This window comes from Streptomyces sp. NPDC054794 (genome assembly GCF_053611585.1).
The window spans coordinates 1-56,046 of the sequence record NZ_JBSHAQ010000034.1 but is presented as its reverse complement, the minus strand read 5'-3'; the positions used below and the strand labels follow the sequence as shown (position 1 = coordinate 56,046).

The following is a 56,046-nucleotide window of genomic DNA, read 5'->3' as shown; positions in this document are numbered from 1 at the left end:
TTGGTGCGAGAGCTGACTTCGCAGCTGATGGTCAGTCACTACTGGTCCTCGTGCGCCCTGTTGTGGTCATACGATGGTTCCGGCGGCTGGTACGACCATGTGAAGCCGCCGTCCGGCCGGGGGCTGCGCGTGCCCGCAGTGCTGGTCAGTCCGTACGCGCCACAAGGCGCCGTGCAGCACGGGCAGTTCGAGGCGGCCAGTGCGCTGCGATTCGTGGTCGAGAACTGGGGGCTGCGGCCGCTCGGCGGGCGTACGACCGGGGCACACAGTCTTGCCGACGCCTTCGACTTCGGGGCGCCCCCACGACAGGCGGAACTCATTCCCGCCGATGCCCGAGCGGCGGCCCTTCCTGTGGCGCGGCGCCCATCGCCCGCGCCTGTGTACACGGTGTACGGCGTGGCGTCGGCGGTGGTGGCCGGGTTGCTGTGGGGGGCGGTGAGGCCGAAATGGCGTACATCCTGAGGCTGTTGGTGTTCTCCGGGGTCGTCATGGCTGGCCTGGCTCCGACGCGGGCCGCCGCGGTGATGCCCGTCACCGTCACCGTGCGGACGACACCCCAACTCGCCGGTGTCCGCTTCGTGTTCGACGGACAGACGGCGACGACCGGCGCGGACGGCACGGCGCAGTTCACCGGCGCGCACGATTTCGCCGGACACACCCTGTCCGTCGACGACGCCGGACTGACCTCACCACAGAGGCAGTTCACCTTTGCACGGTGGACCGGGCAGCGCGATCCCGACCAGGCGTTCAGGCGTACGGTCGAGGGGCTGCCGCTCCGGGCGGACTACACGGTGACGGCGGCTTTCACCGCGCGGTACCGGGTGACCGTGCGCTGTGTGGACCAGGAAGGCAGGGCGGTACCCCGGGACCGGGTGCCGTATCTGAGCGTGCGCAGCGATACCGGGGACACCCAGCGGCTGCCCGTGGGCCGACCGGTGTGGCTGGACGGGCTGTTGCCCGTGTACCGCAAGAGCGTGCTGACCTCGCGGACGGTCGGCTATGCCCTTCAGTCGGCGGACGCCTACGGGGCGAACACGGTGGACGCGGGGCGCCAGCGTTTTCGGCCTGCATTGGATCGTGAGGTCGCCTTTGTCACGCCGTTCCACGATCTGACGGTCTCGGCGCGCGATGCGGTGTTCGGATCGGCGGCGGGGCGGACCGCACGGATCAGGCTGCCGGACGGGTCGGTACGCGAGGTGCCGTTCGGCGCGGACCGGTCGGCGACACTGCGGGATCTGCCCCACGGACAGTATGAGGTCGAAGTGACGGGCAGTCAGGGACTGCGCGCGACCCGGCAGATCCGGCTGTCGCAGACACAGAGTGTGCAGGTACGGGTCGTCAGCCGCGCCGATCTCGCCGTGGTCGTGGGTGTGTTGGCCCTGTTGACCGCCGGACTGCTGGTGATCGGGCGGAGACTGCGCAGACGGTTGGGTGGTGAGGGGTGAGGAGAGCCGGACTGCTGGCCGTGTTGGCGCTGGTGCTGGCCGGGTTGTTCCCGGCCTCCGCCACCTCGATGGAGGGGCGGCGAGTGCCGCTGCTCGCGTACTACTACCAATGGTTCGAGGAGTCCTCGTGGCAGCGGGCGAAGACCGACTACCCGCGCCTGGGCCGCTATTCGAGCGACGACGCCTCCGTGATCCGTACGCACATCGACTGGGCACGGTCCGCGGGGATCGATGGCTTCGTGGTGAGCTGGAAGTCCGGTGCCGCCAACAACCGCCGTCTGCAGCTGCTGTTGGACGTGGCACAGGAACGGAACTTCAAGGTGGCGGTCATCTATCAGGGACTCGACTTCCACCGGCGACCGTTGGAGACCGCCCGGGTCGCGGCCGACTTCCGTCTCCTGCACGACCGTTACGCCTACCACCCGGCGTTCTTCCGGCTCGGCGGCAAACCGCTCACCGTGTTCAGCGGCACCTGGGAGTATTCGACCGCGGACGTCGCGCGGATCACCGGACCTGTGCGCAAGCAGATGCTGGTGCTCGACACGGAGAAAAACCCGACGGGGATCCGCAGGCTGGACCAAGTCACCGACGGGGACGCCTACTACTGGTCGTCGGTGAATCCGGACACCAACGACCGTCATGAGACCAAGCTGCGAGACATGGCCGACACTGTGCACCGGGCGAAGGGTTACTGGATGGCACCGTTCGCGCCGGGCTTCGACGCCCGGCTGGTGGGCGGCACGAAGGCCGTCCCCCGCGACGGTGGCCGGACACTCCGCACCGAGTACGCGGCCGCCATGGCCTCGCGCCCGGATGTGCTCGGACTGATCAGCTGGAACGAGTTCAGCGAGAACTCACATGTGGAACCGTCGGTGGAGCACGGCACACAGGCACTCGACGCCCTGCGCCGGCTGCGGAACGTCCCCGCCTCGGCCGCCCCCTCGGTACATCCCTCGCGAGCCGCCCGCCATGACCCCCTCGGCTACTGGCCGGGCCTGCTACGCCTCGCCGGCAGCGCGCTGCTGCTGGTGGGCGCGGTCACCGGCCTGACCCGGTTGAGGGGGATCAGAAGGAGAAGGGAAGGAAGAACATGACCAGAAGAGGCACCTCCAAGAAGCTCAAGAACCTACGCAACGCCGTATCGGCCCTCGCCCTTGGGGCAGGTACGGCGCTGTCGTTCGCGCCCGCTGCCCACGCCGATCTCCCGGGCGTGGACGCTCAGTTGACGCGTGCGCCGTATCTCTCGGACGCCACGACGACATCGGTCCAGGTGAGCTGGGCGACCACCACACAGAGCCGCGGGTCGGTGCGCTACGGTCCGATCGGCAACTGCGCCGCCACTGCAGCGACTTCGGCGCCCCTGGGCAGCCCCATCACCGTCGGCACCACCCGCGAGTACGCCAACTCGGTGGCGCTGACGGGCCTGAGCGCGAATACCGGCTACTGCTACCGCGTGTACACCGCCTCCGGCACCGACCTGCTCGCCACCCTGGCGACACCGAGCTTCACCACCCCCGACTCGGCGACCTCCACCGCCCCCTTCACCTTCGACGTGCTCGGCGACACCGGCGAGACCACGAACGCCGGGGTCGACGACGGTTCCCTGAACGTGAACCAAGCGAACGTGATGAGCCAGATCGCGTCCAGCGGGGCTCGCTTCGTCGTCCAGACCGGCGACAACACCCACCCGGGCACCTCGCAGACGCAGTACGGTGACCTCAACCAGACGGGCGCGCAGGTGAGTTCGTGGTTCGGGCCGTCGTACTGGACGCAGCCCGGCATGCGCATCCCGCTCATCGGCACGGTCGGCAACCACAGCATGACGGCCACCTATCTGTCGGTGTGGAAGCAGTCGGCGCTGGCGGCCGCGTCCGGCGGGGTGTGGGGCATGGTCGACTACCCGTCGTATCTGAACTCGAGCGCGACCAGCTATCCGACGTCGTACTACGCCTTCACCACGGGCGGCGCTCGCTTCTACATGTTGGACGCGGCCTGGGGGAACTCCAACACCGGTGACGCGACGGGCGGTTCGTGCGGGTCGCACTGTGCGATCTACGAGCAGGACGCGCACGCCCACTGGCAGGACGGGGAGGCCGAGTATGAGTGGCTGAAGGCCGATCTGGCCGCCCATCCGAGCGGGCCGAAGTTCGCGTTCTTCCACTTCCCGCTGCGCTCCGACAGCGCGAGCGAGCCCAGCGACGCCTTCCTCTCGAATGTCGAGCAGACCCTGCTCGGCGGCGGTGTGGACCTCGTCTTCAACGGCCACTCGCACCTCTACCAGCGCAACAGCGCCGGCCCCGGCCGGATCGTCTCGTATGTCACCGGGGGCGGCGGCGCCGATGTGCACTCCGTGGGTGAGAAAGGCTGCTCGGCCACCGACGCCTATGGAATCGGCTGGTCGTACAGCCGCAATCGTGGCTCGGCCTGCGGGGCCGGCACGGTGCCGACCGACGACGCGCAGGTCTACCACTTCCTGAAAGTGACCGTGCGGGGGACCTCGGTGACGGTCGCGCCGACCGACTCGCTGGGGCATACCTTCGACGTGCAGACCTACACGGTCACTCCGTGAGCACCAGCGCCTGCAGGGCCCGTACGAGTGATGCAGCCGTGCTGTTGATTTCGCGGTCCTCGTTTCGACCCCAACGTTCATATGGCGCAGGAAGTAATTGTGGTTGTCCCCGTACCTCCGGCCCTGGTTCTTGTTGTCGCTCCCCTGTTGGCCGGTGCGCTTGCAGGGCGGTACTGCCATCGCCTCCGTCCCGGTGCTCGACCGAGGGCATGACCTCGCGGTGGGCAGCGCCGTAGGAGCGGAGCTTGTCGGTGACGATCACCCGGGGCACGGAGCGAGTCTTCTTCATGAGTTTTCGGAAGAAGCGCCTGGCCGCAGGCTCGTCGCGGCGCTTCTGCAGCAGGACGCCGAGCACATTGCCTCCCACGTCACCTCGATGCCGCGCTCGAGCATCAGCTCCTCGACATCGCGCAGCTCAGGCTGAACCGGTGGTACAGCCATACGCAGCGGGAGATGATCTCCGGCGGGAAGCGGAAGCTCCGGTACGACGGCGTGTCCACGAGCAGCCCTCCAGCGATCCGAACAGACGGATGACCACGCCACCGGAGAGGGCTCCCACTCAACCTGACAATGCTCATCGCGGAGTTCGTCGCGGCTCATCGGTCCGGCCAGCACGGTACCGTCCTGCAGCGCGGCGGTCAGTGCGGGACTGCGGCGCAGTGGCCGAGGAAGTCCGCTGTCGCATCTCAGCCCCTGCGGCCTCACCGCGGGACCGGCTCGATCCGTCTCATACGCTGAGCGCCGCCCGTACCGTCTGCTCTGCCCTCGTTCCCCCCTCGCCGGAGGAGGTCACCCGGCCCGCCTCCAGGACGTAGTAGTGCTGGGCGGCGCGCATGGCGAAGCCGACGTGCTGTTCGACGAGGAGGACGGACAGTCCGCCGCGCCGGGCGAGGGCCAGGATCGTCTCCTCGATCTCCGCGACGACGGACGGCTGGATGCCCTCGGTCGGTTCGTCGAGCAGCAGCAGCCGTGGCCGGGTGACCAGGGCGCGGGCGATGGCGAGTTGCTGGCGTTGGCCGCCGGAGAGCAGTCCGGCGCGGCGACCGGACAACTCCCGTAGGACCGGGAAGATGTCCAGCGCCTCGGCGATGGCCTCCTTGCCGTGGCGGCGTCCGTCGGCGACGAGTTGGAGGTTCTCGGCGGTGGTGAGGTGCGAGAAGGACTGCTGGCCCTGCGGCACGTACGCCATGCCGCGGGCTACCCGCTGGTGCGGGGTGAGGCGGGTGATGTCCTCGCCGTCGAGCCGAATGGTCCCGACGGTCGGCTTGAGCAGTCCCATGGCCGCGCGCAGGAGGGTGCTCTTGCCTGCGCCGTTGTGGCCGAGAACAGCCGCGACGCCGTCCTTCGGGACCGTGACGGTCACTCCGTGCAGCACTGTGGTGCGGTCGTAGCCCGCCCGGACGGTGTTGATCTGCAGCATCGGTGTCACGCCTCCTCGGCGACGGGTACGGCATCGGGCTCGGGTTCGGAGGCGCGTCCGAGGTAGACCTCCTGGACCTTGCTGTCGGCCTGGACCTCGGCGACCGAGCCCTCGCTGAGGACCTTGCCGGCGTGCAGGACGCTGACACTGCGGGCGAAGGAGCGCATGAAGTCCATGTCGTGCTCGATGACGACGACCGTGCGGTCCGCGCTGACGCGTTGCAGCAGTTCTCCGGTGGCCTCGCGTTCGTCGTGGCTCATGCCGGCGACCGGCTCGTCGAGCAGCAGCAGCTTCACGTCCTGGACGAGCAGCATGGCGATCTCCAGCCACTGTTTCTGGCCGTGGGCCAGCACACCCGCCGGGCGGTCGTACAGGTCGGTCAGGCCGGTGGTCTCGAGCGCCTTCCTCACCGGCTCGGGTATGCCCTTGCGGCGGCGGAACAGGGTGAGCGGGCCTCGTTGCGCGCCCGCCGCGATGTCGAGGTTCTGCAGGACGGTCAATTCCTCGAAAACGGTTGCGGTCTGGAACGTGCGGCCGATACCCATGCGGGCGATGCGGTGCACGGGCTTGCCGAGGAGTTCCTCCCCTCCGAAGCGGACCAATCCAGTGGCCTTCACCAGGCCGGTGACCGCGTCGACCAGGGTGGTCTTGCCTGCGCCGTTCGGGCCGATCAGGAATCGCAGGTCGCCTGGACCGATATCCAGGTCCACGCCGTCGACGGCAGTGAAGCCGTCGAAGGTCACGCGCAGGTCGCGGACGGTCAGTCCCTCGCCGCTCATACTGTCTCTCCAGTCGTACGGTTACGGATGCGGCGCCTGCGCACGACGCCCAGGGACGCGAGGCCGCCGGGCAGGAAGCCGACCGCCACGACGAAGAGCAGGCCCTGGAGATACGTCCATGCGGAGGGGAAGGCGTCCGACAGCGTGCTCTGCGCCCAGGCCACAGCGATCGCGCCGAGCACCGCGCCCACCAGTGAGGCCCGGCCGCCGACCGCCGCGCCGATGACGAAGCCGATGGACGGCACGATCCCGATCAGCGCAGGCGAGATGATCCCGACCGCCGGGACGAAGAGGGCGCCGGCCAGACCCGCCATTCCCGCCGCGATCACGTACGCCACGAGCTTGACGTTGGCCGGGTTGTAGCCGAGGAAGCGCACACGTTCCTCGGAGTCACGTACGGCGATGAGGAGTTCGCCGTAGCGGCTGACGAACAGTTGGCGTGCACCGGCCATCAGCAGGAGCAGCACGGCGGCGATGATGAAGTACACCATCCGCTGGTTGACCGGGTCGTCCAGCGAGTATCCGAAGAAGCCCTGGATGTCGGTGAGGCCGTTCGTGCCGCCGGTGGTGGCCTGCTGGCCGATCAGCCAGATCGACAGGGCGGCGGCCAGGGCCTGGCTCAGGATCGCGAAGTAGGCGCCCTTCACCCGGCGTTGGAACACGAAGAAGCCGAGCAGCGCGGCGACCGCCATGGGCAGCAGTACTGTCATGGCGAGCGCGAAGGCCGGGTTGGCGAAGGGCTTCCACCACCAGGGCAGCGTGTCGCCGGTGCCGTACAGTTGCATGAAGTCGGGCAACGTCTCGCCGGTCGCGGCGGCGTCGGTGAGCTTGAGGTGCATGGCCATGGCGTAGCCGCCGAGGCCGAAGAAGACGCCCTGGCCAAGCACCATGAGCCCGCCCCGGCCCCAGGCGAGGCTGACGCCGACGGCCACGATCGCGTAGCACAGGTACTTCGCGAGGAGCGAGAGGCGGAAGTCGGAGAGGGCGAGCGGGGCGACGCCGAGGAGGAGGACGGCGCCGAGGGCGAAGCCGGCAGGCACACGGAAGCGTTCCAACAGCGGTGCGGACGCCGGGGTCACATGGGTGGGGGTAGTTGTCGTCATGCCAGGCTCCGGGTGCGCAGCGTGTACAGGCCCTGGGGTCGCCACTGGAGGAAAGCGACGATCGCCACGAGCACGATGACCTTCGCGACGCTGACGGTCGTGGAGTACTCGAGGACGGACTGGAGCACCCCGAGCGCGAACGCGGTGATCACGCTGCCCTTGAGCTGGCCGATGCCGCCCACGACGACGACCAAGAAGGCGTCGACGACGTAGTTGATGCCCATCGTCGGGCCGATCGGGCCGACGAGGGTGAGCGCGACGCCGGCCACACCCGCGAGGCCCGAGCCGATGAAGAAGGTAATGCGGTCGACCCGGCCGGTGGCAATGCCTGACACCTCGGCGAGGTCGCGGTTCTGCACGACGGCCCGGATGCGTCGGCCGAGCGGGGTGAGCCGCAGGATCAGTGTGAGGGCGAGGACGCAGAGCAGGGCCAGGCCGAGGATGAACAAGCGGCTGTTGGCGAAGGTGATGCCGCCGCCCAGGGAGATGTTGCCGGTGAGCAGGTCCGGGGCATGGGTCTGCACGTTGGGGGCGCCGAAGATGTCACGGGCCAGTTGCTGGAGCATCAGGGAGACGCCCCAGGTGACCAGCAGGGTGTCGAGCGGCCGCGGGTAAAGGCGCCGGATGAGCAGCCATTCCAGAAGCGCCCCCATGGCACCGGCGACGAGGAAGGCCACGGGCAGGGCGACGAGCAGCGAGACTCCGGCGCTGCTGATGGACTTCTGCAGGACATACGTCGTGTAGGCCCCGGCCATGATGAACTCGCCGTGCGCCATGTTGATCACGCCCATCTGCCCGAAGGTCAGGGTCAGACCGAGCGCGATGAGCAGGAGCACGGCACCGATGCTGATGCCGGTGAAGGACTGGTTGAGGATGACCGTCATGAAGGGGCTCCGGGTCGGGGACGGAGGTGCGGGCGCGGGGCGGACCCGGCCTGTGAAGAGGCCGGGTCACACCACGAGGGGGCTGGGGATCAGGACAGGCCGGAGGCCCAGTCGTAGCCCTTCAGGTACGGGTCAGGCTTGATCGGGCCGCCCGAGTTCCACACTTCGGTGATCAGCCCGTCCGCACCGACCTTGCCGATCCGGGCCGTCTTGTAGACGTGCTGGGTGGCGCCGTCAACGGTTACCTTGCCCTCGGGGGCCTCGAACGTGATGCCGTCGGAGGCCGCCTTGACCTTTGCGACGTCGAAGGAACCCGCCTTCTCGACCATGGCCTTCCACAGGTAGACGGAGATGTAGGCGGCCTCCATCGGGTCGCTGGTCGGCTTGCCCTTGCCGTACTCGGCCTGGTACGCCGCCACGAACTTGGTATTGGCCGCGCCGGGCGTGGTCTCGTAGTAGTTCCACGCGGTCAGCTGACCCGCGAGGTACTGGGTACCGATGCTCTTCACCTCCTCCTCGGCGATGGAGACGGACAGCACCGGCATGCTCTTCGCGGTCAGTCCGGAGGACTTGTACTCCTTGAAGAAGGCAACGTTGCTGTCGCCGTTGAGGGTGTTGAACACGGCATCCGCGCCGGAGTCCTTGACCTTGTTGACGATGGTGCCGAACTCCGTGGAGCCGAGCGGCGCGTAGTCCTCGCCGACCACCGTCATGCCCTTGGCCTTCGCGTACGCCTTGATGATCTTGTTGGCGGTGCGCGGGAAGACGTAGTCGCTGCCGACCAGGTAGAGCTTGGTCAGGCCCTGCTTCTTGAGGTAGTCAAGGGCGGGGACGATCTGCTGGTTGGTGGTGGCGCCGACGTAGAAGATGTACGGGGACTGCTCCAGGCCCTCGTACTGCACCGGGTAGAAGAGCGGCGACCTGTACCGCTCGAAGACGGGCTTGACGGCCTTGCGGCTGGCCGAGGTCCAGCAGCCGAAGGTAGCCGCGACCTTGTCGTCCTTGATCAGGGTCTCGGCCTTCTCCGCGAAGGTCGGCCAGTCGGAGGCGCCGTCTTGACTCACGGGCTTGAGCTTCTTGCCCAGTACACCCCCGGCGGCGTTGATCTCCTTGATGGCGAGCAGCAGCGCGTTGTGAACCGTGACCTCGCTGATGGCCATCGTGCCCGACAGCGAGTTGAGCAGACCGACCTTGACGGTGCCGCCGGAGGTGTCGGCCTTGGCTGCGGAGTCCGATGACGTGTCACTGCCCGTCTTGGCGCCGCAGGCGCTGAGGGCCGCGGACGCGCCGGCCGCCGAAATGCCGGCCAACAAGCCACGTCTGCTGATGCTGAGCCCGGACATACAAAACCTCCATGCCCCGAAGGGCGGTGCGAAGAGAGCGGAACGACTCTGGGGAGGGAATGGACGGAGCGCGCTTCAGAGGCGGCGGCGTTTGTCGCACGGATCGCCAGCCGAATCGGGGTGCCGTCCGGGCTGGTCGCTGAAGTGCGTCCACAGCCTGCGAGCAAACTGTTTCCGGCGCGTTGCGGCGTAGTTGAAGAACAGTTTCTGATGGAAGTAAAGAATGACCGGCCACATGACAAATGCGCTGGGGAGATGGACAGTTGGCTGGTATCTCGACCGCGGCAATTAATGCTTCCTGCGGAAAGGATCTATTTTCCCGGTTCCTCTTGTCAGGGGTGCGGCGGTCGACGGTAGGCTCAACAGGCAACCTGACATGGAGAACTACGGCTTCGAGCGGAGGAGCGCGATGGCGAGGCGGCCCCAGGAACTGCTCCATCTGCTGACGCGAGCCGAGCGCCTCTCCGTACGCCGAGTACAGTCAGTACTGGACGAGTTCGCCGTTTCGATAGAGGCGTGGCGGGTCCTCGACCTGCTCTCGGACGGGCAGGGGCACAACATGACGGCCCTCGCCGACCACGCCTTCCTGCCCGCACCGAGCCTCACCAAGCTGATCGACCAACTCGTGGACCAGAATCTGGTCTACCGCCGTATCGACCCCGCCGACCGCCGCCGCGTCCTTGCCCACCTCACGCCACGGGGCATGGAGAGATGGCAGCAGTTGGTACGCGAAGTGCGGTCCGACTGGGCACATCTGGAACATCTCCTCGCCGACGAGGACGGGGAGCAACTGCACGTCCTGCTGAACCGGCTGGCCGATGCGCTGGAAGGCACTCCGGCAAGCCGGGTCACAACAGGTCGTGCGGGGCGGGCAGTTGGGCGAGGACGTTGAAGTCGAGCCCGTCCGCCTCCGCCAGGTAGATACGCTGACGCACATGCCGGTCATGGAGACGGAGCAGCCCGCGCGGTCCTTCGTACGAGACCGCCTCGGCAGCGGCTCCGATCGCGCAGACGTCGAGTGTGCGGGCCTGTTCGATGAGCGCGGCCAGCAGTAGCACGCCTTCGTAGCAGGACTCACCCAGGCTGCCCGGGGCGGGCGCCTCGATCCCGAACCGGGCGGCGTACTGGCCATGGAAGTCCAGGGTGTCCTGGTTGGCCAGTGACGCGAAGAACCCGGCCGTACTGAACAGGTCGCCAGTCGTCGCGGGGCCGCTGGCCATCAGCATGTTCTCGTCCATCAGCGTGCTCAGCCGCAGGCACCGCTGGTCGAGCCCCGAGGCGGCGAAGGCCCGGTTGAAACGGACCGCGTCGCTGCCGACCAGCAGCATCAGCACACCGTCCGCGTCCGCATGCTCGATCCGCCGCAGCACGGCCCGGAAGTCGTCGGTGCCCAGCGGGAGGTACCCTTCGCCGCAGACCCTGCCCCAGCTGGCGCGCGCGTAGCGGCGGGCGGCGCGGGCCGTGTGCCGGGGCCAGACGTAGTTGTTGCCGACGACGAACCAGCGGCGCACGCCTCGCGTCTCGGCGAGCAGCCGCATGGCCGGCAGCAGCTGCCAGTCGGGGGTCTCGCTGGTCATGAAGACGCCCTCGGTGCGCTCGCCGCCCTCGTACAGGGCTGTGTAGACGTACGGCACCCGGTGGGCGATGCGCGGCGCCACCGCCTCACGAACGGACGAGATGTGCCATCCGGTCACGCCGTGCACGGATCCGGTCGCGACCAGCGCCTCCACGTCCCGCGCCACCGCCTGCGGGTCCCGGCCGCCGTCCACCTCGAGAAGCCGCAGCTCCTTGCCGAGGACGCCACCCGCCTTGTTGACCTCCTCGGCGGCCAGCCGTGCGCACGCCTCACAGGTGGGACCGAAGATACCGGCAGGCCCCTGCATCGGGTACACGAGCGCGACGTTCAGAACCGAATCGTCGGCCGTGACCCACTCGGGGGCGTGGAGGCGGAGCGGCCGGTGCATGGCCCCATGATTCCCGCACCGTCCTCCGGACCCAAGCGACGGCCTGGATCGAAACCGATTCGTAGAAAAAGGGCGAGGTGGTGACTCGCGGCGACCGCTGATCGCTTCGAAAGCGGAAGGACTCCCGCAAGTCACGTCCTCGCGGGCACCCTTCGAGGTGCTGCCTACCCGGCGAAAGCAGAGAAGATGATCACGAGTAGGTCATCTCGTTCGCCGTCACGGCGCAAGCAGCAGGTGTCGCCGCGTTCCTTGGCGGCGGCGTACCGCTTGGCCACGTCCTGTCAGTTGACCCTTCCACATGGCCTCGACGAAGTCGACCTTCTGGTTCTTGTACTGCAGGTAGAAGGGGTGCTCCCAGGCGTCGAAGACCAGGATCAGGGTCGACCAGCCAGGAACGGCCATCAGGGGCGTCTTCGGCCTAGCCGACGTTGCCCTGGTGGTCGTAGACCTGCTCGACGATCAGCCAGCCGCTGAGCGGCGGTCGGCGAGCCGGCGGACGTGGACGCGGAGTGGCCCCAATTCCTTGTTACCGGTGATTGGTTGAATCCGGCGGGGGTGTGGGTTGGCGGCAGGTCGGGTTGGTCGTAGGCCGGTGGTAGGAGTCAACTGCCTTGCCGAGGGCTGAGGATGACCGCTCGCCGTCCGTGTCCGCCTGCGCCGGGTCCGTTGGAGGAGTACGCGGCCCGGTTCGACGACCTCTTGGAAGCAGGCGGCATCCACAGCGGACTTCTGGCAGACCCCGCACCGCAGCCCGGGCACGAACTCGGCCTTCGAGGTGCTCCCCTACACGGACATCAATCCCTTCACCGCCATCAGCCAGACGGTCTTCGCCGCCACGCACACCCGTCAGACGGACCAGCCGCGCTTCGGCAGTGAGATCAGCTACACCTCCATGGACCACTTCCGCCGCGGCTTCGGTGAGGTGGAGAACGTCCCGCACAACCAGGTCCACGGTGGTGTCGGTGGCTGGATGGGGTCCGTGGCGGGCGCCGCCCGTGATCCGATCTTCTGGCTGCACCACAGCAACATCGACCGGCTCTGGTCCAGTTGGCTGAGCAAGGACAACCTCAACCCGGACCACACGTCCTGGCTGGACCAGACGTTCATCTTCTTCGACGAGAACGGGCAGATCCAGAAGCCCAGGGAGTTCCTCGGCATCGATCCGCGCGACTACGGATACGGGTCGCTGACTGACGGGACGGGGACGCGGCCGGTGGTCGTGCCGCCTGCCCAGATTCCCAGAGCGGGCGAACGGGTTCTGGCTACCGTCGTCGGCAACCCCGGCAGCTCCTCAGCCTCCACGAGCCGACCGAGGTGTCCCTGGAACCGGCCGGCAACGTCAGCCGGGCCATGCGGTCCATGACCGCCCGCAGCGCGCCCCAGACACTGATCCTCACCGTGCACAATGTGCGCACCGACGTCCCGCCCGGAACACCGTCCCACGTCTTCCTCAACGGACCCGGCGGCGAACTCGACCCGGCAGGCCCCTACTTCGTCGGCTGGATCTCCTTCTTCGGCGCGGCCGACGTCGACGGTGCGCTTCATGACCACGGCGGCCACGACGTGAGCTTCGATATCACCGAGCAGGTCCTCCGCCTGCAGGAGCAGGGTCTGCTGCCGGAAGGGCCGGCCACCATCTCCATCGTGCCGTCCGTCCCCCAGCCGGTGGCGGGTGCCGCCGAGGCGGCCGCACCGCAGCCCAGCTTCGGAAGCGTCAGCCTCACCACCGTGTAGCCATCCAGCTGCCCCGGCACACCCACCGGTCGGCGGTGCCTGCTGCCCGGACGGTCTCGGTCGACCGGGCTGGTTCGGCTTTGGGGCCCCTGGGCCACCCTGACATGGGAAGTGCCGATCACCGGTGGTCAGGCCTGCGGCGCGGTCGGCCAAGGCCAGTGTGGATGCCGATCAGCAGTTCTCGCTGAATTACGCTTCGTCGCGGAATCGAGCATCGACACCCCCGAGTTGCGGCGCGGCGAGGTCGACCTGGAGGCGAACGCCAACCGCCCGAGCGCACCGGACATCCGAGCCGAGAACGTGGGCGAGACCCGCCTCGTCATCGTCGTCAGGCAGGGACACCCCCTCACCCGCGTCAGAACCGTCACCGCACAGCGGTACGCCTCCGCCGAGCACGTCACCGTCTCGCGACGCGGAAACCTCAGCAACGCCCTCGACGACGCCCTCGCACAGCTCGGCCTCACCCGCCGCGTGGTGGCGACCGCGCCCACCGAAGCAGCCGCGCTGGAGTTCGCCCGCCGCTCCGACCTCCTGATCAGCGTCCCCGAAACCACCACGCGGTCAGCGGCCGCCGACCTCGGCCTGGCCGTACTCCCCCTCCCACTCGAACTGCCCCCGGCACCCATATACCTGTCCTGGCATCAGCGCTACGACACCGACCACGCCCACGCCCGGCTGCGCGATCTGGCGCGAACCGCCCTCGCCACAGGCGGAGCGCCGTCGTAGCCGGCGCCATCCGGCCACTTCGCCCATACATTCACGCGACCACCCCGATGCCCCACCACCGGCCGCCGTGCCGACCCGCATTGACCCGCAACAGATCACCAGCCCCCGGCGGCAGGCCGAGCTGGGTTCCCCCTGCTCCGCCACCGCATCCTCCTCCAGTGGTCACCACACAGCGCTACCACCGATTACGGGACAGAGCCGAAGACCGTACGGGTGTGTCAATTTGATTGGACACTCCCGACCGTACAGACCCGTCCGCGATAATTAGCCCTATACACGTGCTATGTGCGGCTGCTCTCCGGTCTTGCCGACCGCAAGGGAGTACCTCCGGTCACCGGTTACCAGGGGATGAGTAGCAGCTTCCCGGTGGTCTTGCGTGACTCGATGTCGGCGTGGGCCTTGGCCGCCTCGGCCAGCGGGTAGCGGCCGGTGACCCGGACGACCAGATCACCCTTCTCGACGAGCGCGAACAGTTCGGCCGAGCGCGCCTTGAATGCCTCAGGTGTGCGGATGTAGTCCTCGGTCACGCCGTAGGTGATGCGGGTGCTGCGGGGAATGTCGTTCATCGCGATGGTCGGCACGTCCCCGATCAGCGGCCCGTAGAACACCAGCGTGCCGTGTGTGCGCAGTACCTGCAGTGATGCTGCGAACGTCGTCGCACCCGCGCCGTCGAACACCGCGTGCACACCCTCGCCGCCGGTGAGCTCGCGCACCCGCTCGACGAACGCGTCCCCGCTGGAGACCAGAACGTGGTCAGCGCCAGCGCTGGCGGCGAGCTCGACCTTGTCAGGCCGCGACACCAGGCCGATCACGGTGCCGCCGCGGGACTTGATGACCTGCGTGAGCAGCATCCCAACACCGCCGGCGGCCGCGTGAACAAGCGCGATCTCCCCCGTTTGCACCGGGTGGGACACGGTGGCAAAGTGCAGCGCGGTCAGGCCCTGCAGGAGCACGGCCGCAGCCGTCTCGTCGTCGATGGCGTCAGGCACCGCGACGACACCGCTGGTCGGGAGCACGATCTGCTCGGCATAGCTGTTGAAGGTGGTGATGGTCAGCCAAGCGACACGATCGCCCAGGGCGAACTCGTGCACGCCCTCGCCCACCTCTACCACCACGCCTGAGCCTTCCGCGCCCGGCACTTCGGTCAAGGCCTGCCTGCGGATGGCGGTGTCGAAGAAGTTCACACCTGCCGCGCGGACGTCGACCAAGACTTCCCCAGGGCCCGGACGAAGTGCCGGCCGCTCACGCGACTCCAGCACCTCCGGCCCCCCTGCTTCGCTGATAACAATCGCCTTCATAGAAGTGCCTACCACGGCACTTCGCCGGACTCGTCCTGGAAGGTTCCTGTCGGGCCGTCAGCGTCGAGAGTTGCCCAACGAACGACGACCTTGGCACTCTCCTCCGGCGCCCGTCCGACGCCGAATACCGCGGTGAGGTCGGTCGCGGTGGTGCCGGGCTCGACCGCGTTGAACTTGATGCCCAGATGGGCCTTGGCGTACTGGACCGTCAGCATGGTGACAGCTGCCTTAGACGCGGAGTAAAAGGCCAACGGCAGGCCGAACTCCGGCCGGTCCGGATTGGTCACTGCCCAGAAAGACCCGGCACTGCTCGAAACGTTGACCACGGTGGGGTTCGAGGACTTGCGCAGCGAGGGAAGCGCCGCCTCGGTCACACGGACCACGCTCACCGCATTGGTGTCGAAGGCATGAAGAGCCGTGGGGCCGTCGGTGGCTCCGTGTCCCAGAACTCCCGCGTTGTTCACCAGGATGTCGAGTCGGCCCTCGGACGAGTCGATCGTCCCAAGCGCACTGCTCACCGACGCGTCGTCGGTCACGTCGAGCTGCACAAATCGTGCGCCAAGCGCTGCTGCGGCCTTCTCGCCTCGGTCTACATCACGAGCACCGATATATACAACGTGACCCAACTCGAGAAGCTGCTTTGCGGTCTCGAAACCGATTCCCTTGTTGGCACCTGTGATGAGTGCGACGGCCATATTTCCTCCTCCTGAAACATGCGGTACGAGCGGACCGGTAGGAACGCTAAGCGATATTTGGCGCAAGTTTTCCTGTGCAACACGCTATGTGTTACATGGCTTGGCTTGTGACGCCATTAACCACGTTATGCACGGCCTCCCTTCCGGACCAGAGTCCTCTCCAGCCTGGGGAGTCGCAGGACCCCCTTTTGGGCAGTGCCATCCCACCTGCCGAGTCCTATGCTGGCTTCATGAGCGAGACGTCTAATGCCCTTGGTACCTAGCTGCGCGCCCGGCATTGGCCTGGACCAGGGTCTCGTTCTTGCGCAGGTGCACTAGGACGAGGGGCTGCCGGAAGCAGCTTGCGCCAGCGGGAGCTCAGCTCACACCTTCGGGCGTAGATGAGCCGGAAGGCGTGCTCTGTGTCGAGGCGTTGGCGAGTGAGATCACCAGCCGCAACGACCACGAGCCCTGCCGTGCTACGGATCCCGAAAGCCAGCCGTCACTACTCTCGAAGCACAGAATGAGAAGCCTTCGCTGAGCGCTACATCAGAGAAACGGCCAGTTCGAACGTATACCCGCTTGATTCAACGACCATCGAACTCGACCGAGTTTATCGTGCACGATGGAACCCAGATTCCTGCGGGGATCGGAATAGCAGGCAGAAGGGCAAGGTCATTGCATTGGCGATCACGGCAAAGCCGTGAAGGGTAGGCCTATCATCAACCATGCGATTGCGAGTGGCCCCACCCCGGGGCTGCCACACAGAAAGGGTAATCCAATGACTGAAGAAGAAATGCGCGCTTTCTACCTGCGCTACATCGATGACCTCAACGCCCACAAGTTCGATGGCATGGACCAGTTCATCAACGATGAGACCACACTGAACGGTGTACCGGCCACCCGGGACGATCTCCTTGCAGTTCAGAAGCACGACGTGGACGCGGTTCCGGACCTTCACTGGGATCTGAAGGAACTGCTCTTCGACGGTGACCGCATTGCGGCACGTCTGATCAATACAGGAACTCCGGCGAAGGAGTGGCTGGGGGTCCCTGCTACGGGCGCCTCGTTCGAGATCGTCGAGTTCGCGATCTATCAGGTGCGCGACGGGCGGTTCGTACATATGACGGCGCTGCATGACTCTGCCGAAATGCGCGAACAGCTGACGGGCAGCTGACCCGCGAGATCAGCCTCAACGGGAACAGTCCCGGGCACCGCGCCGAGTCGGGGCGCTGGGTAAAAAGGTGCGCTCGGCTTTCCGAGAATTTCGCTTACTCGGGAGCCGAGCGCCTTGCGGCGGCACGAGAACTGGGCGTGTCTGAACGCGCGCTCATCGAAGCGGAGAGGACCACACACGCCGTCACTCTGCTGTGCCGACTGCTAAAGCATGGGCCAGTCCTCACTCTACGCGTGACTGGCCGATGAGAGGGCGCGCTCGGAGAGGAAGGCCCCTGACGACGCCCTGGCCCACGAGATCACCGTGCTGCATCTCGGCTCTCGCGGCGCCTACGGGGTGCCGCGCATCCACGGTGAGCTGCGTCGGCTTGGGCACCCGATCGACCACGAGCGCATCGAGCATGTCATGCGCGAGCGCGGCATCACCGACATGGCTCGCCGCAGGCGCCCGTCGCTGGCCTGCCCGGCCCGGAGGGCCGAGCCGGCGCCCGACCTCCTCGGGCGGGAATTCATTGCCCCGGCACCCGGGGTGTAACTCGTCGGCGGCATCACCTTCACGGCCGTCGACGAGGACTGGCTATACCTGGCGACCTGGCTCGATCTGGCGACCCGCGAGGTCGTCGGCGACTCCATAGCCGACCACCACCGAGCACCCTTGGTCGTCGACGCGCTGGGCATGTCTGCCACACGTGGCCGGCTGCATCGTGCATTCGGACCACGGCGGTGAATACACCTCCGACGAACTCCGTCGGGAGGCAAACAGGTTGGGGCTGCGGTAGAGCATGGGACGCACGGGGCCTTGCTTCGACAACGCCGCCGCCGAGATGTTTGTCGCGCTGCTGAAGGAACAGATCGGCACCCGCTCCTGGTTGTCGGCGTCGGCTGAACTCAGCCGAGGCCGACAACCTCTCGAGCTGCCTCATCCGAAGCCCGGTGAACGTCTCCACCCATAACGGCTCAGCCCTCAACACCTCACCTATAGAGGTGAAATGCCCGCCATAGATCCTTGTGCAACACGCTTTAGTTGCGCGTGCCTACCGGGCAAGCTCCCCTGCTTCATCCTGAAGAGTTCCCGTCGGCCCGGACGAGTCGAGCGCCGCGTACAGAGCAAGCGGCATCGCAGATTCAGGCCGCTCGGGATTGGTCACGGCCCAGAACGACCCCATGCTGCTCGAGATCGTGACGACGTTGGGATTGGATTACTTGCGAAGCAGTGGCAGTGCCGCCTCCGTGACACGCACGAACCCCACCGCGTTCGTGTCGAACGACCTCAGGGCCGCGGGGCCATTCAGCCCTGTCTCGAGGATGCCCGCATTGTGCACCAAGACGTCGAGCCGGCCTTCGGCGGCGACGATCGTTGCCAGCGCACTGATCACCGACGCCTCGTCAGTCACGTCGAGCTGGACGAATCGTGCTCCGAGCTCAGCTGCGGCCTTCTCGCCCCGCTCTAATTTGCGACACGAAGGTGCCCATTACGGGTTAGCGGCGACCCCGGCGCGACGGGTGGACTGCGTGACTCAAGTTGGTGACCAACTGCTCCCGGGTCTGACCATCCACGATGTGGCGCCACATGGGCGTCCCGGGAGCGCTGCGCCATGACTTGCTCAGAGGACTGTGATCCACAGCGTCGTACCCGAACTCGTCGTACAGCCGGGTGACGAGCTCGACGGCTTCACGGTAGTCGCTGGAGACCGCCAGCGCCTTGCGGTCCGGCGCGCCAGCGGGCCGAGCCAGCTGGAACAGGCCGGGAAGGGCGTCGCGGGGACCGTCTTGCCGCGGGTGGTGCTGCACGTGGGTGAAGGCCTTGACAACCTTCGACGCGGGCAGCATCTCCTGACGCAGCTCATGGATCGTCTTCTGACCGGAATCGAGCTCGGGGTAACTGCCGTCGCGCCAGGCCATGTAGTTGTTGGTGTCAAGCACGACCTTGCCCGCAAGCTCCTCGGCGGGCAGCTTGTCTCCGGGCGTGTACCGAAACGCAAGGACCACAAAATCGCCCGCCGCCGCAGCCTCCGCCGCGGTCGCGGTACGCGCCCGTGTGCCCAGATCCTCGACCAGGTCTGTCAAGGTGTGCGGCCCTCGCGTGTTGGCGATCACGACGTCATAGCCGTTGATGACAGCCGCGCGGGCGATCGAGCGTCCAACTTGGCCAGAGCCAAGGATCCCGATGGTGGTCATGCGTATCTCTCTCCTGCGGGTGGTGCTGAAAATGGGCGCGCGCTTGATCGGCGCGATGACTCAGCGCATCGCACAACACGCGTCGACGAGTGACCGAGCCAGGGTCGTCCGCCTCAGTTGTTGCTCTGTCGAGCCTGCTGGCCCTCATGCCGCGTGTATCGAGCGGGCATATCCGCGGAGGCGAGAAGCGACAACTTGTCACCATCGGTGGACCCGGCGTCGGCGTGGTAGATGATTAGCATCAGGCCGTCGGTGCCACTGATGGCTAGGCGCTCCCGGTTGAGACTCAGCTCACCGACCTGCGGATGGTTGAATCGGACCAGTGTGCCGTGCTGTGCACGGACCTCGTGGCGCGCCCAGAGCTGGCTGAATCGCGGGCTTGCCAGCGACAGCTCTCCGGTGAGTTCAATGAACCGAGGGTCGTCGATGTCGGTGCCGACGGATTGTCGCAGGTTGGCGACGAAACACTCCGTCATGGCTTCCCAGTTCGGGTAGTTCGCCTGCTCGGCCGGATCCAGAAAAAGATCCCTCAACTGGTTCCTACCCACGGTCAACCCCGGATCAAGAACCCGCGCAAGGCTGTTCGCGGCCAGGATGTCAAAGTACCGCCCTTCGATGAAGGCCGGCTGGACGAGCGAGTCCAACAGTTTGAGCGCGCCGGGCGGGACCGTCTCCGTGCGCGGGCGTTGCCGAGGCAGACGGGGAGCCTCACAGGCCAGCGACAGCAGATGCCTCAGATGCTCGTCATCGAGTTGAAGTACGCGGGCAATCGCCTCCAGTACCTGGACCGACGGGTTGCGATCGCGACCTCGCTCCAGGCGCAGGTAGTAGTCGGCGCTGATACCGGCCAGCATCGCAACCTCCTCGCGACGCAGGCCGGGCACACGTCGCGTACCACCGTCGGGGATGCCCGCCTGCTGCGGCGTCACGAGTTCCCGACGCGCCCGTAGAAAGGCACCCAAAGGATTCGTTTTCTCGCTCACAAAACTCATCATAGGTCGACGCGAGACGCTCAGAGGGGGCCCTGTCGGACCCCCGGCTCCTGTACACGCCCGCCCTTGCCCGGGCCGTCACCTGTGGCAGGGCAAGAACTTGGTCGGCGCCTACGAGCAGCCTGCCGCAGTGCTGTGTGACGCCGACTGTCTCGCCACCCTGCCCGCCCGTGAACGAACCGAAGTGTGTGCTCCAACGTTGTCTTATGGCACTCAGGTTCCGAACGGACGTCGCTGTGGTTCAAGTGCGTGCTGTCTCGGTTTTCCTAAGCTTCGACGGCAGAGGGAACACCCGGGCTGTTCCTGGACGGGTACACACCAAAGACGAGAAACTCGTGAACCAAGACAATTCCGGCCGCGTGGCCGTCACCGCAGGTACCGGCGCCGACATGGACATCCCCAACGGGGTGATCGGCAGTGTGCGGATCGCAGGCCCGCCGGATCAAGGTGATCGTTTGCCATCGGGTCACCTCGGCGTCCGTCGGCACCAGCAGGGGCGCGTGGCGGGCCTCCATCCGGACAGCCATGCTCCACTGGAGCCCGCTCGCTGCCGATCAGCCGGTTCCACGCCTTCTGCACGCCGGCTTCGTCCGGGTAGCTGTCGAGGACACCACCATCGGCGGGCACCTGGTCCGGCGTGGCGAACACGTGGTTACCTCGCTGCCCGCGGCGAACCGCGATCCGGCGCTGCTGGATGACGGAGACGACCTCGACGTCACCCGTGGCCGCTGTCCGCATGTTGCCTTCGGCCACGGCATCCACCACTGCCTCGGCGCGACTCCGGCTCGCTTCGAACTACAGCTGGCGCTTCCGAGGCCGCCGTCGCCGACGCTGTACGCGAGTTCGGGCCGGAGGCCGTCGAAACGCTGGCGATACGCCACCAACTGGCGCATTGGACGGGCGAGTCGGGACGACCCGAGGAGGCCGTGGAACTGTTCGCTCGATTGCTCGCGGACCGGGAGAGGCTCCAGGGACCTCACCACTCGGACTCCGAACTGGCTCGGCACCAGCTGGCGCACTGGTACGGCAGGGCCGGCCGTTTTCAGGAGGCGGTGCAGCGTTACGAGATCATGCGGCGGGTGGCCGTACAACAGGGCCGCCCCGACACGGCGTTGTCCCTGATGTGCGAGGTCGGCTACTGGCAGCAGCAGGCCGGTGACACCGCGGCCGCGCTGCGTACGTTCGCCGAGATGCTGCGCAGCGCACAGCAGGACCTCGGGCCGACGCACGAGCTGACCGGAATCGCCCGCCAGCGGTATGCGGAACTCGCCGGCGATCTGCCCTTTGGCAACGAGGGCGGTCACGACGGTCTGCAGAACCTCATCGCGGCGGCGGCGGAAGTGGAGGCGTCCGGTGACTTCCGCCGGGCCGGGCGCCTGTACGGGCAGATAGCGGCCCGGTCCGAACGGCTTTACGGACGGGCGAGTTCACAGACCCTCTCCGCGCGCGTCGCGCAGGCCAAGGCCGCGGTGAACGCTGGGGACCACGCGGAGGCTGTCGACTGCTTCGACGCGGTCCTCGCCTGCATGGAACTGCAGGGGCGGGGGCCGGGAACCCGCGAGTACGAGATCCTCCGCGGCCAGCGGGAAGAACTGGCCCGCAACGCCAGGCGCGTCACCTTCCGCATCGGGCAGCGAACCGGAACGCTGCTGGGGCAGAAGGTCCAGGCCGCACCCGAGACCGCGTGTGGCGTGCTGGCCCGTCGGCCGGAAGCCTCGCACGCCACCTGTGTCGCCGCCGTCGTCGACGGCACGGATGACCATGTGCCCGCCGAGTTACCTGTGGAGCAGTGGTCGGCCGTGATAGATCACGTGGCCGGGCAAGGGTACGAAGCGATGGCTCTCTACTTCGCCCGTGAGGGCAGACGGCCCACGGCTGGGGAAGCGGAGATATGCGAACGGTTGGGGCTGCTCGGCGTGTACGTGTCGTGCATGAGCTCAGAGAACGTACAGGTCGAGGCCTACGCCTTCACCGGCACCGAACCGGTGTACGCGCCAGTCGTCGTCGTACCGGAAGAACCAACCGGAGCACAGCAGGCATCCGCACAGCCGGTCGCCGGTGGGGTGGCGTTCCACCCGGGAGCCGAGGCGCTCGGGCAGTGGCGGAAGGTGGGCCGGGCGCGGCCCACCAAGGCCGCGGATGGACCGTCGGCGTTCGGCACGTACGAGGTGCTGGAGTGCGTCGGGCAGGGCGGGTTCGGCAGTGTCTATCTCTGCCAGGATCCCGACGGCCTGATGGTCGCTGTGAAGACCCTGCACGCGCAGTACGCACACGTCCCCTCTATCAAGCAGGGCTTCGCCCACGAGGTCCAGGCGGCCCAGCGGGTCAGCGGACGCTTCACCGTGCCGGTGATCGCCGCCGACCCCGATAGTGACACGCCGTGGATGGCAGTGCCGTATGTGGCCGCCCCCTCGCTGCAGGAACTCCTCGAGCACTGCGGCAAACTGGACGAGCCGACGGTACGCGGCCTGGGGGCCGGCATAGCGGTCGCCCTGACCGCCATACACGCGCAGGGCATCGTCCACCTCGATCTCAAACCGGGCAACGTCCTGCTCACCGGGGACGGGCCGCGCGTCATCGACTTCGGCATCGCCCAGATCGAGCGGCTCACCGAACCGCGCCGCGGGTTCGCCGGCACCTACACCTACGCGTCTCCCGAGCAGTTGCGCGAGCAGCCGGTCTTCACGCCGGCCAGCGACGTGTTCTCCCTCGGCACCGTCGTGGCCCGGCTGGCCCTCGGGCACAGCCCCTGGGGCACGGACACGGCGACCGTGGTCGCCAACATCCGGGCTGGCAGCCCTGACCTGCGGGGGCTGCCGCCAAGGCTGCACGACGTGGTGCGGTCATGTCTGCACCTGGATCCGGCTCGGCGGCGGACGCCCGGCGAGGTGGCCGAAGCCCTGATACCCGGGGCAGCAGACGGCGAGGTCGGCCCACTCCCCCTCTCTCAAGAGGCCAAGAACCTCGTCGCCGCGCACGCCACGATGCCCGCCACCCGCTTCTACGAGACGCGCGCCTACACCAGCGATACGCCACAGCGTGCCTCGGCCCTGACGCGACCGCTGCCGAACGGTGATCTCTCCGCCACTGTCGCCGAGGGCGCGCGGGAAGACGGTGACCGGCGCACCCGACCGTCCGGCGACACGACACCCGCCCGCACCGCCGCAGACCTCGAAGCCCAAATCCATGCCTGGGAGCGAGCGGGGGACGGCAGAACGATGACGCAGACACGCCGCGAGTGCGGCGTGTTCCTGGAGGAGGCGCGTGCCCGCCTCGGTGCGGCTCACCCGTTGACGCTACGACTGCGGGTCTCACACGCCATGCTCGGCTTCGACCAGCCCGGCGGGGTGGCGCACGCCGAGCAGGTGATACGGGAAGCCGCCACGCACCTCGGTGACGGGCATCCCACCGTCCGCGACGCCCGCACGCTGCTGGCCGCCGTGAAGTCGACCGGAGCGCAGTGAGAAAATGAGGATGGCCCCGATGAACGAGGCATTGGCGTAGAACCGGATCAGCCTGTCCGGCATGTAACGCACCACCAAGACCACCCCGCGGATCTCGTAGCGGGCTTTGCCGCGCACTTCCCCTTCCAGGTCCTCGCCGAAGTCATGGGTCTGCCGCGATGTACCGGATGCGGGCCGGCAGCTGTCCGGCTTGTCCTGGACATCCTTGCCGTCCCGGGCGAGAGCAGCCTGGCGGGTGGACACCTGGTCCACCCAGTCCGGCGGCTGCACCACCCGCCAGAATCATGAGCATCGGTGACGCTCAGCAACTGTGCGGTACCGGATTGCGGTCTTGCGTCCGGACCGTGCATGTGCGCCGTACCGTCCACGGTCTGCGATCTTGCCCGGGGTGTCCTAGGACCCCTGGCGGAGCCATAGCCGGACCGCGGCGACGGCCCTGAGAGCTGTGATCGGCGCGTCTCGCTGTGTTGCCGCCTTGGGCCAGTGGGCCGACCTGCGCACACTGGAACTGTGCACGAAATGATCGTCGGCGAGATGGCGGAGCGTGAGGATCTGCTCGTTGCTGCCGTCGTCGATGCCGTCGAAGGAGCCGGCGCGTACGCCGGGAGCGTCTTTCTCCGCTCCCGCGACCGTCGGTCGATCGTGCTCGCCGCGACGTGCGGGGTGCCACCTTCTCTGCTCGGTGGCTGGCACCTCATTCCGGTGAGCAGTCCCATCCCGGTCGCCGCAGCCTACAGCTCCGGGCGCACGGTCCACCTGACCGACGCCGACGAGACGATGCGCCGGTTTCCTCAGCTCTCGGTAGCTCTGCCGTACGCCTTCGGCTCCTGCTCCGTGCCGGTGGCCGCAGGTGAGGAGACCTTCGGGGCGCTGGCGATCGTCTGGGCGGCGTCACCCGGCAGCGAAGGGCTGTCCAAGGCCCAGCGCCGTCACATGCGGAACATCGCCAAACGGCTCGGTGCTTCCCTCGCCGATCTCCGCGCCCGTACCGGCGATCCGGTCGAGTGCGACCCGCAGACGGTTCCGGTCGAGATCCCAGCTCCCTCGGCACCGGCCGTGCGGGCCGGCCTGTTCGACTGGGACCTCGTCACCGGCACCCTCACCGTGGACGACGAGCTCTGCGCGATCTTCGGTCTCTCCCCCCGCGCTTTCGACGGACGAGCCGAAACGCTGGCTTCCTGCTTGCACCCCGGCGACCGCGCCGTCCTACGAGCGGCCGCCCGCGCGGCAGCCGCCGAGGGCCACATCAAAGCGTGCCGCCTGCGCATACGGGATCGCAAGGACGGCGGCGAGGGGTACCGCACGGTCGCGTTGTGGGGCCGCGCACCGGAGGCCGACGACGCGCGGGCACGCACCCACCTGGTCGGCACGGTCGTCGACGCGCAGGCCGGCAGCGCGGCCGTCGCCGCGGTCGAACGGCTGCGGGACGGGGTGTTCTCCCTTGCCCCTGACGGGCGGGTCACCTACGCCAACCACAACGCCCTACAGTTGCTGGGCGTGCGCGGCGACGAGTTGCTGGGTCAGTTCCTCTCGGACGTGCTGCCGTGGCTCTCCTATCCCGAGGTCGAGTACCGGCACCGGTCCGCGATGATCTCGCAGGCGCCGGTCTCCTTCCTGGCCTGCCGACCACCCGACCGGTGGCTCGACTTCTCCCTCCATCCGGAAGCGGACGGAGTAACCGGCCGGGTGGTGCCCTCCGGTCATCCACCCTCGACCTCAATGCCATCAGCCTCCTCGGCCGAGACTGCAACCGCTGCCACACCGGCGCGCCTGGGCGTCATGTACCACGTCCTGCAGCTGGGCAGCGCGCTGACTGAGGCGGTCACCGCCCGCGAAGTCTGCGAAGTCATCTCCGACCAGCTCCTACCAGCCTTCGGCGGCCAGCAGCTGGCGATCTACGTGGTCCGTGACAAAACGATGCATCTGCTCTATCACACCGGCCACCACGAAGACTTCCTCGACTGGCTGGAGGGCGTACCGCTGCATGCCTGCCTGCCCGGTACGGAGACCCTGACCTCCGGCGCTCCGCTCTTCATCGAGTCGCAGCAGGACCTCTCCCAGGGCTACCCGGGCATCCCCACGGGCGAAGTGAGTTCTTGGGCGTATCTGCCACTGATAGCCTCCAACCACCCTGTCGGCACCTGCGTCCTCGGCTTCGACGAGATCCACCGATTCACGCAGAAGGACCGTGGCGTCCTCACCGCACTGGCCGGGTTGATCGCCCAGGCCCTGGAACGAGCGCGGCTCTACGACTCGGAGTTCGCGCTCGCGCGCGGCCTGCAGCAGGCGCTCCTGCCGCACCGGCTGCCAGTAGTCCCGGGTATCCGCACCGTCGCGCGCTATCTGCCCGGCACCCGCGGAATGGACATCGGTGGCGACTGGTACGACGTCATCCCCACCGGTCGTGGGGTCTGTCTTGTCATCGGAGACGTGGAGGGGCACAGCATCGCCGCCGCGGCCACCATGGCCCAGCTGCGCAGCGCCGTACGGGCCTTCGCCGCAGTAGGCCATACGCCTGGCGATGTGGTGGCGGGCGCCAACCGGACCCTCGTCGACCTCGACCCCGGTCTGCTGGCCAGCTGCTGCTACATCCACCTCGAACCCCACGGCGACCACGCCTACGCCGCCACCGCCGGCCACCCCCCACCCCTGCTTCGCCGTCCCAACGCGACGACCAACGCCCTTGAACTGGACGTCGGCCCGCTCCTCGGAGTGGATCACGCGAGCGTCTATCCAGCAACACGGATCGACCTCCCGCCAGGGTCCGTCCTCGCCCTCTACACCGACGGCCTGGTCGAGGAACGCGGCGCCGACATCAACGTGGGCATCGACGGCCTGCGAGCAGCCCTGGCCCACGCCCCTGCAAACTCACTGGACGAACTCGCCGACCGGCTTCTGCACAACGCCCGGGGCTCCTCGTACCGAGCCGACGACATCGCCCTGCTGCTCGCCGAGTACGGATGGGGGTCACAGTGCTGAGGTGACACCTGATCATGGTGTCGTTCTCGCTGACTCGGCAAAACACCAGGCCAACACGGGAACTCGCCTGCGCCTCAGATCAGCGCACTACCCGATTCCAGGGGGCGGGCCCACCCGCCGCGATCAGGCGGCCTGACTGTCCGCGGCACCGCCGCCTGTTGCCAACCAGGGCATCCGATGGACGAGGACACCGCGCATCCTGGTGAGCGCTGTGATCTCCTCCTCCGGTTCGGCCACCCGTCGTGCGCCGACGACGTAGCCCTCGGCGCACGACGGCGAGTACGCGAACACCTCAGGCAGATCGGTATCGAGGTAGCGCACGAAGGACTTCACGTCCTCGACGGTGAACCCAGAGGCCAACAGGTCACGAATCTTGCGGACCCGGGCCACCGCGCCGGGGCGGTACACGCGATACCCCGACGTCCTCCGTTCACACTCCAGGAGGCCCTGTTCCTCGTAGCAGCGCAGGGCGCGGGGTGTGGTCCCCGCCTGCGCAGCCAGTTCACCGATCAGCAATGCAGCCACCTCCGGGGCCTGTTGCACACCTTCACGCGCACGTCAGGGTCAACTCCCGAGCCGGACCAACACCTTGTCGATGTACCTGCCCCGGACGAGATCGAGCAGCGCCTGCGGTGCCCTCGCGAGCCCGTCGATCACGGTCTCGTCATAGACGAGCGCTCCCTCGCGCAGCCAGCCGCGGAACTGCTCGCCGAACTCCGCAGCCGGTCCAGGTCGTCCCACAGGGTGAAACCACGGATCGTCAGGCGCTTGCCCAGAACACTCAGCAGATCGCCGGGGCCCTCGTCCGGGCGGGCCGTGCGCTGCCGGTTGAGAGCTCCGCAGACAGCGATGCGCCCGTGCACGTTCATGACCTCGATGGCCACCCACAGCTGCTCGCCGCCCACGTTGTCGAAGTACACGTCGATGCCGTCCGGGGCGGCTTCGCGCAGCCGGTCAAGGACAGGACCGTCACGGTAGTCGAAGGCTGCGTCGAAGCCGAGCTTCCCGATCAGATGGGCGACCTTCTTTGGCGAACCGGCGCTTCCGATCACCCGGCTCGCTCCTTAGAGCCGGGCGATCTGACCGGCCATGCTTCCCGCCGCCCCTGCCGCACTGGAGACGAAGACCGTGTCGCCGGGCCGCAGCTGGGCCGCGTCCGAGCCCGACGTAAGCGACCAGCCCGAACCCCAGGTGCAGCGAAGGAGACGGGTAGGCCGCCCTGTCCACGCTGCGGAACGCAGCGGCCACGGCCACGGCGTAGTCCCGCCAGCCCAGCCGGTGCACCACCAGGTCCCCCTCGCTCAGTGAGGGATCCGCCGAGGCGATCACTTCACCGATCGCGTCCCCGTACAGCGCCGATCTCGTAGCGCGGCGCCGGCACACAAGAACCGCCGCCCATCAGCAGAAGCATGCCCGGGTCCAGCGACATGAACAGGTTACGAACCAGCACCTGGCCCGCTGCCGGATCCGGGGCGGTGACCTCGACGATCTCGAAGTCGTCGAGCGCAGGGAGCCACCGGGCCGTGCGACCAGTCGGGCCTCAAGGCCCGTACTCGGACTGCCAGAACTTCCGGACGGCGCTGCGCTCTTCAAGAAGGAGTCCATGACGACGACGCTAGGGATTGACCTATGGGTGAAGGTCAATTCGTCCGACGAGGTATCACTGATCCTCGCGCACCCCGCCCCGCAAGCCGGCTGGAGCACGGCCTGTAGTCGGCCAGGACGGTGGGGTCGGACATGTGCCATGTGGTACCCAGTGAGGGACCCAAGATCAGGACCGGGGCGTCTTTTGGCCCGTCAAAGCGGTATTGCAGGGTGTTCGATGGTGTCTCACTCACCCGTCTGACTCTCTCATATATCACGACTGCCCCTATGACGGGGGGCATGACTGCGTGGGCCTGACCAGGTGGAAGACCTCCCGAGCGGCGTAACGTTCGAGGCAACGGACGATTTCGCGTCGGGTCTTGCCCTCCTTGATGCGGCGTACATAGTAGTCCTGGGTGCGCGGATCGAAGCGCAGGCGAGTCTGCACGATCCCGCGCAGGGCGGCGTTGGCCTGCCGGTCGCCGCCGTGGTTGAGCCGGCGCGAGGTTCGACGGCCCGAGGAGTACTCGATGGGACTGACTCCGCACAAATCGGCGAAGGACGCCTCGGTGTTCAGCCGCTCGGGGTTGTCTCCCATGGTGATCAGGAGCGTGACGGCACTGTCCGGGCCGATCCCCACCGGCACGAGCAGCTGCGGGGCGTGGCGCTCGACGAGCCGGGTCAGGCGCTGATTCAGCTCATCGATCTGCCCGGTGAGCTGCTCGATGCGCTGGGCCAGCAGGCTCAGGGTGATGTGGGTGGCCTGGGCCACGGCGTCCTCATCGCCCCCGACGTCTTCGCCGCCGAGTGGACTGAGGCGCGCGCAGGTGCGGAACAGCTCGCGGTTGCCCAGGCTGGACAGCCGCTCCCGCAGGGCCGTGTCAGCTATGACCAGGACGGCCTTGAGCTGGTTGATCGCCTGGGTGCGGGCCTTGACCGCGGAGTCCTTGGCGAGCTTGAACATCCGGGCGCTCTGCACCGGCCCGTCGCCGGATTTGGCCCGCGCCCTGGCGCGACCGCTGAGCACGGCCCGCGCGGCAGCCTGCGCATCGAGCGGATCCGACTTCCCCAGCAGCCGGCGGGCTGTGCGGTCGGGCCGGTTCACTTCGTACACCTGGACGTGGCTGAGCGAGCAGGTAACGGGTCAGGCCCGCACCGAAGGTGCCGGTTCCCTCCACACCGGCACGGCGTACCGTCCCCAGTCTGCGAGCCCAGACGAGCAGCCGACGGTAGCCGGCCGCCGTGGCCGGAAAAGGCTCGGTGCCCAAGACCTTCCCCAGCGGGGAGACCACGGCAGCAACATGAACCTCGCCGTGCGCGTCCACGCCCAGGACGACCTCGCCCGGAACGGGAGGATCCGTGCTGGAGGAGGTGCTGCGCTGTCTGGTCGTCATGGTGGTTCCCCTCCCGCGTGGTGACGTGCTGGGTGGCTGGCACCGACCTGGACGGGCGGTCTGAACCGTGATGGCGCCTGATCCTCGGCAAGACCCCTATTGGGACACGCCCGGTGGCTCGGTGACAGCAGGCACCATCCCGCAACGACAGTCGACAAGCCCGTGACCGGACACTCCGGTCATAGATCTCATGAGTCAGACCTCGTCCGGGACGGCACTGCGCAACCGTCCCATCGATCCCGGTACAACGGCATGACCCGACCACAGCCGGATGGCTTCGTCCGAACCGGCGCTCAACCCGGTCTGGACGGGCTGCCAGTGAGTTGACTTCTCGTCCACCCGTGACCGGCATTGACGGACAGCCTCGTGGCCCGCCTTACCGGCAGTCCGTCGTCGACCATGGCACGAACGGGCTGGAACCCTCTTTCGTACGCGGCCGGCCACAGTGGTCGCCCTGCGGGAGCGGCGAGCGGGCTTCAGTGTGAACCGCTCTGGGATCGGTGGAGCCTCCACCGCTCCCGGAGCACTTCACCCAGTACCCGCTTCGTGTCTACACCCTGCGCAGCTCTCCGCCTACGAGAAGATCTGTGCCAAGCACAGTCCCGGTTTGGCCAAGCAACGGATCACCACGCACGGCGTCTGGACGGTGCTCGCGGCGCCCGGAAGCAAGACTCCTTGGCTGTATGCCCTCGTTTCCTACAGGGACGCCGACGACGTACAGGCGCGGCTGGAGGCGTACCTGTCGAGTCCTGAATTCCGCGCGGACGTGGAGGGCTTCGACATCAGCCAGATCGTCGGCCTCGACGACACCCTGCTGACGCCCACCGCGGACTCACCCTTGCGCTGACGGTCGACCTGCGACGAGTGACGCGGCCAGAAGGACCGGCATCCGGCGGCTCTGGTGCTCGGCGACGGCGATGCGCTCTTCGGGAAGGACGCGTCCCCCCCATTCGCCGGAGGCCACCTCGGCGGCTTGGCGCACCTCGGCCACGCCGCTCGCCGGACGGCAACGGGCATGAGCGAGATCGGCGAGTTCGGGGCTGGACGTCGGGTCCGTCCACCGTGCCGCAGCCGATCGGCAGGCGTTCACCGCCGCCAGGGCGGTCTCGATGCGGTCCACGGCGCGGCGGTCGGTGATCAGACATCCGATGGGGTTAAGCAGTCAAGCTGCGGCAGCGAGGATGGACTCGGGGCGGGTGGGGACGACTCGAGGTTCTGATCCCGAGCGGGGGCAAGGGGTTGGATCGGTGGTCAGGAGGGGACGGAACCGGCGGTTGCGGCCCCCGGCGCGGGCGCGGTGCCGGGGGGCCGCCGACGACACGGGTCCGTGAGGTCTGCACAACAACCTGGACAGGACGCGCCGCCAGCCGGGCGCGCACCTCGCCGACCAGGTGTGCGCCCAGCAGGGCGAGCACCACGCGGGCCACGAGCTCGGCCTCCTGCGGAGTCTCGTACTCACCGCCTTCCTTCACATGGTCGAGGAACGCTTCGCGACGCACGGTCATGCCGGCCGTCACCCCTTCCTCGGTTCGCCGGGGCGCGGAGGACGGGCGAGGGGGAGATCAGATACCCGTCCTCCGCCGCTGTCCAGCCCTCATTGGGTCCGGTTCAGCCGGAGATCTCCGTGCGGCCGGTCCCGACGCCGATGGCGATCTTGCGGGGCTTGGCGCGCTCGGCGATCGGGATGCGCAGGGTGAGTACGCCTGCGTCGTAGTCGGCCTGGATGTGCTCGGTGTCCAGCGTGTCGGCGAGCACCAGCTGGCGGGAGAAGACGCCCAGCGGCCGTTCCGACAGTTCCATCTGCACGTCGTCGGCCTTGGCCACCGGCCGACGCTCGGCCTTGACGGTCAGCATGTTCCGCTCGACGTCGATGTCGATCGCGTCCGCGCTGACGCCGGGGATGTCGAAGGCCACCACGTACCGGTCGCCCTCGCGGTAGGCGTCCATCGGCATCGGGGACGGCCTGGACCAGGTGCCGGGGCCCATCAGCTGCTGGGCCAGCCGGTCCAGCTCACGGAAGGGGTCGGTGCGCATCAACATCGGAAAACACCTCCAGGAAGTTCGGGCAGTTGCTGCCAATGCGCCTCACTGAAACCGTTGTAACATGTCATCCAATGGATGACAAACAGAGTGTCGTCCAAAGGATGACTACCTGAGGGAGGTGCCCATGACCCCAGCCGACCGGTCGGCATCGTCCAGCGCCGACGCACACAGCCCGGCGTCGTTCCTCGCCGCCGCGGCAGCCCTTCACGCCATAGACGACGCCCTGCATGCCGCCCGGCGCAAGGATCCCGGTGCTGCCGAGACTCACGATGTTGGCCCGGAGCAGGCCCTGGCCTCGCTTCTGCTGCTGCGGCAGGTACGCCAGCAGCTCGCCGGATGGGAAACCGGCCTGATCGAGACCGCCCGGGACGCGGGAGCCAGCTGGGCCGACCTCGCCCACCCCCTCGGCGTCGCCAGCCGCCAGGCCGCCGAACGCCGCTATCTGCGGGGTCGGCCCGGCCCGGCCGGAACCACCGGCGAACAACGCGTCCAGGCCACCCGCGAACGCCGCGCCGCCGAACGCACCACCGCCACCTGGGCCCGCCGCAACGCCGCCGACCTGCGCCGCATCGCCGGCCAGATCACCGCCCTCACCGACCTACCCACCACGGCCAGCCTTCCGCTCAGCCAGCTGCACGCGGCCCTTGCCCACGACGACCCCGCCGAGCTCATCCGTCCCCTCAACGCCGCCCGCCCCCACCTGACCACCACCCACCCCGGCCTTGCCGCCCAACTCGACACCCTCACGAACTCCGCCACGGCCACAAGCGCCGCCCCCGACTGACCGACACACAGCTCCAACGCACGAAGACGGACCTCACGCCGCAACTGGCTCCGGCAAGCCGGCAGAGGCCCGCCACTCTTCGAAATCAATGGAAGTCATCCGCGGGTGATCCTTCGGTCGCCATCACCGCAGGTTCACCTCGCGGGCCCGGAGGCGCGTTCCCTGGGGAGTGCGGGGCTGGGGTCGCTGACAACGACGCGCACCGCATCGGCAGTGGCGCCAAGACTGAGGGTGCAGTGGCCACCGCCATGGCGCAGGGCGTTGGCGGCGAGCCCGGAGACCACAAGAGCGAGTGTTTCCGCGGTCTCGGGGACCGGAGCCGGACCCAGACCTCCAATGAAGGCCCGGGCGGCATCACGGGCACGAGCGACGTCGGAGGTGCCGGGCCCTCGACAACGACAGGAGCCCCGCGTGCGTGCACGTCACCTCCATGTCGATCATGCGCCACCACCCCGCCTGGATCGGTTGGGCCGTCCGGCCCAACGTGTGCCCGCCGAGCTGGGAGGCAACCCGGGGCATCACTCTTTCGCGTATGTTCATGGCAGAACTCCACCCACCATCCATAAAGAAAACCTGTCATGGCAGAAGTAGACATTGGTGCGTCACGGGGTTACTGTCTTGTCGTACCCAGGAAGTCGAAGTGGGCACGGCAGACACGAACTGCCGTGCAAGCAGGTCAAGTAGGACGCGGCCCGCAGCGGCCGTGAGCAGCACCCGCGGTATCCCAGCAGTACAGCCGAGAACCAACGGTAAGGAGTAGAACGCCATCAGGATCGCCCGGGCGAGAAGGAGTCCGCCCGGGTACCGCAGGCCCCGGATTGGAAGGTGGTCCCCGGTCACGCATTCGCGATCCCCGCAGCTCCGCCCTCCCAGGCGGTACCTGCGGACAAAGAAGGCCGGCGCAGTTCGCCGGTAGATGGTGTTGCAAGCTCGGGGCCCGAGCGCCAGTACGGCGCCCGGGCCCCCCGACGCGTCCCCCGGAAGAAGAGGTCTATGCCCCCTGCCAGTCACCGTCCCGCCGACAACCTCGACGACGACGACTACCCCGCCTACACCATGGGCCGGGCCGCCGAGATGCTCGGTACCACCCCCGCCTTCCTCCGCGCCCTCGGCGAACACCGCCTGATCACCCCCTTGCGCTCCGAAGGCGGCCACCGCCGCTACTCCCGCTACCAGCTGCGCATCGCCGCCCGCGCCCGCGAACTCGTCGACCAGGGCACCCCCATCGAGGCCGCCTGCCGCATCGTCATCCTTGAAGACCAGCTCGAAGAAGCCCAGCGCATCAACGAGCAACTGCGCACACAAAGCCGCGAGTCGCAGCGGAAGACCTCGGCCTGATCAGGGCACCGGACGCGGACACGAGCCGAACACCGACCGCCGCCAGACAGGGCCGCCCTCAGCGGTCGGTGGGCTGGCCGCGTGTGGCCATACTGCCGGTCACGGTACTCACGGTGGCAGCTGCGGTGCTGGTAGGGATGCTTGCCTGAACCCGGTTGCCCGGTGGGCAGAGCAGAGCCTGCGGCGGCGGTCAGGGAAACCAGCTGGTTCCCCGGCGCCAGCCTCAACTACGCCCACCACGCGCTACGCAACCTGCACCCGGACGCTCCCGCGATCACCGCGCTGGACGAGAACGGCTCCGGCTACGAGATCACGGGCCGACAGCTGCGCGCCCGGGTCGCCTCCGTCGCGGCCACCCTGCGCGACCTGGGGGTGGGGATGGGCGACCGGGTGGTCGGTTACCTGCCGAACACCCCGCACGCCGTCATCGCCTTCCTCACCACCGCCAGCCTGGGCGCAGTGTGGTCGGTATGCGGCCAGGACTACGCGCCCCAGGCCGCCGCCGACCGCTTCGCCCAGCTCGAACCCACGGTGCTCATCACGGCGGACGGCTACCTCTTCAACGGCACCCGACACGACCGCCGCGCCGCCTCCGGCGAACTGGCCGGCGCCCTGACCACGCTGAAGGCCACGGTGCTCGTCGACCACCTGGGTCTCGGCCGGCCCGAGACCCGGCACACGGGCCTGACGGTTCCCTGGCACGATGCCGCCACCCGTACCGAGTGCCTCACCATCACCCCGGTGCCGTTCGACCACCCTCTATGGATCGTCTTCTCCTCCGGCACCACCGGCCTGCCGAAGGGCATCGTCCACGGGCACGGCGGCGTCCTGCTCGAACACCTCAAGATCCTCGGCCTGCACTGCGACCTGGGCGTCGGGGACCGCCTGCTGTGGTACACCACCACCCACTGGATGATGTGGAACCTGGTCGTCTCCACCCTGCTGACCGGCGCCACCACCTGGCCTTGAGCTGGTCGACCGCCTGCGTGTGTGTGACAGGCTCGCCCCGGAATTCTCCCACGCCTTTCCGCAGCCGCCCGGTTGTCAGCTTCCGGCCCGTTCGGACCCACCGCGGCAAAGGGCCGGGGACTATGCTGGTGAGCGGACGCCCAGGACCCCGGTGGACGCGCGGCCTGCTGACCACGATGCCAAGGGAGCGGATTCTCGTCCGGACCCGTCGCATCTTCGAGGAGATCCCTGTCGGGCACCGAGCCTCGGAGCGCGGAGCGCGGAGCGCGGAACCCCGACCTGGTGACTCACTCACGTCCTCGTACGCACCGACCTCGGTCGCACCCCGCCGGGTACGAAGCCCGGCGCCTCGCGGGCGATGCCCGGTAGCGGTCCCGAGAACACCTGAACGGCTGGAACAGAGGTGTCATGCCTTATTCTGCGGCTGTCCATCCGCCGGCAGGGCTTGCGTCCGCTCGCGCCGCCCTCGTCCGCTCCAGCGGGCGGGGGCGCCATGATCACCCCTCCGGCCCGCGGTCAGCCGTGGAGCGGAGGAGGCTGCGAGGAGCCCGCCGGTCCGTCGCGGAGTCCCGCGCTGCGGCGTTCGGCGAAGATGCTCGCGAGCCGAGCCCGGAAGTCCGTCCAGGACGTCTCGCCGTCGCCGTACGGCAGCCCGGATTCTCCGTGGTGATCGCGGATACCGCGGCCCTGGAGGGCTGCGGCTTCGGATCTTCCTCGGGGTGGCGGCACCGGCGGCTCCCCTACGCGGCCCCATCCCCCTGTGTCGTAGGCGATGACGACTTCGGGTGGCCGGGATTCGACGGAGCGCTCCCGCCCGCCGTCGGCCGGATCACCGGCGCCGGCTTCGCCGGGCTCCTGGTTCACCCGCACGAGCGGCACCGGGAGGTGGCCCGACGGTTGCAGGAACCGCTCCTCTCCGAGCGCCAGGCATCACTCGGTGTCGCCTTGACGGACCGGGCCGACGAGCCGATCGTGGCCTCCCTCCGCTCCTGGCGCAGGAAGGACGTCGGAAACGTCCGCAGGCCGGCCGACGGTGCCGTGTTCCTGGCGCTGGTTCCCCCCTTGATCCGGTGGTCACCGTGATCCCCGGCAGCCGGTCGTCCCGGATCCAGGCTCTCGTGGCCGAGCAGGCGGCCCTACGCGGCGCCCGGGTCGGCCTCCTCGACGTGTGTACGGCGGCGGTGGCGGCGCTGCCGGTCGGCGGGGCCGGGGTGTCCGCGATGTCCCGCGACCGGGGGAGTCATCCGCTGTGCAGCACCGACTCCGTCAGTCAGCAGCTGGAAGAACTCCAGCTCACACTGGGCGAGGGACCGTGCGTGGATGCCTTTGTCCTCGGCTCCTCGGTCCTCTGCCCCGACTTGTTGGCCGGTGAACTCCAGCGGCATTGGACGGTGTTCGCCGACGCGGCCCTGGAAGCCGGAGCCAGGGCGGTCTTCGCCTTCCCCCTGCAGATCGGTGCCATCAGCCCCGGCGTACTCGACCTGTACTCCAGCAGCTCGGTCGAGCTGGACGCGGACGAGGTGGCCGACGCGATGGCCTTCGCCGACACTGCCACGTTGCTTCTGCTCGACGCCGGGATCAGCGAGACGGGTGTCCCGTCCGGCACCGGCGCGTCCGGCACCGACGTGGCCGGCACGGACCGGCCGGACGCCGCGCCCTTCGATGACCTGGGCGGTTACCGGGCCGAGATCGACCAGGCCACCGGCATCCTCATGGTCCAGCTCGGCGTCAGCGTCGAGGAAGCGTTCATCCGGCTGCGCGCCCACGCGTACGCCCGGGGGACACGGATCTCGGTGGTCGCCGCCGACGTGGTCGCCCACCGGCTCCGCTTCCCCCCGGAGACGACACCGTCCGACGTGAGACCGCCGGATGCGCGTCCCTCCGACACGCAACCGCCGGATGCGCGACCGCCCGACGAGGAGCCCTGATGCTCACGCCCCACAAACAGAGGTGTGCACGATGAAGGAACAGCTGATGGCCCGGACGTTCGTCGAGCTGGCGGACAGTCTCGTCGCCGACTTCGACCTCATGGACTTCCTGCGTCTGCTCACCGACCGCTGCGTCGATCTGCTCGACGCAAGTGCGGCGGGCGTCCTGCTCGCCGACCGCGACGGAGTGCTGCGCGTCATGGCCGCCTCCGACGAACGGGTGCGCCTCCTCGAACTCTTCCAGCTCCAGAACCACGAAGGCCCCTGCCTGGACTGCTTCCATACCGGGCTCACCGTCTCCGTTCCCGACCTGCGCGACGAAACCGCGCGCTGGCCCCTGTTCACCGCCCAGGCCCAGCGCATCGGCTTCAGCGCCGTCCAGACGCTGCCCATGCGCCTGCGCGACGACGTCGTCGGCGCCCTCAACCTCTTCCACACCACCCCGGCCCCCATCAGCCCCGCCGCCACCCCCTTCGCACAGGCCCTCGCCGACGTCGCCACCATCAGCCTGCTGCAACAACGCACCACCGAGCGCAGCACCCTCCTCAACGAACAGCTGCAGACCGCCCTCAACAGCCGCGTCCTGATCGAACAGGCCAAGGGAAAGCTCGCCGAACGCCGCCACACGGACATGGAGCGGGCCTTCACGACGCTGCGCGCCTACGCCCGCGCCCACAACCGCCGCCTGGCGGACGTCGCCCGCGCCTTCATCGACGAAACCGAGCACCTCCCCGGTCTCAGTTCCGGAAGTTCCTGATCAGCCTCCTGCGAGAAGGGTTCGTCATGCCGCTCGGCCCCACTACCGAGACCTCCCTCGACACTCCGGACACCCCCGACCCCCTCGACGAGGAGGAGCTGAGCGCTCTGGACGCCCATTGGCGGGCGGCGAACTACCTGGCCGTCGGGCAGATCTACCTCATGTCCAACCCTCTGCTGACCGAGCCGCTGGCGCCTGAGCACGTCAAGCCGCGACTGTTGGGGCACTGGGGCACCTCACCGGGCCTGAACCTGGTCCACACCCACCTCAACAGGGTCGTCAAGGCGAGGAACCTGGACGCGATCTGTCTCTGGGGGCCCGGTCACGGCGGGCCAGCCGTGGTGGCGAACTCCTGGCTGGAGGGCAGCTACACCGAGACGTACCCGGACATCACGCGGGACGCGGCCGGCATGACCCGCCTCTTCCGGCAGTTCTCCTTCCCGGGCGGCATCCCCAGTCACGTCGCACCCGAGACCCCCGGATCGATCCACGAGGGCGGCGAGCTGGGTTACTCCCTCTCGCACGCCTACGGGGCCGCCTTCGACAATCCGGGGCTCCTGGTGGCATGCGTGATCGGCGACGGTGAGGCCGAGACGGGCCCACTGGCCGCCTCCTGGCACTCGAACAAGTTCCTCGACCCGGTACGGGACGGTGCCGTCCTGCCGATCCTGCACCTCAACGGCTACAAGATCGCCAACCCGACGGTCCTGGCCCGGATACCGGAGCCCGAACTCGACTCCCTGCTCAGGGGATACGGCCACGAGCCCCTCCACGTGACCGGGGACGACCCCCGCGCCGTCCACCAGGCGATGGCCCACGCCATGGACGAGGCCCTGGACCGTATCGCCGCCTTCCAGCACGCCGCCCGCGCCGGTTCCGTCATCACCGAACGCCCGCGCTGGCCGGTGATCGTGCTGCGCACGCCCAAGGGCTGGACCGGACCCGCCGAGGTCGACGGCCTCCCGGTGGAGGGCACCTGGCGAGCGCACCAGGTGCCGCTGCCGGCCGTACGCGAGAACCCGGACCATCTGCGGCAGTTGGAGCGATGGCTCCGCTCGTACCGGCCCGATGAACTCTTCGACGAGCATGGACGCCCCCGGGAACAGGTCCTCGCCTGTGTCCCCAACGGCGCACACCGCCTGGGCGCCAGCCCGCACACCAACGGCGGCCTGCTGCTGCACGACCTGCCCGTGCCGCCCCTGGAGCGGTTCGCCGTCCCGGTCGACAAGCCCGGCACGACAGCGCATGAGCCGACCCGCATCCTCGGCGACCTGCTGGCGCAGGTGATGGCCGACACCAGCGAGCGGCGCGACTTCCGGCTGGTCGGGCCGGACGAGACGGCCTCCAACCGCCTGCAGGCCGTCTACGAGGCGAGCGGTAAGGCGTGGGAAGCCCAGGTGCTGCCCACGGATGAGCACCTGGAGCGCGGTGGCCGGGTGGTGGAGATCCTGTCCGAACACACCTGTCAGGGCTGGCTGGAGGGCTATCTCCTCACCGGCCGGCATGGCCTGTTCTCCTGTTACGAGGCTTTCGTCCACATCGTCGACTCCATGGCGAATCAGCACATCAAGTGGCTGCGCGTCGCCCGCCGGCTCCCGTGGCGCCGCCCGATCGCCTCCCTCAACTACCTGCTGACCTCGCACGTGTGGCGCCAGGACAGCAACGGCTTCTCGCATCAGGACCCCGGTTTCGTCGACCACGTACTGAACAAGTCGCCGGAGGTCGTGCGGGTCTACTATCCGCCGGACGCCAACACCCTGCTGTGCGTGGCGGATCACGTGCTGCGCAGCCGCGACTACGTCAACGTCGTCGTCGCGGGCAAGCAGCCCTGCTTCGACTGGCTCGACGTCGACGCCGCCCGCGCGCACTGCGCCCGCGGCGCCGGCATCTGGGCCTGGGCCGGCACCGAGTCCGAGCCCGGCGAGCCCGACGTCGTGCTCGCCTGCGCGGGCGACGTACCCACCCTCGAAGTGCTCGCCGCGGCCTCGCTGCTCCGTCACCACCTTCCCGAACTCGAGGTACGAGTGGTCAACGTCGTCGACATCGCCCGACTGCTGCCCGCGGAGGAACACCCGCACGGCATGCCCGACAGCGAGTACGACGCGCTGTTCACCCCCGACAAACCCGTCGTCTTCGCCTACCACGGCTATCCGTGGCTCATCCACCGGCTCGCCTACCGCCGCGCCAACCACCCGCACCTGCACGTACGCGGCTACAAGGAGGAGGGCACCACCACGACCCCGTTCGACATGGTCGTACGCAACGACCTCGACCGGTACCGGCTGGTCATGGACGTCATCGACCGGGTGCCCGGTCTCGCGGTCCGCGCGGCGGCGCTGCGGCAGCGAATGGCCGACGTCCGCTACCGCCATCACGACTGGATCCGCGCCCATGGGGCGGACCTGCCCGAGGTCGCCGAATGGACCTGGAGTCAGTGACCACGGAGTCGGTGACCACCCGTGCGGCAGAGCTGCGGGTGGGGGACGCCTCCGCCGAGGACGCGGAGGCCGTGCTGGCCGCGCTCGCGAGCAGTCCCGACGGCCTGTCGGGGGGCGAGACGGGTGAGGCGGCCGAGCGGCTCGCGGCCGTCGGGGCGAACGCCGTACGCACGCACCACGTCCGCGTCCTGGCGGTCCTCGGGCGGCAGCTGCGCAGCGCCCTGCTGATCCTGCTGGCGGCGACGGCCGGGGTCTCGTACTTCTTCGGCGAGCGGACCGGCGCGGTCATCATCGCGGGGATTCTGGTGCTGAGCGTGGCGCTGGGATTCGTCAACGAGTACCGGGCGGAGAAAGCGGCGCAGGCCCTGCACTCGCGGGTGCGGCACACGGCCGTCGTGGTCCGGGGCGGCGCGGCCACCGAGGTCGACGTGACCGAGCTGGTGCCGGGCGATGTCGTACGTCTGACCCTGGGGCAGGTGGTGCCCGCGGACCTGCGCCTGCTGGAATGCACCGCGTTCGCCTGCGACGAGAGCGTCCTCACCGGGGAGTCCGCCCCCGCCGACAAGGACCCTGAACCGGTCGCCGCGGGGGCGGCCCTGGCCGAGCTGACCTCCTGCGCGCTGATGGGGACCGTGGTGCACGGGGGCAGCGCCACCGCAGTGGTCGTAGCCACCGGAGGCCGTGCCGAGTTCGGGCGGATCGCGCTGGGGCTGGGAGAACGGCAGCCGGAGACCGACTTCCAGGCGGGGCTGCGCCGCTTCTCCATGCTCCTCCTCAAAGTCGCCACCGCCCTCACCACCGGGATCTTCGTCATCAACCTCCTGCTCCACCGCCCTCTGCTCGACGCCCTGCTCTTCTCGCTGGCCATCGCGGTGGGCATCACCCCGCAGCTGCTGCCCGCCGTGGTGAGCACGAGCCTGGCCACCGGCTCACGGCAGCTGGCGCGGCGCAAGGTCCTCGTGAAACGGCTGGTGTGCATCGAGGACCTGGGCGACATGGACGTCCTGGTCACCGACAAGACCGGCACGCTCACCGAGGGCCGCATCCGTTTCGAGGCGGCCCTCGACCCGGCCGGCACACCCTCCGACACGGTGCTGAAGCTGGGCCTGCTGGCCACCGAGGGCGGCCTCGACCAGGTGGGCGGGAACGCGCTGGACGTCGCGCTGTGGCAGGCCACGGACACACCCCCGGCCGGATACCACCGGCTCGCGCTGCTGCCCTTCGACCACGACCGGCAGCTGGGCTCCGCCCTCGTCGAGCGTCCGGACGGCAGCCGCCTGCTCGTCGCCAAGGGCGCGCCCGAGGCGGTCCTGGCCCGCTGCTGTGACGTACCGGAAGCGGCCGCGGCAGTGCTCCAAGAGCACTTCGCGGCGGGCAGCCGGGTGGTCGCCGTGGCCACCCAGGACGCGGACGGGCAGACGTCCCTCACCGCCGCCGACGAGCACCGGCTGCGTCTGGCCGGCTTTCTGGTCTTCCTCGACCCGCCCAAGACCGGTGCCGCCGCCTCACTGCGCCGCCTCGCCGACCTCGGCATCACCGTCAAGATCTGTACGGGCGACAACGCGCTCGTCGCCCAGAAGGTCTGCGCCAACCTCGGCCTGCCGCCCGGCCGCGCCCTCACCGGCCAGGACATCGGGGAGCTGAACGACGACCAGCTGACGAGGGCGGCCGAGACCACCACCGTCTTCGCCCGCGTCTCGCCCCAGGACAAGGCCCGAGTCGTACGGGCGCTGCGGCGCCGGGGCCGGGACATCGGGTTCCTGGGCGACGGCGTGAACGACGCGCTGGCCCTGCACGCCGCCGACGTGGGGCTGTCCGTGGACACCGCGACCGACGTGGCCAAGGACGCGGCCGACGTCCTGCTCCTGGAGAAGGACCTCGGGGTTCTCGCCGACGGGGTCACCGAGGGCCGCCGGATCTTCGCCAACACCATCAAGTACGTCCTGATGGGCACCTCCAGCAACTTCGGCAACATGTTCAGCGCAGCCGGAGCCTCCCTGGTGCTGCCGTTCCTGCCGATGCTGCCCTCGCAGATCCTGCTCAACAACCTCCTTTACGACGCAGGGCAGTTGACCATCCCCACCGACCACGTCGACCCGGAGCAGCTGCGCGCGCCCTCGCACTGGGACATCGCCTTCATCCGTCGCTTCATGCTCTTCTTCGGGCCCGTCAGCTCCCTCTTCGACTTCCTCACCTTCGCGGTCATGCTCGAGATCTTTCACGCGGGCGCCGAGCTGTTCCGCTCCGGTTGGTTCGTGGAGTCCCTCGCCACGCAGGCGCTGGTCGTCTTCGCCATCCGCACGCGCCGGGTGCCGTTCTACCGCAGCCGACCCAGCCGCCCCCTGCTGGTCAGCGCCATAGGAGTCGTCGCCGTCGGTGTCGCGCTGCCGATGTCCCCGCTCGCGGGACCGCTTGGTTTCCGGTCCCTGCCGCTCGGACTCGTCCTCGCGCTGGCCCTGATGGTCGTGCTCTACCTGGTACTGATCGAGGGCGCCAAGCATGTCTTCTACACCCGGGCCGACGCGCGGGCCGCGCTTCCACCGGTCCGCCACCGCACCCTCCGGCATCGCATCCAACGGCGGGCCGGCCGCTTCAGCCACCCCGGACCGCTGCGACCCCGGTGACACGCTGTCACCGGGGCCAGCAGCTGCACCACCTTGCACCGAGACGATCACGTCACCCCGGGCGGCCGGGAACGGTCAACCGCTCAGGGATTCCTCGGCGTCCCGGCGCGTCGGCCAGTTGTCCCGCCGCTCCCGAGCCACCTCCGCACGGCTGCCGGCCCGCTCTCCGGGCAGGGAGACCGACGGTGTGAGGGCCGGTGTGGGGGTGGCGGGCTCGGGGATCACGGCACTGGTGGAGAGCGCGGGGCGCCTGGCGGTCCGGTGCACGAGCCGTCCGGCGGACTCGCCGTCGGTTTCCTCCTCGACCAGGGAGCCGTCGCGGTACAGCCGAGTACGGGCCATGTCGCGCACCCCAACGGCACCGGCGGAACATCAGCGGACACCACTGCCGGGCATCCACCCCGACGGGCGGCACCGCCTCGATCGCCTTGAAGTAGGCGCCGCCCGGCAAAGACAGCCCTACGGGCGCCCGGACCTCCAGAGGTCATTCCTCGGGCTCGTGGCGTTCCTCGTCGGTCCGAGGGTCCTCCGCGGGGAGCGGGTGTGCCTGATGGGTGCCGGTGTCGATGAGGATCTGTGCGGCATGGGTGACGTTGTCGGCCCGGACGGCCCTGGCCATCGCGGCACGGGCGGCGTCGGGTGTCGCGTGCGGCGGGATCACGAGAAGGGAGAAGTGGTCCTGGTCGCCCCGAGTGATCAGGACGGTGTCATCACCGACCGGGAAGGAGTCGATATGGACGAGCTGGTCGTCGATGACCAGGCGCGTGGGAAGTTCATCCCATGCGGTGGCGTCCAGACCGACGCGCGTGAGGGGGCCGAGGTGCCCGGTCAGCACGTGGATGAGGTCGGGCAACTCCGCGCCGATGTCGCGGGAACGCGGCCACCACGCGCCATCGAGGTTGCCTTCCCGGGATTGTGTCGTCTCCAGCCGCAGAAGAACTGTCCCGGGTTTCGCGGCCCGATGGATCGCGTCCGGCAGGAGCCCGGGGGCACGGGGGATGTCGGATTCGGTCATGGTGTGTCCGCCTGTCTGCGGGATTCGGTGTCGCCGCCGAACACGGGACCTCGTCCTGTCACCGTAAATCGCGCGTCCGCCGCACCGGCTGCGCGCGCCGACGGTTCCGACTCGTTGCCTGTCGGTGAAATGCCTGCTCACGCGCACGTTCCGGGGCCTGGGAACGGCGTAGAGTGAAAGGACCGGGAGTACTTCGCACACCGGCCGCCATGTCGGTATCGTTCCCGGCGAGTACAACACCGGCCTCCAAGAGGAGGTTCGGGGACAGGTTCGTGTCATGACCGCGACCATCGAACCTACGATCATCAAAGAGCGCCTGCCTTCGGCGTCGGCCCGGCTGTCCCTGACCCCGACCGGCTCGGTTCCAGGTCTCCTGGACGGTGCCTGGTGGCCCCGCTCCCGTGATCTCCTCCGGGAGATCCCCACTCTGACAGACGCGCTGGACGCATGCTGGGGCCGGATCACCCACGTCACCGTGAACCCGGCCCACTGGCCCGTCATCCCGCGCAAGGTCCACGTCACGGGCCACACGGTGCATGTCGGCTGGTTCGCCGACGAGCAGGACCCGAACAAAGTGATCCTCCTCTCCTACACGGTGGGCCGCCTGGACCTGCTGGTGATCCCTCCGGAAACGGAGCCGGCCGCCGCCGCCCGGCTGATGGCTGCAGCAACCGCTCAGGGAGGTATCCGCACCGCCAGCGGTCTGATGACCGACGAGGCCATCAGCGACGACGCGGCAGAGGCTCAGAGCCGGGAAGAGGAATGGGAGACCGACGGCGGAGCCGCTTCGGCGGACGGAGCCGCGATCGGGATCTTCAGTTCCGCTCTGAGGAGGTGAGGACGTGGAGACAGCCGTCACCGTCGCCGTGATCACCTTCGTGATCATCGCAGGAATGTTCCTGATCCACCGGCTCAACGCGCAGCATGACGAAAGGATGGGGGCGTTCCACTACAGCGACGCCCTACCGGGAATCGGTCGGCGGACCCGTAAGAGCCCACGTGCCGCCGTGCCGAAGGGTCCTCCTGCCGACGCCACACATCGTGAGCATCGAGAGGGGAGCCGCTGATGACGCAGACCTGCTTCCAGCCAGGGGCGGGTGAGGGGCAACGGCTGTCACACCCACCGGCACGTCGCCCGTGATGCACGTCGTCCTGAATGAGCAAGGGGTCACCTTGAAGTCACTGGAACTGCCGTCCGCCGGGCACGCGGAGGTTCGTATCGTCGCCGCGGACCCGGAGGCGGCTCGCCATGTCGCGGAGATTCTCCGCCGTTGTTTCGCCGCCACAGAAGCGCGCAGCTACCCCGCAGGCCCCGACGGTGGAACACGCCTCCACCTCACCGTGGACACCACGCGCATGACGGAGCCGGTGCGCTCCTGGCTGTTGACCAGCCAGTCCTCCCGGGACGATCACACACAGCCGGACGAAATCTGAGGAGCATGCCTCTCAGCGGGGCAGGAGGACACCGCCCCAGACGTACGGGTTTCCGTCAGTGCCGGCACGAGAGGCAGGCGACCATGGCGACGCTGCACGAGCGGGAGCACTATCGCGAGGCGATCATGAAGACCCTGTACGAGACCGTCGAAGGCAATCGCCTCCTCGGCCTCACCGGGGCGCAGCTGCGCGAACACCTCGCCATGCCCGAGGAGGATCTGGCCGCCGCCTGCACGTACCTGGCGGCCGAGGGACTGATCCAGGTCGACTGGGCGCGAGGAAACACACCCGCGATGGTCACACTGTTGCACAAGGGGCTCCAGCTCATGGAGACCGAGGAGAAGGACAGCGACTGACACGGCACTGGCCGCCCTCAGGGCTCCGGCCGGTCACATGACGGCCATGCCCCCGTATGACCGAAATGGCATCCTGGGCATACCCTGGTGACTGGGCCGGTGCACTCTCACGTGCAACGACCCGGAAGGGCGGCCCCGGTGTGTATACGCCGGGGCCGTTGCGTCACCGGCACATGCCACAGGGAGAAGGTGTGATCCACTCGGCCGATCTTCGCGGGTGACGCAACTGCGACGTCGTTGACCCGAAGGGCCGAGAGATCAGTCCGCCGTCCACGTGGACGGCGGACAGCGACTGGCCCGCCGCTGACGCCGGGAGGCTGACGTGGTGCTGTTTCTTCTGCTGCTCATCGTGGCGGTTGCGCTCGGCGTCATCGGGGCGCTCGGCAGGGACACGCTCTACCTGGTGATCATCGGGGTGATGGTGCTCATCGCCGACCTTGTCCTCCTCAGAACGCGGATGGGGCGCAGCCGCAGGCCCCGCGTCCGGTAGGGCGGCCCGACCGCCCACCCGACCTGCCCTTCTGCGTGGCGTACCACCGCCTGCTGGCGCCGTGCCTGGCATCGCTCGCATGCCCCTTGCCTGAGCGACGTCGGGCACTCGCCGTTAACGTGAAGGAAGGGGCACGACAGGCCGCCTGTGCGTCGGAAAGTGGTGACCGAAGATGACGGATAGCGGACTGCCGAACCGGCCCGAGACCCCTCGCGCGGTGTCACTGGGCGAGCGCAGCGGGAAGAGTGCGGGGGTGCCGCGCGGAAGCGATCCGGGATCGCGTGGCCGTACCACGATCGCCGACGGCGTGGTGGCGAAGATCGCCGGGATGGCGGCCCGGGATGTGCCAGGCGTCCACTCGATGGGCGGTGGCTTCGCCCGTGGCATGGGGGCGATGCGCGAACGTATGCCCGGTGCCGGCGGGAAGTCCGTCACCAGCGGGGTGAAGGTCGAGGTCGGCGAGGTACAGACCGCGGTCGACCTGGAGATCGTCGTGGAGTACGGCGTCTCCATCATCGATGTCGCGGGCGACGTCAGGGAGAACGTGATCGCCGCCATCGAGCGGATGACCGGTCTGGAAGTTGTCGAGGTCAACATCGCGGTCGGCGATGTTCATTTGCCCGACGAGGACGAGGAACAACCAGAGCGGCGGCTCGAGTAACCGCTTGCCTGAACCGAAGCGAGCATGGAGCGCACCGGTTTCCGTGAGCGATTGGTGTCGGCCGACCGTCTTCGATGTCCTCGGTGTGCTGTTGCTGTTCCTGGTGTGGTGGCTGCCAGCACAGCTGCGCCGATGCTGCCGTGGTCCGGATTTCCCGGCTTGCCGCCGTGATTCGGCCCGCGCGGCGCATGATCGTGCCCGTCGGTGACAAGCGGTACGACGATCGCCACGCCCTCTTGGCCTCGGTTAAACGACCGCCAGCTCGCACTCTTCACCCCCATCGGGGAAGGGTCCGACCCCGTCACCTCAAACAACCCCGCGCTCGCCATGGCCATCGCCCGGGACCCGAACGTCCGGCTGCATCACCGAACGGACGGGTCCGGGCCATCCTCGACGACCTCGAACAGGCCGGCTACCTGCGCCGGCACCAGGCCAAACGGCGCAGCCAGTACACCCTCAACCGAACAGCAGGGCCACGATGCAAAGGACGGTACCGGTGTCCCAGCAGGCGGTGGCTGCCGTGCCGCCGGCGCGGGACGCCAGGTCCTTGACGAAGCCCCAGCCGGTGACGGGTTAGGTGGCGGGGATCTCGGATGTCAGGGTGACGGCGGCCTCGTGCGCCAGCCTGGCCGCGAGCTCCACGCGCTCATCGCCCGTGAGCTGGCGCCCGAGGGCGGCCAGGACGGCGCGCACGGACACCTCGGCCTAATGCGCGGGTGGGGTACGCGCCTTCGTACCGCACTCTTTCCAGCATCTGCTCAAACGTCATGCCCACGGTGGGCCGGCGCGGCTCCTGCTGGGGAATCATCGGTGACGCGGTTGCCTCCAGTGGGCAGCCAGTTCCGCCCGTACCTCGCCCACCAAGTGCGCGCCCAGCAGCGCCAGCACCGGTGCGAGCCGCCCGCTCGGCTTCCTCGCTGGTCTCGTACGCTCCGTGTTCCTCGACCTGATCCAGGAACGCCTCCCATCGCATGGCCATGGCTGCTCCCTTGCGCGTGTGGTGGCGAGCCGAGGACAGGGCGGCCGCAGGGGAGGTCGTCTCCCCGTCCTCCGGCGCGGCTGGGAGGGGGCTTCAGCCGCTGATCTCCTTGTGCGCGGAGCCGCCGCCGATGGCGATCTTGCGGGGCTTGGCGCGCTCGGCGATCGGGATCCGCAGGGTCAGCACACCCGCGTCGTAGTCCGCCCTGATGTGCTCGGTGTCCAGGGTGTCGGCCAGCACGACCTGGCGGGAGAAGACGCCCAGAGGCCGCTCGGCGAGCTCCATCTGCACGTCGTCCGCCTTGGTGACGGGTCGACGCTCGGCCCTGACGGTCAGCATGTTCCGCTCGACGTCGATGTCGATCGCGTCCGCGGAGACGCCGGGCAGGTCGACGGCGATCACGTACACCTCGCCCTCACGGTAGGCGTCCATCGGCATCGCCGACGGCCGCGACCAGGTGCCGGTCGTGTTCAGGAGCTGCTGAGTGAGTCGATCAAACTCACGGAACGGATCGGTGCGCATCAACATCGTGAAACACCTCCAGTGTTCAGGTCAGGCGCGTTGCTGCCAATGCGATTCACCTGATCTCATTGTGACATGTCATCCAAGTGATGACGTATAGAGCATCGTCGAGATGACGACACCGCAGGTTTGGAGGCTCCATGGCCGTTGACGATCAGCCAACCCCCCGCGCCCGCGGTCTCACCCCCACGTCCTTCCTCACCGCCGCCGCGGCGCTGAACACGATCCAGGCCCTGCGCACCGCCCGGACATCGCGGGACAGGGACCACTCCGAGCCCGTCCAGGCCGGCTCCGAGCAGGCACTCGCCGCGCTCCTGCTGCTCCGCGAAGCGCGCGATCAGCTCGCCGAGTGGGAACCGGGCCTGATCGAAGCGGCCCGGGAGGCGGGCGCCAGCTGGGCCGACCTCGCCCACCACCTCGGCGTCTCCAGCCGCCAGGCCGCCGAACGCCGCTACCTGCGCGTACGCCCCGGAAACCCGGGGTCCACGGGCGAGCAGCGAGTACGGGCCACCCGCGACCGCCGCGCCGCCAACCGCACCGCCACCGCCTGGGCCCGTGCCAACGCCGCGGACCTGCGCCAGCTCGCCAGCCAGATCACCGCGCTCACCGACCTCCCCGCCGCCGCCCGCACCCCACTCGCCGAGCTCACCGCCACCCTCGCCGACAACGACACCGCCGCCCTCGTCGGCCCCCTGACGGTCACGCACCCGTATCTGGCGTCCGACCACCCCGACCTCGCGACGCGCGTCAATGACGTCGCCCGCCACACCGACGGGCTCCGTCGGCACAGCGGCGCCCAGCGCCGGAACCGAGCGTGATCTCCGCGACGCCAGGATCTTTGACCACCGACAAGAAGGTCATCACCGGCCTGCCTTACCGAGTTGAGCTCGCCAGCGACAGCTCGGAGTCCGTCATCGAGGAAGGCAAGAAGCTCACGGACAAGAAGATCGACAGTGACCCGATCCTCTCCTGGATGCTGCGCCGGCCCACAGGTACTCCGAGGCCCGCGTCACTAGGCTGACCCGGCGGGATGCACACGGTGAACGGGGAGACCATGACGTACCGCATCGACAGCATCGAACAACTCTTGAGCGAAGGCGTCCGCGACAAGGCGGTCCTCCCAGGCGCCGTGTGGGCCGTAGGTGACACTGCCGACATCCGCGCCTCCGGCTCCACTGGAGTGCTCGACCCCAATGCCCCAGGCGCGCCGATGCGGCCCGACACCATTTTCGATGCCGCCAGCCGGACAAAGATTCTCGCGGTGCGGGCCTCGATCGGTGCCTTCTGGGAGGAAGGCAAGCTCGGACCTCGACACCCCGCCCAGCACCCTCTGGTCCGAAGTCGACGGCCACCCGCTCGGGGTCGTGACTGCCCGCGAGCTGCTACCCCACACCGCCGGTGTCCCGCTGCGAGCCCAGCTCAAAAACCTCTACCAGCACGGACCCGCAAGACGTTCGTGACGGAGTCCTCCACGAAGCCTTGCACCGCTCACCCGGTGAGGCCGTCGAGTACACCGACCGAGCGGCCCTCATCCTCGGTTACCTCGCCGAGCATCTATCCGGCCAGCGCCTCGACCAGTTCGCGACGGAGTGGACGTGGCAGCCGCTGGGCATGGATACGACCGCTTCGGGCCGCTGCCCATCGAGATCGCCTCACGGTGTACCCCGACCGAACTCGACCAGGAGACCGGCACCCACCTCAAGGGCGGTGCTCCTGACCAACAAGCTCCACTACAGCCGCGGCCGTCAGCCCCTCACGGACGTCCGTATCGCCTTCCGCGAGCTGTCCTTCGGCTGACGGCCGCTGCGCCGGCAGCGGCCTCATCCCACGCGGTAAACCTTGTGATGGGCATCGACAAGCAGACCCATGTCGATGCGGCGGACCGCGCCACTCTGTTACGAGCGGGTGAGTCCGCAGTCGCGGAGCCACGTCTCGACGTCGGTGTCGGCGTCAGCGACTTCTTCGCCGCGCGCTGCGAGGCCCTCGGCGATCGTCGCGCCGCGGCAGGAGCGTGCATAGTCGCGTGCGGTCGTGCCCAGGCCGCTCATGGCGTGCGTGGTGAACGGGACGACGGTCTTGCCGCGGAAGTCCAGCTGTTCGGTGAACATGATCATGATCATGGGCGCCCGGACGTTCCAGATGGGGCTGCCGAGGAGAACGGTGTCGTAGCCGTCGAGTGAGGGCAGTCGGCCCTTGACAGCCGGGCGCGCGTCATCGTCTTGTTCGCTAACGTCGCGTCGGACGGTCTCGTCGTAGTCCCGCGCGGGTAAGCATCGGCGGCCTCGATGCGGTGTACGTCGCACCGGATGAGACTGCTGATCTTGCGCGCCACGATTTCGGTGTTGCCGACCTTCAGGGTGGTGCGTCCGCCGTAGTAGCACACGTATTGGGCTGCCGAGGCAGGCATGCTGCGGTTATCCGGCTCTGCCTACCAGTTCCGCCATCGCCAACTCCAGCAATGGCTCTCCCCACACCCCCGCCCCTGAGCTGCCGACTCGCTGCGGACGTTTCGCGGGCGCTGATGGCAGCCGGCGGCGTGCGGGGCTCCACCGAGGGCAGTCCTCGGAGTCCACGCTCTACTTCTCGGCCGCATGCCGGGCCAATGCAGCAACGAGCGCGGCAACCAAGAGTCTGGGGAGCAAGAGCCCTACTGATGCTGGTCAGTTGGAACCTTCACTCGCCCTCGTTCCTCGCCATAGGCATCGGTCTCGTCACACTGGGGCATGTCGTGAAGTCCACTCGCAGAATCTGTCGACCGGACCGCTACAGAGGTTCAACGTCAACCTAAACGCCCGGGCACCCAAGCAGTACGGCACTCCCCCGTCTCCCCCGTCCGCGCCGACGCCTTCCCGAACACACGCTCACGCGCTGCCCGGCATACACCTCGCGGTGCCCCGGGGACATCCCTGCGCCGTCGAGAACGGCGCGCCGGAGCACACCAAGACCGCGTCGAACACCACGCACCAGGCCCATCACCGAACACAGAAACCCCCGCCGGAGCCGGCCGACGGGAGTTCCTCACCTCTCACCTGCTATCACACGCGTATGACCAACAGCGTCGACGCACCTGGACCACAAGGACCTGACCTGCAAAAACGCTCAGGTCAGGTCAGGTCAGGTCAGGGGGATCTCCTTACCGCGTGCGCTTTGCATCCACGGCATAGGGATGAAAGGCCGACCGGGGCTTTCTCCAGCGCCAGCCGATCGCGGCGACAACGCCCAGGACGTTACCGGCGGTCCAGCGATTGGTATCCAGCACCGCCGTAGCCGGACACTGCCGCCTCGAGGGCGATCTACTGGGGACGACCGAGGCATCCGCTGGTTGCCTCTGCCTACTTCCCTGGCGGCTGGAGGGGCCCGCCCGCAGCCCATGTCAAAGGCTGTCAAATAGGACATTGCGGGAAATATAACCCACCGAGCGAGGAAGTCTTCTCGTTTTCCCGTGACCGGTCTGGGCACCCGATGCCCATGGCGACGCGTTCGGTTCCGGTGCGGACCATCCTCGCCACGATCGGTCTGGTGCTCGCCACCTACGTCATACTTGAGCTGGTGGTCCAGGCTCGCCGAGTCTTGATCTGGGCGGTCATCGCGGTGTTCTTGGCCGTCTCAATTCATCCGGCGGTCGAGGCGCTGCAGCGACGGGTGCCGCGGTGCCGACGGTCGGTGGCCACCTTGCTGGTCTTCCTGGCTGCGGCCGCGGCCGTCGGCGCGGTGATCGCCCTGTTCGTCATCCCCCTGGCCCAGGAGGGAAGCCGGTTCGCCGGTCGTCTGCCCGCGATGATCAGGGACGCCCAGGCCGGCCGCGGGCCAGTCGGCAACCTGCTGGAACGGACGCACGCTCTGCAGTATGTCCAGCAGCATCAGGCACAGATTCACGCGTTCGCCACCGGACTGAGCACGCCCGCCTTGAAGTTCATCCGCAGTGCCGTGAGCACCGCGGCAGGCATTGTCACCATTTTCGTGCTGGCCTATCTGATGGTGCTGGAGGGTCCCAAGGCCATAGACCGGTCCCTGGCCCTCGTGGACGAGGCGCCCGCGGCCCGCATACGCCGCGTTGGAGCCGCGTGCGCCCGTACCGTCAACGGCTATCTGACAGGGAACTTGCTGATCAGCGTCATCTGCGGGCTTCTGACCTACGTCGTGCTGCTGGTTTCCGGAGTGCCGTTCGCCGGCCTGCTGGCCCTCTTCGTCGCCGTGACCGACCTCATTCCCCTGGTGGGAGCCACCATAGGAGCTGTCGTCGCCTCCGCGGTGGCGTTCGTCCACTCCCTGCCGGCCGGCATCGGAGCCATCATCTTCTTCATCGTCTACCAGCAGGTTGAAAACCACTTCCTGCAACCGGTCGTCCTGTCTCGGACGGTGAAACTCAACCCCCTCACCGTGCTGCTGGCCACCCTGATCGCCGCCGAAGTCGCCGGGATACTCGGTGCCCTGCTGGCGATTCCCATCACCGGCATCATCCAAGTCGTCCTCGGTGACATCTGGGCTCACCGCGACGGTCGGCCACTGGGGCTGCCGACACGGACGGACAACAGCCCCGAGAACGCCGACCGGTCCGACGCTCCCAAATAACGGCCTCATGGAATCCGGCCGCCACCAGCGCAGCGAGGAGTTCGCTCAGGCCGACGACTGCGCCTTTCTCCATCAGCCGAAAGATCGTGGACAGGCCGGTCGGGGGTGCAGAGCACAGCTTGAACGGACGTGACCTGGCAGACAGCGAGGACCCGGGTGAGGGCGGGCTCCTGACCGCCCTCACCCGGTCCGTGTTCGAGCGGGCCCTGGACGTCGGACTGACCGAACACCTGGGCTGCCGCTGCGGTGGTCACACCGGGAAGGCTTCTCCACTTCTGCGGCTCGGGCGGAACGTGAGTGCGGCCCTGATGAATGAGCCGATGCCCGAGACCGCCCCCGCCAGTTGGGCACGCCGTACGACGCCAGCGTCGCCACCACGGCCGCGCCCACTGCGATGAGCGTGAAGGACCACTCGCCGGCCGACGGCCCGCGGAGGTCGCGCGATGTCGCTGCTCGCCGCGTCCGGTCGATCCGGCTCCGCCGGTCAGCGCTGGGGGTGCGGACGTGCGTGGAACATGGGGCGCCGCTGGGGGGCCGTGCCGGCAGCCAGATGGCCGATCTCAACGCGCGTCCTGATGGCACGGACCACTTCGGTCAGGCCGACGACGATGGCCATGACGCCCACTACCAGCGTGAGTGTCGCGATGGAGGCGAACGGCATGACGATCATCACGATGCCGGCCATGGTGCCGATGATGCCGAAGGCCACGTGCCAGCCGCGCGCCGGCATGGTCTGATCGGAGGCCGCCGCGACCGTCTCCAAGGTGCCCCGAAGCAGCCAGCTGAAGCCTATCCACAGGGCGAGCAGAAAGACCGACTCGAGGGGGCCCCGGAGGCAGACCAGTCCCAACAGGATGGAGGCCGCGCCGGTGATGAAGTGCAGTACGCGAAGATGCCGGGCGACGTGGGTGCCGAAGGCCGCGGCGAATTGGAAGACACCGGTGGCCAGCAGGTAGACGCCGAAGAGCACGCCGACGACGCGGAGCGTCTCGCCCGGCCAGACCAGGGCGATGACGCCCAGGGCGATGGTGGCGAGGCCCATGGTGAGCAGGAACTGCCAGCCCATGTTCGCCAGGACGGCGATGCCTTCGGCCTCAGGGCCCTCTTGTGGTTCGGTGCCACGTGGCGGAACGGAACCGGAAGAATCGGAAGGATATGTCATGGCACCTACCTCCTTCTGTGAGCAGCGTGATCACGTCACTACATTCCCATCGTCACCCGATCAGCCTCATGTCGCTCGACGGAAAGGCCAGAGGGCCGTGGCGCATGAGGTATTTCCGGGCAAGCTCCTCCGTCCTGCGAGAGCCGGGGGCGTTTCCACCGGACCGCCCGATGCCGGCGGCCAGGCACAGTCGTGGTGTCCCGTTCGGGTTGACGACGGCATTCACACGTGAGGGGTGATGACGGCGCGTCCCTGGATCCTGCCGTCGTGCAGGAGCTGGTAAGCCTCGTTGGCGCGTTGCAGGGGAAAGTGCTCGACCGGCATCTACAGGCTGGGCCCGGCGAGCGCGTCAGTGACGGCGCGGCCGGAACTCGGCCGTCCGCTCGCTCGGGGCGTGTCCGGTCAGGACGACGTCGGGGACCGCCGTCGGGACCCTCGGGTCCGGGAACTCGGCCGGCACCGGCTTCATGTCGGGCGGGTGGTCCCAGCCCGGCGGTGGAGGCGGGAAGGGAGCGGATTTCTCGATCAGCTTCCCGTAGTACTCCAGCCACTTGCCGTGATCGAACGTGACGGCCGCGACAATGCGGCCCCGGTGACCGTAGGCGGCGGCGAAACGACGCTCCTCGACCGAGCCCTGGGTGAAGACGATCTCATCACCGAAAGGCGGCACCCCGACGGACTTGATATTCACGCCGAACTGACCGGACCAGAAGCCCGGTAGCAGCAGATGCGGACGATAGTGCGGCTCGAGGTTCACCAAACTCGCCCACCCCCCTCGGCGTCGCCAGCCGCAAGGCCGCCGAACGCCGCTACCTGCGCAACCGGCCCGGCCCCGCCGGAACCACCGGCGAACAACGCGTCCAGGCCACCCGCGAACGGCGCGCCGCCGAACGCACCGTCGCCACCTGCGCCCGCCGCAACGCAGCCGAACTGCGCCGCATCGCCGGCCAGATCACCGCCCTCACCGACCTCCCCGCCGCCCACCACCCGCTCAGCCAACTCCACGCGGCCCTCGCCCACGACGACCCCGCCGCCCTCATCCACCCCCTCAGCGCCACCCGCCCCCAGCTGACAACCGCCCACCCCGACCTCGCCGTCCGGCTCGACACCCTCACGAACTCGGCCAGGGCCACAAGCGCCGCCCCCACTGACCGACACGCAACTCCAACGCACGAAGAGGGACCTCACGCCGCAACAGGCCCTGGCAAGCCGGCCGAGGCTCGCCATTCTTCAAAATCAATATCAGTCATCCGCGGGTGACCCTTCGGTCGCCGTCACCGCGGGAGGCGGACGTCGATCGTTTTGCCCCGTCCGGGGTCGGGAGTGAGGTTCACCGTGTGGGCCAGGAGGCGAACCATGGGCCATCCGAACCCGCCGGCGCCATCGTTGAGGTCAAGGGCGCGTTCCCTACGGAGGCTGGGAGGCGGGGCTGGGGTCACTGACAGCGACGTGCACCGCATCGGCAGTGGCGCCAAGGCTGAGGGTGTAGCGGCCACCGCCATGGCGCAGGGCGTTGGTAGCGAGCCCGGACACCACAAGAGCGAGTGTTTCCGCGCCTCGGCGACCGGAGCCGGATCCAGACCTTCGACGAAGGTCCGGGTCGGCAGCACGGGCCCGAGCGACGTCGGAGGGTCTGCCACCCTCGACAACGACAGGAGCCCCACGCGCGTGCGTGCGTGTCGCCTCCATTTCGATCATGCCCCCCAGCCTGGATCGGTTGGGCTGTCCGGCTCAGCGTGTGCCCGCCGAGCTGGGAGATAACCCGGGGCATCACTCTTTCGCGTGTATTTACGACAGAACTCCACCCACCATCCATAAAGAAAATCTATCGCGGCGGAAGTAGACATTGGTGCGTCACGGGGTTACCGTCTTGTCGTACTCAGGAAGTCGAAGTGGGCACGGCAGACACGAACTGCCGTGCAGGCACGTCAAGTAGGACGCGGCCCGCAGCGGCCGTGAGCAGTGCCCGAGTAACCAAAGGTAAGGAGCAGAACGCCATCAGGATCGCCCGGGCGAGAAGGAGTCCGCCCGGGTATCGCAGACCCCGGATTGGAAGGTGGTCCCCGGTCACGCATACGCGATCCCCGCAGCCCCGCCCTCCCAGGCGGAACCTGCGGACACAGAAGGCCGGCACGGTGTGCCGGTAGATGGTGGTTGAAAGCTCGGGGCCCGGGTGCCGGTACGGCACCCGGGCCCCCCCACGCGTCCCCAGGAAGAAAAGGTCTATTCCCCCAGCCACTCCCCGTCCCCTCGACAACCACGACGATT

The 56,046-nt window shown here is 68.3% G+C and carries 50 protein-coding genes and 14 pseudogenes (1 of these 64 only partly in view); 35 read left to right on the top strand and 29 right to left on the bottom strand.

Annotation, left to right across the window (positions count from 1 at the left end; genetic code table 11):
- The 4 genes in view from ACWGKT_RS30820 to ACWGKT_RS30805 are tightly spaced (each overlapping or abutting the next) and all read left to right on the top strand, a layout consistent with a single transcriptional unit that may run on beyond the window.
- Positions 1-462, top strand: partial view of an alkaline phosphatase family protein gene (locus ACWGKT_RS30820; RefSeq protein WP_453276257.1) — the end only. The gene continues 795 nt to the left of window position 1, outside the view; the window shows 462 of its 1,257 coding nt (coding positions 796-1,257); its start codon lies off the left edge, out of view; it ends in the stop codon at positions 460-462.
- Complete coding sequence (locus tag ACWGKT_RS30815) at positions 447-1,445, top strand: hypothetical protein (RefSeq protein WP_453276256.1); 999 nt, start codon at positions 447-449, stop codon at positions 1,443-1,445. The genes ACWGKT_RS30820 and ACWGKT_RS30815 overlap by 16 nt, the downstream gene beginning before the upstream one ends.
- The gene (locus tag ACWGKT_RS30810; RefSeq protein ID WP_453276255.1) at positions 1,442-2,539 is read left to right on the top strand and encodes an endo-1,3-alpha-glucanase family glycosylhydrolase; all 1,098 of its coding nucleotides are present in this window, start codon (positions 1,442-1,444) and stop codon (positions 2,537-2,539) included. The genes ACWGKT_RS30815 and ACWGKT_RS30810 overlap by 4 nt, the downstream gene beginning before the upstream one ends.
- Positions 2,536-4,014, top strand: coding sequence for a fibronectin type III domain-containing protein (locus ACWGKT_RS30805; protein WP_453276254.1), 1,479 nt, complete (start codon positions 2,536-2,538; stop codon positions 4,012-4,014). Before ACWGKT_RS30810 ends, ACWGKT_RS30805 begins: the two co-directional genes overlap by 4 nt.
- A 130-nt stretch (positions 4,015-4,144) precedes the next feature.
- On the opposite strand, the pseudogene ACWGKT_RS30800 reads toward ACWGKT_RS30805, so the two are convergent.
- The 6 genes and pseudogenes from ACWGKT_RS30800 to urtA all read right to left on the bottom strand — a co-directional run.
- Positions 4,145-4,514, bottom strand: a pseudogene (locus ACWGKT_RS30800) (DDE-type integrase/transposase/recombinase); the annotation flags it as partial.
- Positions 4,515-4,741: 227 nt separating this feature from the next.
- Positions 4,742-5,434, bottom strand: coding sequence for an urea ABC transporter ATP-binding subunit UrtE (gene urtE / locus ACWGKT_RS30795; protein ID WP_453276253.1), 693 nt, complete (start codon positions 5,432-5,434; stop codon positions 4,742-4,744).
- A gap of 5 nt (positions 5,435-5,439) precedes the next feature.
- On the bottom strand, positions 5,440-6,213 hold the full coding sequence (urtD, locus tag ACWGKT_RS30790; protein WP_356155327.1) for an urea ABC transporter ATP-binding protein UrtD: 774 nt from the start codon (positions 6,211-6,213) through the stop codon (positions 5,440-5,442).
- On the bottom strand, positions 6,210-7,316 hold the full coding sequence (gene urtC, locus ACWGKT_RS30785; RefSeq protein WP_453276252.1) for an urea ABC transporter permease subunit UrtC: 1,107 nt from the start codon (positions 7,314-7,316) through the stop codon (positions 6,210-6,212). The genes urtD and urtC overlap by 4 nt, the downstream gene beginning before the upstream one ends.
- Positions 7,313-8,200 (bottom strand): urea ABC transporter permease subunit UrtB, encoded by an 888-nt coding sequence (gene urtB, locus ACWGKT_RS30780; RefSeq protein ID WP_453276251.1) that lies wholly within the window; start codon positions 8,198-8,200, stop codon positions 7,313-7,315. The genes urtC and urtB overlap by 4 nt, the downstream gene beginning before the upstream one ends.
- A gap of 89 nt (positions 8,201-8,289) precedes the next feature.
- Positions 8,290-9,543, bottom strand: coding sequence for an urea ABC transporter substrate-binding protein (urtA, locus tag ACWGKT_RS30775; RefSeq protein WP_453276250.1), 1,254 nt, complete (start codon positions 9,541-9,543; stop codon positions 8,290-8,292).
- 409 nt (positions 9,544-9,952) lie between these two features.
- Here urtA and ACWGKT_RS30770 point away from each other — a divergent pair, with 409 nt between their 5' ends.
- Entirely contained in the window at positions 9,953-10,435 is a 483-nt protein-coding gene (locus ACWGKT_RS30770; protein ID WP_356155339.1) for a MarR family winged helix-turn-helix transcriptional regulator, read from the top strand.
- On the opposite strand, the gene ACWGKT_RS30765 is transcribed toward ACWGKT_RS30770, so the two are convergent.
- Positions 10,392-11,507: a substrate-binding domain-containing protein gene (locus ACWGKT_RS30765; protein ID WP_356155342.1), complete on the bottom strand. Its 1,116-nt coding sequence runs from the start codon at positions 11,505-11,507 to the stop codon at positions 10,392-10,394. The genes ACWGKT_RS30770 and ACWGKT_RS30765 overlap by 44 nt on opposite strands.
- 164 nt (positions 11,508-11,671) lie before the next feature.
- A pseudogene (locus ACWGKT_RS30760) lies at positions 11,672-11,985 on the bottom strand (Fe-Mn family superoxide dismutase); the annotation flags it as partial.
- Between the two features lie 297 nt (positions 11,986-12,282).
- Here ACWGKT_RS30760 and ACWGKT_RS30755 point away from each other — a divergent pair.
- The 3 genes and pseudogenes from ACWGKT_RS30755 to ACWGKT_RS30745 form a co-directional block, all read left to right on the top strand.
- Complete coding sequence (locus ACWGKT_RS30755) at positions 12,283-12,870, top strand: tyrosinase family protein (protein WP_453276249.1); 588 nt, start codon at positions 12,283-12,285, stop codon at positions 12,868-12,870.
- Positions 12,858-13,241 (top strand): DUF7868 domain-containing protein, encoded by a 384-nt coding sequence (locus ACWGKT_RS30750; protein ID WP_453276248.1) that lies wholly within the window; start codon positions 12,858-12,860, stop codon positions 13,239-13,241. The genes ACWGKT_RS30755 and ACWGKT_RS30750 overlap by 13 nt, the downstream gene beginning before the upstream one ends.
- Positions 13,242-13,337: 96 nt before the next feature.
- Positions 13,338-13,967, top strand: a pseudogene (locus ACWGKT_RS30745) (LysR substrate-binding domain-containing protein); the annotation flags it as partial.
- Positions 13,968-14,305: 338 nt separating this feature from the next.
- Here ACWGKT_RS30745 and ACWGKT_RS30740 read toward each other — a convergent pair.
- Both ACWGKT_RS30740 and ACWGKT_RS30735 read right to left on the bottom strand, forming a co-directional pair.
- The gene (locus tag ACWGKT_RS30740) at positions 14,306-15,265 is read right to left on the bottom strand and encodes a quinone oxidoreductase family protein (RefSeq protein ID WP_453276247.1); all 960 of its coding nucleotides are present in this window, start codon (positions 15,263-15,265) and stop codon (positions 14,306-14,308) included.
- A gap of 8 nt (positions 15,266-15,273) precedes the next feature.
- Positions 15,274-15,960, bottom strand: coding sequence for an SDR family NAD(P)-dependent oxidoreductase (locus ACWGKT_RS30735; RefSeq protein ID WP_453276246.1), 687 nt, complete (start codon positions 15,958-15,960; stop codon positions 15,274-15,276).
- A gap of 760 nt (positions 15,961-16,720) precedes the next feature.
- On the opposite strand from ACWGKT_RS30735, the gene ACWGKT_RS30730 reads away from it, so the two are divergent.
- Both ACWGKT_RS30730 and ACWGKT_RS30725 read left to right on the top strand, forming a co-directional pair.
- Entirely contained in the window at positions 16,721-17,116 is a 396-nt protein-coding gene (locus ACWGKT_RS30730; protein WP_453276245.1) for an ester cyclase, read from the top strand.
- Positions 17,117-17,353: 237 nt separating this feature from the next.
- Positions 17,354-17,650 carry an IS3 family transposase gene (locus ACWGKT_RS30725; protein WP_453276302.1) on the top strand — a complete coding sequence of 99 codons (297 nt, stop codon included), beginning with the start codon at positions 17,354-17,356 and terminating at the stop codon, positions 17,648-17,650.
- Between the two features lie 664 nt (positions 17,651-18,314).
- Here the strand turns inward: ACWGKT_RS30725 and ACWGKT_RS30720 are convergent.
- The 3 genes and pseudogenes from ACWGKT_RS30720 to ACWGKT_RS30710 form a co-directional block, all read right to left on the bottom strand.
- Positions 18,315-18,560 (bottom strand): annotated as a pseudogene (locus ACWGKT_RS30720) (SDR family oxidoreductase); the annotation flags it as partial.
- Positions 18,561-18,594: 34 nt separating this feature from the next.
- A complete protein-coding gene (locus ACWGKT_RS30715) occupies positions 18,595-19,326 on the bottom strand; it encodes an NADPH-dependent F420 reductase (RefSeq protein ID WP_453276301.1) in 732 nt (243 codons plus the stop codon).
- Between the two features lie 80 nt (positions 19,327-19,406).
- Positions 19,407-20,276: a helix-turn-helix transcriptional regulator gene (locus tag ACWGKT_RS30710; protein WP_453276244.1), complete on the bottom strand. Its 870-nt coding sequence runs from the start codon at positions 20,274-20,276 to the stop codon at positions 19,407-19,409.
- An 88-nt stretch (positions 20,277-20,364) separates the two neighbouring features.
- Between ACWGKT_RS30710 and ACWGKT_RS30705 the strand changes: the two are divergent.
- From ACWGKT_RS30705 to ACWGKT_RS30690, 4 genes and pseudogenes are all read left to right on the top strand, one after another.
- Positions 20,365-20,463: pseudogene (locus tag ACWGKT_RS30705) on the top strand (hypothetical protein); the annotation flags it as partial.
- 347 nt (positions 20,464-20,810) lie between these two features.
- Positions 20,811-21,086 (top strand): annotated as a pseudogene (locus ACWGKT_RS30700) (cytochrome P450); the annotation flags it as partial.
- Positions 21,014-23,749, top strand: a complete 2,736-nt coding sequence (locus tag ACWGKT_RS30695) for a protein kinase domain-containing protein (protein WP_453276300.1) — start codon at positions 21,014-21,016, stop codon at positions 23,747-23,749. The pseudogene ACWGKT_RS30700 and the gene ACWGKT_RS30695, both read left to right, overlap by 73 nt.
- 519 nt (positions 23,750-24,268) lie before the next feature.
- Positions 24,269-26,728: a SpoIIE family protein phosphatase gene (locus ACWGKT_RS30690; protein ID WP_453276299.1), complete on the top strand. Its 2,460-nt coding sequence runs from the start codon at positions 24,269-24,271 to the stop codon at positions 26,726-26,728.
- Positions 26,729-26,851: 123 nt separating this feature from the next.
- Here the strand turns inward: ACWGKT_RS30690 and ACWGKT_RS30685 are convergent, their stop codons facing one another.
- The 5 genes and pseudogenes from ACWGKT_RS30685 to ACWGKT_RS30665 all read right to left on the bottom strand — a co-directional run bounded on the left by ACWGKT_RS30685 (position 26,852) and on the right by ACWGKT_RS30665 (position 29,706).
- A complete protein-coding gene (locus ACWGKT_RS30685) occupies positions 26,852-27,253 on the bottom strand; it encodes a MerR family transcriptional regulator (protein ID WP_453276243.1) in 402 nt (133 codons plus the stop codon).
- Between the two features lie 128 nt (positions 27,254-27,381).
- On the bottom strand, positions 27,382-27,780 hold the full coding sequence (locus tag ACWGKT_RS30680; RefSeq protein ID WP_453276242.1) for a zinc-binding dehydrogenase: 399 nt from the start codon (positions 27,778-27,780) through the stop codon (positions 27,382-27,384).
- Positions 27,698-28,057, bottom strand: a complete 360-nt coding sequence (locus tag ACWGKT_RS30675; RefSeq protein WP_453276241.1) for a hypothetical protein — start codon at positions 28,055-28,057, stop codon at positions 27,698-27,700. The genes ACWGKT_RS30680 and ACWGKT_RS30675 overlap by 83 nt, the downstream gene beginning before the upstream one ends.
- Before the next feature lies 1 nt (position 28,058).
- Positions 28,059-28,217 (bottom strand): hypothetical protein, encoded by a 159-nt coding sequence (locus ACWGKT_RS30670; RefSeq protein WP_453276298.1) that lies wholly within the window; start codon positions 28,215-28,217, stop codon positions 28,059-28,061.
- A 381-nt stretch (positions 28,218-28,598) separates the two neighbouring features.
- Positions 28,599-29,706: pseudogene (locus tag ACWGKT_RS30665) on the bottom strand (IS110 family transposase).
- 607 nt (positions 29,707-30,313) lie between these two features.
- On the opposite strand from ACWGKT_RS30665, the gene ACWGKT_RS30660 reads away from it, so the two are divergent.
- On the top strand, positions 30,314-30,553 hold the full coding sequence (locus tag ACWGKT_RS30660; RefSeq protein WP_453276240.1) for an NIPSNAP family protein: 240 nt from the start codon (positions 30,314-30,316) through the stop codon (positions 30,551-30,553).
- Here ACWGKT_RS30660 and ACWGKT_RS30655 read toward each other — a convergent pair.
- From ACWGKT_RS30655 to ACWGKT_RS30645, 3 genes and pseudogenes are all read right to left on the bottom strand, one after another.
- The gene (locus ACWGKT_RS30655; RefSeq protein WP_453276239.1) at positions 30,539-30,826 is read right to left on the bottom strand and encodes a hypothetical protein; all 288 of its coding nucleotides are present in this window, start codon (positions 30,824-30,826) and stop codon (positions 30,539-30,541) included. The two genes, ACWGKT_RS30660 and ACWGKT_RS30655, sit on opposite strands and share 15 nt — an antisense overlap.
- 235 nt (positions 30,827-31,061) lie before the next feature.
- A pseudogene (locus tag ACWGKT_RS30650) lies at positions 31,062-31,211 on the bottom strand (DUF2267 domain-containing protein); the annotation flags it as partial.
- A 103-nt stretch (positions 31,212-31,314) separates the two neighbouring features.
- Complete coding sequence (locus ACWGKT_RS30645) at positions 31,315-31,746, bottom strand: Hsp20/alpha crystallin family protein (protein ID WP_453276238.1); 432 nt, start codon at positions 31,744-31,746, stop codon at positions 31,315-31,317.
- A gap of 127 nt (positions 31,747-31,873) precedes the next feature.
- On the opposite strand from ACWGKT_RS30645, the gene ACWGKT_RS30640 reads away from it, so the two are divergent.
- The 8 genes and pseudogenes from ACWGKT_RS30640 (at position 31,874) to mgtA (ending at position 42,587) form a co-directional block, all read left to right on the top strand.
- Entirely contained in the window at positions 31,874-32,533 is a 660-nt protein-coding gene (locus ACWGKT_RS30640; protein ID WP_453276237.1) for a type III effector protein, read from the top strand.
- Between the two features lie 993 nt (positions 32,534-33,526).
- On the top strand, positions 33,527-33,871 hold the full coding sequence (locus ACWGKT_RS30635) for a MerR family transcriptional regulator (RefSeq protein ID WP_453276236.1): 345 nt from the start codon (positions 33,527-33,529) through the stop codon (positions 33,869-33,871).
- Positions 33,872-34,075: 204 nt separating this feature from the next.
- Positions 34,076-34,831, top strand: a pseudogene (locus ACWGKT_RS30630) (AMP-binding protein); the annotation flags it as partial.
- A 672-nt stretch (positions 34,832-35,503) separates the two neighbouring features.
- Entirely contained in the window at positions 35,504-35,923 is a 420-nt protein-coding gene (locus ACWGKT_RS30625; RefSeq protein ID WP_453276235.1) for a hypothetical protein, read from the top strand.
- On the top strand, positions 35,911-36,768 hold the full coding sequence (locus ACWGKT_RS30620) for a GAF and ANTAR domain-containing protein (RefSeq protein WP_453276234.1): 858 nt from the start codon (positions 35,911-35,913) through the stop codon (positions 36,766-36,768). The genes ACWGKT_RS30625 and ACWGKT_RS30620 overlap by 13 nt, the downstream gene beginning before the upstream one ends.
- A gap of 31 nt (positions 36,769-36,799) precedes the next feature.
- Positions 36,800-37,525, top strand: coding sequence for a GAF and ANTAR domain-containing protein (locus ACWGKT_RS30615; RefSeq protein WP_453276233.1), 726 nt, complete (start codon positions 36,800-36,802; stop codon positions 37,523-37,525).
- 26 nt (positions 37,526-37,551) lie between these two features.
- A complete protein-coding gene (locus ACWGKT_RS30610; protein WP_453276232.1) occupies positions 37,552-39,963 on the top strand; it encodes a phosphoketolase family protein in 2,412 nt (803 codons plus the stop codon).
- Positions 39,945-42,587 (top strand): magnesium-translocating P-type ATPase, encoded by a 2,643-nt coding sequence (gene mgtA / locus ACWGKT_RS30605; RefSeq protein WP_453276231.1) that lies wholly within the window; start codon positions 39,945-39,947, stop codon positions 42,585-42,587. Before ACWGKT_RS30610 ends, mgtA begins: the two co-directional genes overlap by 19 nt.
- Positions 42,588-42,662: 75 nt before the next feature.
- Here mgtA and ACWGKT_RS30600 read toward each other — a convergent pair whose 3' ends face one another.
- On the bottom strand, positions 42,663-42,929 hold the full coding sequence (locus ACWGKT_RS30600; protein WP_453276230.1) for a hypothetical protein: 267 nt from the start codon (positions 42,927-42,929) through the stop codon (positions 42,663-42,665).
- Positions 42,930-43,071: 142 nt separating this feature from the next.
- Positions 43,072-43,602 carry a DUF5994 family protein gene (locus tag ACWGKT_RS30595; protein WP_453276229.1) on the bottom strand — a complete coding sequence of 177 codons (531 nt, stop codon included), beginning with the start codon at positions 43,600-43,602 and terminating at the stop codon, positions 43,072-43,074.
- A gap of 277 nt (positions 43,603-43,879) precedes the next feature.
- Here ACWGKT_RS30595 and ACWGKT_RS30590 point away from each other — a divergent pair, with 277 nt between their 5' ends.
- From ACWGKT_RS30590 to ACWGKT_RS30565, 6 genes are all read left to right on the top strand, one after another.
- Positions 43,880-44,440: a DUF5994 family protein gene (locus ACWGKT_RS30590; RefSeq protein WP_453276228.1), complete on the top strand. Its 561-nt coding sequence runs from the start codon at positions 43,880-43,882 to the stop codon at positions 44,438-44,440.
- Positions 44,441-44,444: 4 nt separating this feature from the next.
- The gene (locus ACWGKT_RS30585; RefSeq protein WP_453276227.1) at positions 44,445-44,669 is read left to right on the top strand and encodes a hypothetical protein; all 225 of its coding nucleotides are present in this window, start codon (positions 44,445-44,447) and stop codon (positions 44,667-44,669) included.
- A gap of 73 nt (positions 44,670-44,742) precedes the next feature.
- Positions 44,743-45,036 carry a hypothetical protein gene (locus ACWGKT_RS30580; RefSeq protein WP_453276226.1) on the top strand — a complete coding sequence of 98 codons (294 nt, stop codon included), beginning with the start codon at positions 44,743-44,745 and terminating at the stop codon, positions 45,034-45,036.
- Positions 45,037-45,119: 83 nt separating this feature from the next.
- Positions 45,120-45,392, top strand: coding sequence for a hypothetical protein (locus ACWGKT_RS30575; protein WP_453276225.1), 273 nt, complete (start codon positions 45,120-45,122; stop codon positions 45,390-45,392).
- Positions 45,393-45,714: 322 nt separating this feature from the next.
- Positions 45,715-45,882 carry a hypothetical protein gene (locus ACWGKT_RS30570; RefSeq protein WP_453276224.1) on the top strand — a complete coding sequence of 56 codons (168 nt, stop codon included), beginning with the start codon at positions 45,715-45,717 and terminating at the stop codon, positions 45,880-45,882.
- A 172-nt stretch (positions 45,883-46,054) separates the two neighbouring features.
- Positions 46,055-46,543, top strand: a complete 489-nt coding sequence (locus ACWGKT_RS30565) for an Asp23/Gls24 family envelope stress response protein (protein WP_453276223.1) — start codon at positions 46,055-46,057, stop codon at positions 46,541-46,543.
- 459 nt (positions 46,544-47,002) lie between these two features.
- Here ACWGKT_RS30565 and ACWGKT_RS30560 read toward each other — a convergent pair.
- The 3 genes and pseudogenes from ACWGKT_RS30560 to ACWGKT_RS30550 form a co-directional block, all read right to left on the bottom strand.
- Positions 47,003-47,351 (bottom strand): annotated as a pseudogene (locus ACWGKT_RS30560) (DUF2267 domain-containing protein); the annotation flags it as partial.
- A 23-nt stretch (positions 47,352-47,374) separates the two neighbouring features.
- Positions 47,375-47,522 (bottom strand): annotated as a pseudogene (locus ACWGKT_RS30555) (DUF2267 domain-containing protein); the annotation flags it as partial.
- Positions 47,523-47,615: 93 nt separating this feature from the next.
- Positions 47,616-48,050: an Hsp20/alpha crystallin family protein gene (locus tag ACWGKT_RS30550; protein WP_453276222.1), complete on the bottom strand. Its 435-nt coding sequence runs from the start codon at positions 48,048-48,050 to the stop codon at positions 47,616-47,618.
- A 134-nt stretch (positions 48,051-48,184) separates the two neighbouring features.
- On the opposite strand from ACWGKT_RS30550, the gene ACWGKT_RS30545 reads away from it, so the two are divergent.
- The 4 genes and pseudogenes from ACWGKT_RS30545 to ACWGKT_RS30530 all read left to right on the top strand — a co-directional run.
- The gene (locus ACWGKT_RS30545) at positions 48,185-48,862 is read left to right on the top strand and encodes a type III effector protein (RefSeq protein WP_453276221.1); all 678 of its coding nucleotides are present in this window, start codon (positions 48,185-48,187) and stop codon (positions 48,860-48,862) included.
- 20 nt (positions 48,863-48,882) lie between these two features.
- Positions 48,883-49,065 (top strand): hypothetical protein, encoded by a 183-nt coding sequence (locus ACWGKT_RS30540; RefSeq protein WP_453276220.1) that lies wholly within the window; start codon positions 48,883-48,885, stop codon positions 49,063-49,065.
- 9 nt (positions 49,066-49,074) lie between these two features.
- Positions 49,075-49,317 (top strand): annotated as a pseudogene (locus tag ACWGKT_RS30535) (serine hydrolase domain-containing protein); the annotation flags it as partial.
- 125 nt (positions 49,318-49,442) lie between these two features.
- Positions 49,443-49,694 (top strand): annotated as a pseudogene (locus ACWGKT_RS30530) (serine hydrolase); the annotation flags it as partial.
- 245 nt (positions 49,695-49,939) lie between these two features.
- On the opposite strand, the gene ACWGKT_RS30525 reads toward ACWGKT_RS30530, so the two are convergent.
- Positions 49,940-50,347, bottom strand: coding sequence for a flavodoxin (locus ACWGKT_RS30525; protein WP_453276219.1), 408 nt, complete (start codon positions 50,345-50,347; stop codon positions 49,940-49,942).
- A 1,165-nt stretch (positions 50,348-51,512) separates the two neighbouring features.
- Between ACWGKT_RS30525 and ACWGKT_RS30520 the strand changes: the two genes are divergently transcribed.
- Entirely contained in the window at positions 51,513-52,616 is a 1,104-nt protein-coding gene (locus ACWGKT_RS30520; RefSeq protein WP_453276218.1) for an AI-2E family transporter, read from the top strand.
- A gap of 484 nt (positions 52,617-53,100) precedes the next feature.
- Here the strand turns inward: ACWGKT_RS30520 and ACWGKT_RS30515 are convergent, their stop codons facing one another.
- Both ACWGKT_RS30515 and ACWGKT_RS30510 read right to left on the bottom strand, forming a co-directional pair.
- Positions 53,101-53,778 (bottom strand): HdeD family acid-resistance protein, encoded by a 678-nt coding sequence (locus tag ACWGKT_RS30515; RefSeq protein ID WP_453276217.1) that lies wholly within the window; start codon positions 53,776-53,778, stop codon positions 53,101-53,103.
- Positions 53,779-54,127: 349 nt separating this feature from the next.
- On the bottom strand, positions 54,128-54,535 hold the full coding sequence (locus ACWGKT_RS30510; protein WP_453276216.1) for an oxidoreductase C-terminal domain-containing protein: 408 nt from the start codon (positions 54,533-54,535) through the stop codon (positions 54,128-54,130).
- Positions 54,536-54,549: 14 nt separating this feature from the next.
- Between ACWGKT_RS30510 and ACWGKT_RS30505 the strand changes: the two are divergent.
- A pseudogene (locus ACWGKT_RS30505) lies at positions 54,550-54,894 on the top strand (type III effector protein); the annotation flags it as partial.
- Between the last annotated feature and the right edge of the window lie 1,152 nt (positions 54,895-56,046).

What these genes read in the sequence shown, in the direction of transcription:
- ACWGKT_RS30815 (WP_453276256.1), top strand. Translation starts at nt 447, where the DNA reads ATGGCGTACATCCTGAGGCTGTTGGTGTTCTCCGGGGTCGTCATGGCT.
- ACWGKT_RS30805 (WP_453276254.1), top strand. Translation starts at nt 2,536, where the DNA reads ATGACCAGAAGAGGCACCTCCAAGAAGCTCAAGAACCTACGCAACGCC.
- urtE (WP_453276253.1), bottom strand. Translation starts at nt 5,434, where the DNA reads ATGCTGCAGATCAACACCGTCCGGGCGGGCTACGACCGCACCACAGTG.
- urtD (WP_356155327.1), bottom strand. Translation starts at nt 6,213, where the DNA reads ATGAGCGGCGAGGGACTGACCGTCCGCGACCTGCGCGTGACCTTCGAC.
- urtC (WP_453276252.1), bottom strand. Translation starts at nt 7,316, where the DNA reads ATGACGACAACTACCCCCACCCATGTGACCCCGGCGTCCGCACCGCTG.
- urtB (WP_453276251.1), bottom strand. Translation starts at nt 8,200, where the DNA reads ATGACGGTCATCCTCAACCAGTCCTTCACCGGCATCAGCATCGGTGCC.
- urtA (WP_453276250.1), bottom strand. Translation starts at nt 9,543, where the DNA reads ATGTCCGGGCTCAGCATCAGCAGACGTGGCTTGTTGGCCGGCATTTCG.
- ACWGKT_RS30770 (WP_356155339.1), top strand. Translation starts at nt 9,953, where the DNA reads ATGGCGAGGCGGCCCCAGGAACTGCTCCATCTGCTGACGCGAGCCGAG.
- ACWGKT_RS30765 (WP_356155342.1), bottom strand. Translation starts at nt 11,507, where the DNA reads ATGCACCGGCCGCTCCGCCTCCACGCCCCCGAGTGGGTCACGGCCGAC.
- ACWGKT_RS30750 (WP_453276248.1), top strand. Translation starts at nt 12,858, where the DNA reads ATGCGGTCCATGACCGCCCGCAGCGCGCCCCAGACACTGATCCTCACC.
- ACWGKT_RS30740 (WP_453276247.1), bottom strand. Translation starts at nt 15,265, where the DNA reads ATGAAGGCGATTGTTATCAGCGAAGCAGGGGGGCCGGAGGTGCTGGAG.
- ACWGKT_RS30735 (WP_453276246.1), bottom strand. Translation starts at nt 15,960, where the DNA reads ATGGCCGTCGCACTCATCACAGGTGCCAACAAGGGAATCGGTTTCGAG.
- ACWGKT_RS30730 (WP_453276245.1), top strand. Translation starts at nt 16,721, where the DNA reads ATGACTGAAGAAGAAATGCGCGCTTTCTACCTGCGCTACATCGATGAC.
- ACWGKT_RS30690 (WP_453276299.1), top strand. Translation starts at nt 24,269, where the DNA reads ATGATCGTCGGCGAGATGGCGGAGCGTGAGGATCTGCTCGTTGCTGCC.
- ACWGKT_RS30645 (WP_453276238.1), bottom strand. Translation starts at nt 31,746, where the DNA reads ATGTTGATGCGCACCGACCCCTTCCGTGAGCTGGACCGGCTGGCCCAG.
- ACWGKT_RS30640 (WP_453276237.1), top strand. Translation starts at nt 31,874, where the DNA reads ATGACCCCAGCCGACCGGTCGGCATCGTCCAGCGCCGACGCACACAGC.
- ACWGKT_RS30635 (WP_453276236.1), top strand. Translation starts at nt 33,527, where the DNA reads ATGCCCCCTGCCAGTCACCGTCCCGCCGACAACCTCGACGACGACGAC.
- ACWGKT_RS30615 (WP_453276233.1), top strand. Translation starts at nt 36,800, where the DNA reads ATGAAGGAACAGCTGATGGCCCGGACGTTCGTCGAGCTGGCGGACAGT.
- ACWGKT_RS30610 (WP_453276232.1), top strand. Translation starts at nt 37,552, where the DNA reads ATGCCGCTCGGCCCCACTACCGAGACCTCCCTCGACACTCCGGACACC.
- mgtA (WP_453276231.1), top strand. Translation starts at nt 39,945, where the DNA reads ATGGACCTGGAGTCAGTGACCACGGAGTCGGTGACCACCCGTGCGGCA.
- ACWGKT_RS30600 (WP_453276230.1), bottom strand. Translation starts at nt 42,929, where the DNA reads ATGGCCCGTACTCGGCTGTACCGCGACGGCTCCCTGGTCGAGGAGGAA.
- ACWGKT_RS30595 (WP_453276229.1), bottom strand. Translation starts at nt 43,602, where the DNA reads ATGACCGAATCCGACATCCCCCGTGCCCCCGGGCTCCTGCCGGACGCG.
- ACWGKT_RS30590 (WP_453276228.1), top strand. Translation starts at nt 43,880, where the DNA reads ATGACCGCGACCATCGAACCTACGATCATCAAAGAGCGCCTGCCTTCG.
- ACWGKT_RS30580 (WP_453276226.1), top strand. Translation starts at nt 44,743, where the DNA reads ATGCACGTCGTCCTGAATGAGCAAGGGGTCACCTTGAAGTCACTGGAA.
- ACWGKT_RS30575 (WP_453276225.1), top strand. Translation starts at nt 45,120, where the DNA reads ATGGCGACGCTGCACGAGCGGGAGCACTATCGCGAGGCGATCATGAAG.
- ACWGKT_RS30565 (WP_453276223.1), top strand. Translation starts at nt 46,055, where the DNA reads ATGACGGATAGCGGACTGCCGAACCGGCCCGAGACCCCTCGCGCGGTG.
- ACWGKT_RS30550 (WP_453276222.1), bottom strand. Translation starts at nt 48,050, where the DNA reads ATGTTGATGCGCACCGATCCGTTCCGTGAGTTTGATCGACTCACTCAG.
- ACWGKT_RS30545 (WP_453276221.1), top strand. Translation starts at nt 48,185, where the DNA reads ATGGCCGTTGACGATCAGCCAACCCCCCGCGCCCGCGGTCTCACCCCC.
- ACWGKT_RS30520 (WP_453276218.1), top strand. Translation starts at nt 51,513, where the DNA reads ATGGCGACGCGTTCGGTTCCGGTGCGGACCATCCTCGCCACGATCGGT.
- ACWGKT_RS30515 (WP_453276217.1), bottom strand. Translation starts at nt 53,778, where the DNA reads ATGACATATCCTTCCGATTCTTCCGGTTCCGTTCCGCCACGTGGCACC.